Source organism: Sphingorhabdus sp. (assembly GCF_023910635.1).
Classification (GTDB): domain Bacteria; phylum Pseudomonadota; class Alphaproteobacteria; order Sphingomonadales; family Sphingomonadaceae; genus Sphingorhabdus_B.
In genome coordinates, this window is sequence record NZ_JAAVVZ010000013.1 from 1 (window position 1) to 57671 (window position 57671).

54 protein-coding genes and 2 pseudogenes (1 of these 56 running past the window's edge) are annotated in these 57671 nt (G+C 55.0%); 29 read left to right on the forward strand and 27 right to left on the reverse strand.

Annotated elements, in window-relative coordinates:
* A partial coding sequence (locus HEQ34_RS08990) for a type ISP restriction/modification enzyme (protein ID WP_296199846.1) occupies positions 1-322 on the forward strand: 322 nt, incomplete at its 5' end.
* Between the two features lie 324 nt (positions 323-646).
* Here HEQ34_RS08990 and HEQ34_RS08995 read toward each other — a convergent pair.
* Positions 647-2929 (reverse strand): EAL domain-containing protein, encoded by a 2283-nt coding sequence (locus HEQ34_RS08995; protein WP_296199848.1) that lies wholly within the window; start codon positions 2927-2929, stop codon positions 647-649.
* Positions 2930-3192: 263 nt separating this feature from the next.
* Between HEQ34_RS08995 and HEQ34_RS09000 the strand changes: the two genes are divergently transcribed.
* Both HEQ34_RS09000 and crtI read left to right on the forward strand, forming a co-directional pair.
* Entirely contained in the window at positions 3193-4467 is a 1275-nt protein-coding gene (locus HEQ34_RS09000; protein ID WP_296199850.1) for a M20/M25/M40 family metallo-hydrolase, read from the forward strand.
* 98 nt (positions 4468-4565) lie between these two features.
* The gene (gene crtI / locus HEQ34_RS09005) at positions 4566-6170 is read left to right on the forward strand and encodes a phytoene desaturase family protein (RefSeq protein WP_296199852.1); all 1605 of its coding nucleotides are present in this window, start codon (positions 4566-4568) and stop codon (positions 6168-6170) included.
* 322 nt (positions 6171-6492) lie between these two features.
* Here the strand turns inward: crtI and HEQ34_RS09010 are convergent, their stop codons facing one another.
* A complete protein-coding gene (locus tag HEQ34_RS09010) occupies positions 6493-7944 on the reverse strand; it encodes an HWE histidine kinase domain-containing protein (RefSeq protein ID WP_296199854.1) in 1452 nt (483 codons plus the stop codon).
* Positions 7945-8235: 291 nt separating this feature from the next.
* On the reverse strand, positions 8236-9138 hold the full coding sequence (locus HEQ34_RS09015) for a LysR family transcriptional regulator (RefSeq protein WP_296199856.1): 903 nt from the start codon (positions 9136-9138) through the stop codon (positions 8236-8238).
* A 90-nt stretch (positions 9139-9228) separates the two neighbouring features.
* Between HEQ34_RS09015 and HEQ34_RS09020 the strand changes: the two genes are divergently transcribed.
* Both HEQ34_RS09020 and HEQ34_RS09025 read left to right on the forward strand, forming a co-directional pair.
* Entirely contained in the window at positions 9229-10164 is a 936-nt protein-coding gene (locus HEQ34_RS09020; RefSeq protein ID WP_296199857.1) for a sterol desaturase family protein, read from the forward strand.
* Positions 10164-10739, forward strand: a complete 576-nt coding sequence (locus HEQ34_RS09025; RefSeq protein WP_296199859.1) for a hypothetical protein — start codon at positions 10164-10166, stop codon at positions 10737-10739. The genes HEQ34_RS09020 and HEQ34_RS09025 overlap by 1 nt, the downstream gene beginning before the upstream one ends.
* Before the next feature lie 207 nt (positions 10740-10946).
* On the opposite strand, the gene HEQ34_RS09030 is transcribed toward HEQ34_RS09025, so the two are convergent.
* The gene (locus HEQ34_RS09030; RefSeq protein ID WP_296199861.1) at positions 10947-11399 is read right to left on the reverse strand and encodes a hypothetical protein; all 453 of its coding nucleotides are present in this window, start codon (positions 11397-11399) and stop codon (positions 10947-10949) included.
* 280 nt (positions 11400-11679) lie between these two features.
* On the opposite strand from HEQ34_RS09030, the gene HEQ34_RS09035 reads away from it, so the two are divergent.
* On the forward strand, positions 11680-12504 hold the full coding sequence (locus HEQ34_RS09035) for a hypothetical protein (RefSeq protein ID WP_296199863.1): 825 nt from the start codon (positions 11680-11682) through the stop codon (positions 12502-12504).
* A gap of 108 nt (positions 12505-12612) precedes the next feature.
* Here HEQ34_RS09035 and HEQ34_RS09040 read toward each other — a convergent pair whose 3' ends face one another.
* The gene (locus tag HEQ34_RS09040; protein ID WP_296199865.1) at positions 12613-14118 is read right to left on the reverse strand and encodes a tryptophan halogenase family protein; all 1506 of its coding nucleotides are present in this window, start codon (positions 14116-14118) and stop codon (positions 12613-12615) included.
* A gap of 152 nt (positions 14119-14270) precedes the next feature.
* Here HEQ34_RS09040 and HEQ34_RS09045 point away from each other — a divergent pair, with 152 nt between their 5' ends.
* From HEQ34_RS09045 to HEQ34_RS09060, 4 genes are all read left to right on the forward strand, one after another.
* On the forward strand, positions 14271-17459 hold the full coding sequence (locus tag HEQ34_RS09045; protein ID WP_296199867.1) for a TonB-dependent receptor: 3189 nt from the start codon (positions 14271-14273) through the stop codon (positions 17457-17459).
* A gap of 88 nt (positions 17460-17547) precedes the next feature.
* The gene (locus tag HEQ34_RS09050; RefSeq protein WP_296199868.1) at positions 17548-18522 is read left to right on the forward strand and encodes a glycoside hydrolase family 16 protein; all 975 of its coding nucleotides are present in this window, start codon (positions 17548-17550) and stop codon (positions 18520-18522) included.
* 2 nt (positions 18523-18524) lie between these two features.
* Positions 18525-19586: a LacI family DNA-binding transcriptional regulator gene (locus tag HEQ34_RS09055; protein WP_296199870.1), complete on the forward strand. Its 1062-nt coding sequence runs from the start codon at positions 18525-18527 to the stop codon at positions 19584-19586.
* Positions 19587-19620: 34 nt separating this feature from the next.
* The gene (locus HEQ34_RS09060) at positions 19621-20787 is read left to right on the forward strand and encodes an MFS transporter (protein WP_296199872.1); all 1167 of its coding nucleotides are present in this window, start codon (positions 19621-19623) and stop codon (positions 20785-20787) included.
* Here the strand turns inward: HEQ34_RS09060 and HEQ34_RS09065 are convergent.
* Both HEQ34_RS09065 and HEQ34_RS09070 read right to left on the reverse strand, forming a co-directional pair.
* Positions 20784-22061 carry a sugar MFS transporter gene (locus HEQ34_RS09065; RefSeq protein WP_296199875.1) on the reverse strand — a complete coding sequence of 426 codons (1278 nt, stop codon included), beginning with the start codon at positions 22059-22061 and terminating at the stop codon, positions 20784-20786. The two genes, HEQ34_RS09060 and HEQ34_RS09065, sit on opposite strands and share 4 nt — an antisense overlap.
* 26 nt (positions 22062-22087) lie before the next feature.
* Positions 22088-24499, reverse strand: a complete 2412-nt coding sequence (locus tag HEQ34_RS09070) for a glycoside hydrolase family 3 protein (protein ID WP_296199877.1) — start codon at positions 24497-24499, stop codon at positions 22088-22090.
* 276 nt (positions 24500-24775) lie between these two features.
* On the opposite strand from HEQ34_RS09070, the gene HEQ34_RS09075 reads away from it, so the two are divergent.
* Both HEQ34_RS09075 and HEQ34_RS09080 read left to right on the forward strand, forming a co-directional pair.
* The gene (locus tag HEQ34_RS09075; RefSeq protein ID WP_296199879.1) at positions 24776-26152 is read left to right on the forward strand and encodes a cation:proton antiporter; all 1377 of its coding nucleotides are present in this window, start codon (positions 24776-24778) and stop codon (positions 26150-26152) included.
* Between the two features lie 157 nt (positions 26153-26309).
* Positions 26310-26703: pseudogene (locus HEQ34_RS09080) on the forward strand (DDE-type integrase/transposase/recombinase); the annotation flags it as partial.
* Between the two features lie 89 nt (positions 26704-26792).
* Here the strand turns inward: HEQ34_RS09080 and HEQ34_RS09085 are convergent.
* A complete protein-coding gene (locus HEQ34_RS09085; RefSeq protein WP_366934857.1) occupies positions 26793-27182 on the reverse strand; it encodes a MerC domain-containing protein in 390 nt (129 codons plus the stop codon).
* Between the two features lie 91 nt (positions 27183-27273).
* Between HEQ34_RS09085 and HEQ34_RS09090 the strand changes: the two are divergent.
* The 5 genes and pseudogenes from HEQ34_RS09090 to HEQ34_RS09110 all read left to right on the forward strand — a co-directional run.
* Positions 27274-27453: pseudogene (locus HEQ34_RS09090) on the forward strand (GTP-binding protein); the annotation flags it as partial.
* Between the two features lie 20 nt (positions 27454-27473).
* On the forward strand, positions 27474-28043 hold the full coding sequence (locus HEQ34_RS09095; RefSeq protein WP_296199882.1) for a DUF1826 domain-containing protein: 570 nt from the start codon (positions 27474-27476) through the stop codon (positions 28041-28043).
* 325 nt (positions 28044-28368) lie between these two features.
* Positions 28369-29133 (forward strand): superoxide dismutase, encoded by a 765-nt coding sequence (locus HEQ34_RS09100; RefSeq protein ID WP_296199884.1) that lies wholly within the window; start codon positions 28369-28371, stop codon positions 29131-29133.
* Positions 29134-29496: 363 nt separating this feature from the next.
* Positions 29497-30504: a ligase-associated DNA damage response exonuclease gene (locus tag HEQ34_RS09105; RefSeq protein WP_296199930.1), complete on the forward strand. Its 1008-nt coding sequence runs from the start codon at positions 29497-29499 to the stop codon at positions 30502-30504.
* Positions 30504-32072, forward strand: a complete 1569-nt coding sequence (locus HEQ34_RS09110; RefSeq protein WP_296199886.1) for a cisplatin damage response ATP-dependent DNA ligase — start codon at positions 30504-30506, stop codon at positions 32070-32072. The genes HEQ34_RS09105 and HEQ34_RS09110 overlap by 1 nt, the downstream gene beginning before the upstream one ends.
* Here HEQ34_RS09110 and HEQ34_RS09115 read toward each other — a convergent pair.
* From HEQ34_RS09115 to HEQ34_RS09135, 5 genes are read right to left on the reverse strand one after another with little or no spacing between them, the layout of a single operon-like run.
* Complete coding sequence (locus HEQ34_RS09115; protein ID WP_296199887.1) at positions 32069-32938, reverse strand: alpha/beta hydrolase; 870 nt, start codon at positions 32936-32938, stop codon at positions 32069-32071. The genes HEQ34_RS09110 and HEQ34_RS09115 overlap by 4 nt on opposite strands.
* Positions 32935-36348, reverse strand: a complete 3414-nt coding sequence (locus HEQ34_RS09120; protein WP_296199889.1) for an AAA family ATPase — start codon at positions 36346-36348, stop codon at positions 32935-32937. Before HEQ34_RS09120 ends, HEQ34_RS09115 begins: the two co-directional genes overlap by 4 nt.
* Before the next feature lie 52 nt (positions 36349-36400).
* The gene (locus HEQ34_RS09125; protein ID WP_296199891.1) at positions 36401-37138 is read right to left on the reverse strand and encodes a thioredoxin domain-containing protein; all 738 of its coding nucleotides are present in this window, start codon (positions 37136-37138) and stop codon (positions 36401-36403) included.
* A 40-nt stretch (positions 37139-37178) separates the two neighbouring features.
* Positions 37179-37865, reverse strand: coding sequence for a thioredoxin domain-containing protein (locus HEQ34_RS09130; protein ID WP_296199892.1), 687 nt, complete (start codon positions 37863-37865; stop codon positions 37179-37181).
* Between the two features lie 44 nt (positions 37866-37909).
* Positions 37910-38449 carry a DciA family protein gene (locus tag HEQ34_RS09135; protein ID WP_296199931.1) on the reverse strand — a complete coding sequence of 180 codons (540 nt, stop codon included), beginning with the start codon at positions 38447-38449 and terminating at the stop codon, positions 37910-37912.
* 22 nt (positions 38450-38471) lie between these two features.
* On the opposite strand from HEQ34_RS09135, the gene HEQ34_RS09140 reads away from it, so the two are divergent.
* Genes HEQ34_RS09140 through HEQ34_RS09155 form a run of 4 tightly spaced genes read left to right on the forward strand, consistent with a single transcriptional unit; the run spans position 38472 to position 42403 of the window.
* Positions 38472-39548: an A/G-specific adenine glycosylase gene (locus tag HEQ34_RS09140; RefSeq protein ID WP_296199893.1), complete on the forward strand. Its 1077-nt coding sequence runs from the start codon at positions 38472-38474 to the stop codon at positions 39546-39548.
* Entirely contained in the window at positions 39545-40846 is a 1302-nt protein-coding gene (locus HEQ34_RS09145) for a serine hydrolase (protein ID WP_296199894.1), read from the forward strand. The genes HEQ34_RS09140 and HEQ34_RS09145 overlap by 4 nt, the downstream gene beginning before the upstream one ends.
* Before the next feature lie 16 nt (positions 40847-40862).
* A complete protein-coding gene (gene nudC / locus HEQ34_RS09150) occupies positions 40863-41732 on the forward strand; it encodes an NAD(+) diphosphatase (RefSeq protein WP_296199895.1) in 870 nt (289 codons plus the stop codon).
* Positions 41732-42403 (forward strand): DsbA family oxidoreductase, encoded by a 672-nt coding sequence (locus HEQ34_RS09155; RefSeq protein ID WP_296199896.1) that lies wholly within the window; start codon positions 41732-41734, stop codon positions 42401-42403. Before nudC ends, HEQ34_RS09155 begins: the two co-directional genes overlap by 1 nt.
* Here the strand turns inward: HEQ34_RS09155 and HEQ34_RS09160 are convergent.
* Positions 42400-42804 (reverse strand): DUF1489 domain-containing protein, encoded by a 405-nt coding sequence (locus tag HEQ34_RS09160; protein ID WP_296199897.1) that lies wholly within the window; start codon positions 42802-42804, stop codon positions 42400-42402. The two genes, HEQ34_RS09155 and HEQ34_RS09160, sit on opposite strands and share 4 nt — an antisense overlap.
* A 24-nt stretch (positions 42805-42828) precedes the next feature.
* A complete protein-coding gene (mgtE, locus tag HEQ34_RS09165; protein WP_296199932.1) occupies positions 42829-44187 on the reverse strand; it encodes a magnesium transporter in 1359 nt (452 codons plus the stop codon).
* Between the two features lie 207 nt (positions 44188-44394).
* Here mgtE and HEQ34_RS09170 point away from each other — a divergent pair, with 207 nt between their 5' ends.
* Entirely contained in the window at positions 44395-44844 is a 450-nt protein-coding gene (locus tag HEQ34_RS09170) for a peptidylprolyl isomerase (RefSeq protein WP_296199898.1), read from the forward strand.
* A 61-nt stretch (positions 44845-44905) separates the two neighbouring features.
* Here HEQ34_RS09170 and HEQ34_RS09175 read toward each other — a convergent pair whose 3' ends face one another.
* From HEQ34_RS09175 to pdxH, 4 genes are read right to left on the reverse strand one after another with little or no spacing between them, the layout of a single operon-like run.
* Complete coding sequence (locus HEQ34_RS09175; RefSeq protein ID WP_296199899.1) at positions 44906-45184, reverse strand: hypothetical protein; 279 nt, start codon at positions 45182-45184, stop codon at positions 44906-44908.
* Positions 45185-45219: 35 nt separating this feature from the next.
* Entirely contained in the window at positions 45220-46017 is a 798-nt protein-coding gene (locus tag HEQ34_RS09180; RefSeq protein WP_296199933.1) for a PhzF family phenazine biosynthesis protein, read from the reverse strand.
* Positions 46010-46963: a cation diffusion facilitator family transporter gene (locus HEQ34_RS09185; protein ID WP_296199934.1), complete on the reverse strand. Its 954-nt coding sequence runs from the start codon at positions 46961-46963 to the stop codon at positions 46010-46012. The genes HEQ34_RS09180 and HEQ34_RS09185 overlap by 8 nt, the downstream gene beginning before the upstream one ends.
* Before the next feature lie 10 nt (positions 46964-46973).
* Positions 46974-47570 carry a pyridoxamine 5'-phosphate oxidase gene (gene pdxH, locus HEQ34_RS09190; protein WP_296199900.1) on the reverse strand — a complete coding sequence of 199 codons (597 nt, stop codon included), beginning with the start codon at positions 47568-47570 and terminating at the stop codon, positions 46974-46976.
* A 63-nt stretch (positions 47571-47633) separates the two neighbouring features.
* Here pdxH and HEQ34_RS09195 point away from each other — a divergent pair, with 63 nt between their 5' ends.
* From HEQ34_RS09195 to aroC, 6 genes are read left to right on the forward strand one after another with little or no spacing between them, the layout of a single operon-like run.
* Positions 47634-48089: an ABA4-like family protein gene (locus tag HEQ34_RS09195; RefSeq protein WP_296199901.1), complete on the forward strand. Its 456-nt coding sequence runs from the start codon at positions 47634-47636 to the stop codon at positions 48087-48089.
* A 57-nt stretch (positions 48090-48146) separates the two neighbouring features.
* Positions 48147-49073, forward strand: a complete 927-nt coding sequence (locus HEQ34_RS09200; protein WP_296199902.1) for a DnaJ C-terminal domain-containing protein — start codon at positions 48147-48149, stop codon at positions 49071-49073.
* On the forward strand, positions 49066-50028 hold the full coding sequence (locus HEQ34_RS09205; RefSeq protein WP_296199903.1) for a YihY/virulence factor BrkB family protein: 963 nt from the start codon (positions 49066-49068) through the stop codon (positions 50026-50028). The genes HEQ34_RS09200 and HEQ34_RS09205 overlap by 8 nt, the downstream gene beginning before the upstream one ends.
* Before the next feature lie 7 nt (positions 50029-50035).
* A complete protein-coding gene (fabI, locus tag HEQ34_RS09210; RefSeq protein WP_296199904.1) occupies positions 50036-50863 on the forward strand; it encodes an enoyl-ACP reductase FabI in 828 nt (275 codons plus the stop codon).
* On the forward strand, positions 50863-51198 hold the full coding sequence (locus tag HEQ34_RS09215) for a hypothetical protein (protein ID WP_296199905.1): 336 nt from the start codon (positions 50863-50865) through the stop codon (positions 51196-51198). The genes fabI and HEQ34_RS09215 overlap by 1 nt, the downstream gene beginning before the upstream one ends.
* Positions 51188-52264 carry a chorismate synthase gene (gene aroC, locus HEQ34_RS09220; protein ID WP_296199906.1) on the forward strand — a complete coding sequence of 359 codons (1077 nt, stop codon included), beginning with the start codon at positions 51188-51190 and terminating at the stop codon, positions 52262-52264. Before HEQ34_RS09215 ends, aroC begins: the two co-directional genes overlap by 11 nt.
* A 7-nt stretch (positions 52265-52271) precedes the next feature.
* Here aroC and HEQ34_RS09225 read toward each other — a convergent pair whose 3' ends face one another.
* The 7 genes from HEQ34_RS09225 to HEQ34_RS09255 form a co-directional block, all read right to left on the reverse strand.
* Positions 52272-52934: a glutathione S-transferase family protein gene (locus tag HEQ34_RS09225; RefSeq protein ID WP_296199935.1), complete on the reverse strand. Its 663-nt coding sequence runs from the start codon at positions 52932-52934 to the stop codon at positions 52272-52274.
* Between the two features lie 72 nt (positions 52935-53006).
* On the reverse strand, positions 53007-53627 hold the full coding sequence (gene yihA, locus HEQ34_RS09230; RefSeq protein WP_296199907.1) for a ribosome biogenesis GTP-binding protein YihA/YsxC: 621 nt from the start codon (positions 53625-53627) through the stop codon (positions 53007-53009).
* Positions 53624-55393 carry a membrane protein insertase YidC gene (gene yidC / locus HEQ34_RS09235; protein WP_296199908.1) on the reverse strand — a complete coding sequence of 590 codons (1770 nt, stop codon included), beginning with the start codon at positions 55391-55393 and terminating at the stop codon, positions 53624-53626. Before yidC ends, yihA begins: the two co-directional genes overlap by 4 nt.
* A 34-nt stretch (positions 55394-55427) precedes the next feature.
* The gene (yidD, locus tag HEQ34_RS09240) at positions 55428-55640 is read right to left on the reverse strand and encodes a membrane protein insertion efficiency factor YidD (RefSeq protein ID WP_296199909.1); all 213 of its coding nucleotides are present in this window, start codon (positions 55638-55640) and stop codon (positions 55428-55430) included.
* A 22-nt stretch (positions 55641-55662) separates the two neighbouring features.
* Positions 55663-55998, reverse strand: coding sequence for a ribonuclease P protein component (rnpA, locus tag HEQ34_RS09245; protein WP_296199910.1), 336 nt, complete (start codon positions 55996-55998; stop codon positions 55663-55665).
* Between the two features lie 23 nt (positions 55999-56021).
* Positions 56022-56156: a 50S ribosomal protein L34 gene (gene rpmH, locus HEQ34_RS09250; RefSeq protein WP_125230634.1), complete on the reverse strand. Its 135-nt coding sequence runs from the start codon at positions 56154-56156 to the stop codon at positions 56022-56024.
* Between the two features lie 115 nt (positions 56157-56271).
* Positions 56272-56613, reverse strand: a complete 342-nt coding sequence (locus HEQ34_RS09255; protein WP_296199911.1) for a hypothetical protein — start codon at positions 56611-56613, stop codon at positions 56272-56274.
* A 168-nt stretch (positions 56614-56781) separates the two neighbouring features.
* Between HEQ34_RS09255 and HEQ34_RS09260 the strand changes: the two genes are divergently transcribed.
* Entirely contained in the window at positions 56782-57183 is a 402-nt protein-coding gene (locus HEQ34_RS09260; protein ID WP_296199912.1) for a thioesterase family protein, read from the forward strand.
* 95 nt (positions 57184-57278) lie between these two features.
* Here HEQ34_RS09260 and HEQ34_RS09265 read toward each other — a convergent pair whose 3' ends face one another.
* Positions 57279-57671: the 3' portion of a phosphoadenylyl-sulfate reductase gene (locus tag HEQ34_RS09265; RefSeq protein WP_296199936.1), read on the reverse strand. Its footprint extends 378 nt past the window's final position; the window shows 393 of its 771 coding nt (coding positions 379-771); the start codon falls outside the window, past its right edge; it ends in the stop codon at positions 57279-57281.

Consider the following 57671-nt stretch of genomic DNA (forward strand, 5'->3'; position numbering starts at 1 on the left):
TCCCCTCCCGCAGGCGGGAGGGGTTAGGGGTGGGAGCGAGCCGGAGGCGAGCCTTGAAACCTCACCGTCACAGGCCCAGCCCCTCCCGCTTGCGGGAGGGGAGTATGGCCGTGTTCACATAAACGCGGATCAATATTTCGATAATGTCCCGCGCATCGCATGGGAATTTCACATCGGCGGGTATCAGCCCGCGCAGAAATGGTTGAAGGACCGCAAGGGCAGGGCATTGTCCTTTGACGATGTGGTCCATTATCAAAAGATCATCAAAATCCTGTCCGAAACCGACCGCATCATGCGCGACATTAGATTGCCTCTTCCCTGAACCATTGATGCCCGCGGCAGGGTGCATGGACGCCGACATAAAGTTAATATTACTTATGTTTTAGTAAACTATAATATTAGTTATAGTTGTTAATAATAAAAAAGGGGGAACATACGCCCCCCCTTTCTCATTAATTTAGAAATTATTATCCGTTGACGCCGCCTGCGCGACCGCCACCAAAAAGCCAGTCCCAAAAACCTGCTGTTTGGTCTTCGACTTGTTTAGCTTTTTCAAGCGCTTTCATGTCGTTTCTCCATTAAAACGTGGCCTGCTCGACCAACATGTTAATATAATGGAAAATTAACTATCTTCAACAATTGTTTATTAACCAACTTTATTATGAAATGTGGTTAAGTAGATGGAGCAGAAATTGAGAAGATTCAGTGGTATAGCAATAATCTTTCCTTTTCCTTTATCACAACCATGACGTCGTAACGCGGTAAGTACATCGCGATCATCAATGCCATTTGCTGTAGTAATGATGTGATTTGCTTTAGCGATTCGCAGTGCGCCAACAGCAAAGATCGCACTGCTTGTTGAACCAAGAAGTTCTGCGCAAAAACTCTTTGCCAAGAATATTTCATCGGGCTGAAATTGATTGATGAAATCAATGTCAGCATCGGTTGTGCCAAAGTTACTTATACCAATGCGAAAGCCGTGCGTTTGTAATTTGTGCAATGCCACGCGGACGGCATCATTCAATTTATAGTCGTGGAGGTCGATGACTTCGAAGGTCAGGTTGGATGGCTGGCATTTTGCATTCCATATGTGTTGCAGCATATCCGAAGCAAAGCCGTCATCTAAAAGCATAGCCGGTGATATTTTGACATTTACGGCAAAGTCGGACTGCTGTTTGACCAATTGCCCTGCGGCCATGATCGCCTGTGTGCATAAATAGGTGCTTACGGTTTTTAAGTTGCCGCTATGCCGGGCCATCGCAAATAATTTGGCGGTATTGATTTGACCATAAGCAGGATGCGTCCAACGCAGCGCGGCTGCGGCGGAGCGGACCTGACCGTCACCCAAATTCTGTTGTGCCTCCAGCACCAATTCCATATCGCCATTGTTCATCGCGGTTTCAAATTCGGACGCGAACTGCGGTTGTAACACACTGTCGAAATCGGCAGTGGTCGCTATGGTGAAGCTAGATTGCGATATGCTGGCGTCTACCGATGCCGCAAGCGCGCTTTCCATGCGGCTCTTGATATTTTTGTTCACGTTGCGGTCAACGCCGAAATAGATATCAATATCGATTTTGCGACCGTTGATGACCAGCGGTTCAGCAAATAATCGCCGCAAACCTTCCAGATGATCCGCAAGCTTGCTTGTCGCGATGCTTGGCATTTCCCAGAGGAATTGTTGATTATCATTATGGGTGATCTGTTGTTCGTCAATCACCGTGGACAGGCGGTGGCCCACTTCCTTCATAATGGCGATTTCGTCCTCTTGCCGGACATATCCCAATCGTGTTTCGGCGCGGATCAGCGTTGCGCCAATGAACAGGGCGTTTGAAACAACTTCCTCCACCAAATATCCGGTCATATTGAAAAAGCCGGTGCCCGCATTGCGTTGGGAACGAATAAGCGCTGCCTTTTGGCGCGACACTAATATGCCCACGCCTGCTATCAATGCCAAAGCGGGCATCGGATCATTGGCAATGTTAAGCGTTGCCAGCCAGGTGCTCGCGCTCAAAATCGCCAAAGCTGCTGCCCAGCTAATATATTTGCTATATTGGAGGCCGCGCCGTGTTAGCTGCATCGCGCAAATGACAAGGGCAAAGGCGAAAAAGTAAAACCAGCCCCAGTTGACCGGAATACCGCTTTTGAGCGTCTCTGCGGCCAACGCATGAAAGATAACGCCGGGTTGGTCGCCCCATCCGGGCATCGAGTGGATATCATTTTGGGTGGGGTCGGTTACACCCAATATGACGGTCTTACCTTTCAATATATCGGGGTCTGCGGTCTGTTCTAAGAGACCGACAGGCGATATCAACGGCACCGATTTGGGGTCAAACGCATAGTCGACCGGAAAAGTATTGAGGTTTTTCGGGTCCAAACCCGCGATACTGGCCGCAAGGGAAATAAGCGGGCCACGTTCGGTCTGTATGCTTATCGGCGCGTCCCAAACGAAACCGAAAAGATACGGAAGCGAGGCGGACACCACGTCGGTTGACCCCACAACATCCGGGTGGGAGAAAATGGAACGGGCTGCGTCATTCTCGGATCGTGCGGCAAGCGCGATGACTTTGGTCGGCGCTTTTAGCGTTTCGAGCGTATTGCGCAGGCGGCTGTCTGCATATGCGGTCGTGCGGCCTTGATAGCCGATGTCCACATAAATCGCCGCTGGTGCGTAACCGTCGATTTTCCGGAGCAACTCAGCCTGCTTGTCGCGCGGCCACGGCCAACGGCCAACGGCATCGATAGACGCAGAATCGATGCCGACCACGACAATATCGCCGGATACTGGTTTAACCGCAGCCTTGGTTTGAAGGGCGTAGAGCCCAAGTGCCAAGGGTTGAAAAAGATTGAGCGCGCCCAGCACGCCGCAGACAATTGCGACGAGCAGAATTTTTCGGCCGATGGTTGCCTTGTTGAGATTAAGCGCCATGCGTCGGGGCATAGCCCTAACATGGTGAAAATTTTGTTAACCTTGCGTCGCGTGCACGTACCTTTGTCATTTTGACGCCGCGAAGGTGCATTTAAGTGGTCCTGACCCTAAATGATTTGATGGGTTACCCATCATGCGACCGCGCGCCAATTCGCGTTGGGCCAGATCGCGGCACGTAATGTGCCGGCAATGGCCATGATGGACAAATTGCAATGCGACGGCCAAGGTGGACGGGTACGCAACAGACGATAAGGATGCCGCAGATGCAATTTACCGCCGGCTTGATAATGCTCGCCTCTTTAGGCGCAACGATGACGCCAGCGAAAAGCGACGATGCAGTGCAGCGCGTCGCGCAAAGTGCAAGCTATTATGGCTTGGTGCAGCAGCTTGATTCCGAACATGACCGCATCGTGGACGAAATCATCACACTGGTCGAAATTCCTGCCCCACCTTTCAAAGAGGCAGCGCGTGCCAAGGCATATCACGATATGTTGCGCGTAGCGGGGCTTCAGGACGTCGAAATAGATGCAGAGGGTAATGCGATGGGCCTGTATCGCGGATCGGGCCCTGCGGGCGGCCCTGTGCTCGTCCTTGCGGCGCATCTCGATACGGTCTTTGCCGAAGGCACGCCGTTAAAGGTGCGCCGCGACGGCACCAGATTATATGCGCCGGGCATCGGCGACGACACACGAAGCCTTGCCGTCATTCTGGCCTATGCACGGGCGATGAAGGACAAAAATGTGCGTCCGCGTACCGATATATTGTTCGTTGGCAATGTGGGTGAAGAGGGGCCGGGCGACTTGCGCGGTGTGCGCTATCTGCTCACCAAGGGCAAGTATAAGGATCGGGTGAAAGCATTTGTGTCCATGGACGGCACCAACCCCGAACGCGTGGTCAACGGCGGCGTAGGGTCACGGCGGTACCGGATTAGCTATAAGGGACCGGGTGGCCATAGCTATGGCGCATTCGGCCTGGTGAACCCCATGGTGGCCATGAGCCAGACCGTGACCGAATTGTATAAGATACCGGTGCCCGTTTCACCAAAGACGACCTATGCGGCGTCTGTTACGGGCGGCGGCACGTCGGTAAACTCCATTCCCAATGAAGTGTTTATGGAATTTGATTTCCGTTCCGAAAGTCCGGCGGAGTTGACCAAAGTCGAACAACGGTTTTTGTCCATCGTGCAGAACAGCATAGATGCTGAAAACAACGCGCGCGCCATTACAGAGGGAAAGATTGTCGCCGAAACGAAGCTTATCGGTGACCGGCCAGCAGGCATGACGGCGCAAAGCGCCGCGATTACGCAAATCGCGGCGGCCGCCATTCGCGCAAATGGTATGACGCCGCAACTGACCGCGTCGTCGACAGATGCCAATCTGCCCATGAGCTTAGGCGTGCCAGCCTTGACCATTGGATCGGGCGGAAGTGGCGGCCGCGCGCATGCGCTCGACGAATGGATTGACGTGGAAAAAGGACAAAGCGTCAAGGGCATGTCGACAGGATTGCTGATGTTATTGACCATGGCCGATATGCCATAGCCTCAGCGGGAACTTCGTTGCGGAACCTAGGATTATATCTGGGTTGTTACGAACTGTTTTAGGCACTAGCAGTCAGGCAACTAAGGGTGATCTAAAAAATGTTGCGACGTAAAGCAGTTGTCATTGGTGCAGGTATTGGCGGCATATCATGTGCCATGCGGTTACAAAGCCTTGGCTTTGATACGCAAATATTGGAGGCATTGGATGCCCCCGGTGGCCGTGCCTATGTCCGCAAGGCGGATGGCTTTACATTTGATATGGGGCCGACGGTGCTTACGGTGCCGCATTTCATCGAGGAATTGTTTAGCCTGCAGCAAGACCATGCCATGCTTGGCGAGCCCGACTTTCCGCCGCATGTTTTGGATGAAAATAACCGCGTGCGTGAGGGCATCTCGGGCGGACCCAATACCAGCAAATATGTCGAAATAGTCCCAATTCTTCCATTTTACCGTATCTATTTCGATGACGGCACGTTTTTTGATTATGATGGCGATCCCGTCAGCACGCGGGCGCAGATCAAGCGTTTGGCGCCCGAGGATCTTGCGGGATATGAAGCCTTTCACGATCAAGCCAGAGCCATATTTAAACGTGGATTTTTGACGCTGGGCTATACCTATTTCGGCAGCCTTGGATCGATGCTGCGCGTTGTGCCCGATTTGCTGAAGCTTGGCGCGGTGCGGTCGCTTTTCGGGATGGTAAGCAAATATTTCAAATCAGACAAAATGCGGCAGGTATTCAGCTTTGAACCTTTGCTGGTTGGCGGCAACCCGATGAAGGTGCCTGCGATTTATGCGATGATCCATTTCGTCGAAAAGACTTGGGGCATTCATTACGCCAAGGGCGGCACAGGCGCTCTGGTGGCGGCTTTAGTCAAAAAGTTTGAAGAAATGGGCGGCCGGTTGCGGCTCAAGGCACCTGTGCAACGGATACTGGTGGAAGACGGCGTTGCCAAGGGCGTCGAGCTTGCAAGCGGTGAAACGATATTTGCGGATGTTGTGGTGTCGAACGCCGATTACGCAACGACCTATCTAAAGCTGGTAGATAAGGCGCATCGGCGCATTAACCGCGATGCATTGGTGAAATTCCGCAAGCAATCCATGTCGTTGATGGTAATTTATTTCGGCTATGAATGCCGCGACAATGACCCTGATTTGCGCCATCATAACATCATATTGGGTCCCCGATACGAAGCTTTGCTTGATGAGATTTTCGAGAAGAAGGTGATGAGCCCGGACTTCTCGCAATATCTGCACATTCCGACACTGACCGATCCGGCTATGGCGCCTGCGGGCCATCATGCCGCTTATACGCTCATTCCAGTTCCCAATAACGCAAGCGGCATCGACTGGGACGTCGAAGGGCCAAAGCTGAGCGCGCGGGTGCTGACCTTCTTGGAAGAGCGCGGCTATATCCCCGATCTTGCCGCGCGGTTGAAGCATATGAGCTTCATCACGCCGGATTATTTTTCAGAAACCTTGGGTTCCTATCTTGGCAATGGGTTTGGCGTGGAACCTGTTTTGACGCAGACCGCCTTTTTCCGTCCACACAATAAGTCGGAAGATGTGCACAATCTCTATCTGGTAGGCCAAGGCACGCAGCCAGGTGGCGGTACGCCGTCGGTGATGATGTCGGCCAAAATGACCGCACGCGAGATAGCCCGCGACCTAGGGTCAGGACGACTTAAATCCACCTTCGCGGTTTGAGGCCATACTGTTCAGTGCAAGGCGGCAAGCGCAGGACTTAGTGGTTCTAAGTCCAAGCTTGTCAACGTGGCAATGGACAATATGGGCCAAATCCAAAGGACGCCAAAATGGCTTCGATCTCAAAGCAAAACGCCCTTGCAGGCAGACTTACTGCCTACGGCGGCCATTTTCCTTCGATATCTTTGCCATTTTGACGCCGCGAAGGTGGATTTAAGTGGTCCTGACCCTAGGCGTCGATGCATCCGTCGTAAACGGCGTGCCAGATCAGCGGGAAGCCGCATTATAAGGACGGCCTCCTAGTTCAGCGGCGTGCTGGAACCCTTCATGCGGCGCGTTCGCTGATTTGGTCAAAAGGACAATCGAGCCGCCAGGAAAAGCCCGTTGGTGCAAAATTGGCTGTGACTTCTCCGCCGAGGCCCATCTCAACAACTTTACCTGTGACCATCGAACCAAATCCGAGTTCTTTTGGAGGAAAAACGGGAGGGCCTTCAGACTCGATCCAGCTCATGACAAGGCGATCAGAGGTCTTACCCGCTATCTTTTGCCAACTTATGTCAATGCGACCTTCGATATTTGACAACGCCCCGTGTTTGGCGGCGTTTGTGGCGAGTTCGTGCACTGCCATTCCAATTGTCTGGACTGCCGCTGGCGACAATTGCACACTATCTCCCGAGATCGTAATGCGCGATCCGATAAGATCTTTGAAATGGTTGAGTTGGGCACGGATCAGGGCATCAAGCGATACCCGCTTCCACTGATTCGCGACAAGAACGTCCTGACCGGCGGCCAAGGATCGAACTCGGGCAGAGAATTTTTTCAGAAAATCGGCATGATCCACCCCGCGTGTCTGGCTTGCGACGGATAAAACGACCGCGAGAAGATTTTTGGCGCGATGGTTTATCTCACCCATCAGAAGTTGAATGTGGCGTTCACGATTTTTTTCCTCCGTGATGTCGAGATTAGTGCCGACTACCCACTCGGTCTTTCCATCGGGACCCGCACGCGCTGTTTCTACAGCGCGAATGTATCGAACGTCACCACCGTCGCGTGGAAGGATCCGAAATTCGCGTTTGCTTGCGCCGCACCTGATGACCGTGTCTTGTAAAACGGCATTTTGGTTGGCCGCGTCTTCAGGATGAACGCTCGCGATATAGTCTTCATATTTCACCAGACCATCTGTGGTTGGAGGTATCCCATATAGGTCGAACATTGCCTTGTCCCACGTGACTTGCCCAGTTGGAATATGCCATTGCCAAAGGCCAATACCGGCGGTTTCAGTTGCCAGATGTGTTTTAACTTCACTTTCGCGCAGTTCATCGATGGCGTTTTTTCGTTCGGTAACCCGCTGCTGCAGTTCCAAGACCAGCTCTGCTTTTGCATTCGCCAGATTAAGGGTTAATTCGCGCTCCTTAATCAATTGCTGGTTCGCCGCCTGCATACCGTGAACAAGCAACAAATCGGTCGCCACCACAAAAACGTAAAAACCAAGTGCAACTTGCTTTCCAGCGATGCTGAACGAATAAGTGGGGGTGAGGAAGTAATAATACGCAACCGCGCCACACAGCATCGCCGATATCAAGCCAAACCGAACGCCAAACAGGAATGAAGTGATAATGACAGCCGGAAAAAATGTGACGTAGGGAAATCCCGGCGGGAGCATGGGAGCGGTCTCAACGCGCAAAAACCATGCCGCAGCGAAAATAGCTAATGTGCAAGCCAACTGCAAAACTGGGTTCTGATCTGCCAAAGGGAGGCGCATGATCCAGGCGGTCATTCGGCTGGGCTTTCCGCGATCGAGAGTGGTTGTTGCCATGATCCGCCTTAGCTGTAGCTGTATAGCTATTGGTAACACAACTATTCTTGAAACGAACTATTTAAGTGGTCCCGACCCTAACAGTAATCTGAAAAACGACACCGCCATTTTGTCATGATACCGCCCCGGTTTTACCAATCCGATGCGGGTCGCCGCCGGCAGTATATTCGCCGCCAAACTGCATTTGCCGCCATTTGCTTATCGCACTGGGCCACGGTCAGCTGATGTAGGCGGATTTAAGTGGTCCTGACCCTAGCAAGCATCCTTTTGTATCGCAAAAGCGTTTTTCAGCGCATTCAACACAGGGTCAGGATTATCATTTTTGAGCGTGATTGCGCTGACGTCATACCGCGCGCCATCGCTTAAGGGCATGGGCATGACCGTCAGGTCGAGCGCACGTGCTTCCCTATTTGCGAAGGAGGCGGGCAATAAGGTAATCATGTCGCTTTCAGCCACCAGAGCAAGGCACGACACGAGGCTGAGAACGCGGTAATGTGGGAAGCCGGAGCGGCGATATTTTTCTTCTATGTCTGACGGAATTGCCGAGCGGTAGTTTCTATCATAGCCAGGAATGGCCCATTTATACTGAAGCATCTCATCCGAACCAAAGGCGCGTTGCAACACCGGATGGTCTTTGCGCATCACGGCAACATACGCCTCGTCGATTATCTTATTGATGTGAAACAACCGCTGTTCGGGAATGGCGCTAACGCTGGTGGAATGAAAAAGTAACATGTCCGCCTCCCGTTGGCGTAAACGGCCTGCGGCTATATCTAGGGGAAGGGTTTCCGCCGTCACGCGAATGTTGGGATGTGCCTTGTAAAATGACGTGAGGGCTGGCGCTAAGGATGCTTCCATCACTGCGGGTCCTGCAATAAGCCGCAAATGTCGTGTACCGGATAAGACCTCATCGCCGATTTGGTCCGCTAAAGCCAAAAGCTCCTCCGCCCGTTGCGCAAGGCGGTTGCCGGCATCGGTGGGGACAACACTGCGCGTGGTCCTGTTAAACAATTCTGTGCCCAGTTCTTGTTCAAGCATTTGAACCGATTTGGTCAGTGCCGAATGCGTCATGCCGAGCTCGTTGGCGGCCCGGCTGAAACTTTTGTTGCGATACACGGCGACGAACCGGGATAGCCTATTCAGATTTATATTCATGTTCCAATAATTACATAATATGCATTTATTATTCAATTTTTTAATTTTTTAGGCCGTCTATCTCTGTCATCAATCGTGGGAGAGAAATGTGTGACCATAGGGCAGTTCATCAACCAAAATTGGTTCGTCATAATACTTGCTGCTTTTGCACTGGGTATCTTGCTCGAACTGGGTGCTATTCGCTTTCTCAAGCGCAAGGGTGATGTGCCGTTGAAAGACTCAGCTCTCTCGATTTTTCTGGGGCTCGCAAGTGATCCTGTAAATGCAATATTTGCCTTTATCACCACCGCCGCTTTATTTGCGGCGGCACCCTTTGCCATTGGCGAAATACCAATCACTTGGGGATCGTTCCTGTTGTGCTTTGTTCTCGACGATCTGCGGTTCTACGTGCACCACCGCATATGCCACCGCGTCCGTTGGGGTTGGGCCATGCATGTGGTCCATCATTCTTCCACCAACTTTAATATGCCCATTGCGCTGCGCCAAAGTTGGATGAAGCACTTTACGGGCACGATGATGCTTAAGATTCCGCTCATTTTAATCGGTTTTGATCCTGTATTGGTTGTTTTTTGTGGGGTCTTGAATGCAGCCTACCAATTCTTCCTCCACACCGAGACGATCGACCGTTTGCCAAGGTGGTTTGAATATATTTTCAACACGCCAAGCCATCACCGCGTGCACCATGGTCGAAATCCAGAATATCTGGATGCGAATTTTGCCGGTACGCTGATTATCTGGGATCGCATGTTTGGCACATTTGTGGAGGAAGACCGCGCCGTGCCGGTTGACTATGGCCTGGTCAAGAATCTGGAGACATTTAACCCATTCACGATCTTAACGCATGAATATGTAGGTATTGCGCAGGATGCGACGCAGCGCGGGCTGAGTGTATGGCAGAGATTATGTTACATTTTTGCGCCGCCCGGCTGGAGCCATGATGGGTCGCGTTTGACATCAGCAGACATCAAACGTGAGGCGGGTTTGCTGCCCAATAATGAAGTCACAGCGCCACTGCCGAGAATATAATGCCTGCCCATTACGCGCTATCCGACGCGGCAATATTGCTCGTCACGATCTTTGCTGGAAACATCCTTTGGCGAAACGGAAAGGCTTTGCCGGCATTTGCCATGGCGTGCTTTGGAATAGCGGCCTGTATCGGGGTAGTGCGTTTTGGCGTTGGTTTGCAGGACGCGCTTGCTGCTTTGCATGCGGGTGCTTCGCAAACATTAGGCCTTGCCGGCGCCTTGGCTATGGTGTCGCATTATCTCTTCCCTTCTGAGGGTCGAAAAGAGATAGGAATAATCGCAGCCATGTTAACTGCTGCCTTCGCGATCTTTTGGTTCGCGCAACCCTTGCTAGGCCCCGTGTTCTTATTGGCCCTCACGCTTGCATGTGTTGCTTCCATTATGCGACCGGGCGCATCGCGGCCTTTATGGCTTGTGCCTATTGCCTGCGCAGTGATGCTTGCAAATACGCTGTTCATCCGGCGTGCGGCGTGGCTTGATGAGGCGGTAGCCTGGCATATCTATCATGTGGTCATTGCTTTGGCTCTCGCTGCACTCGCGAAGGGTTTGATGCCAGTCGAGCGCAGCGTGCGGTGATCCAAAAAACAATTTCCTGCCGCACGCCAGACCCAAACTGTACGGAGTTGCAGATTTAGCGTTTTTCCATTGAAAGTTCTTTAGGATCAGGACCACTTAAATCCACCTTCGCGGTTTGAGGTCATTTTGACACCGCGATGGTGAATTTAAGTGGTCCTGACCTTTGGTAGTTGCGACCTGCGTCGCCTTTGGGAACGCGATCTTAGGTCAATTATTCCACTGACCAGTGCCAGTGGCTTTGTTGCCCTTTATGTGACCAGTCATGTTGCCGGATCGTTTCGTATAGGCACCAGTCAGTCCAAGCATGCCGCCGATGCACGACTGCTCGGCAGACCCCATGATCGTGCAGCCCCAGTACGATGTGTACGTTCCGTCGGGAGCCGTTGTGTCGCACATCATATGGACGTTGAAGATTTGCGCGTTAGCGGGTTGGGTCATGCTGATGCATTTCGAGCTGGTTTTTACCACCTTACCTTCGAAAATACCCTCTGCGGTGGAAGAGATGACCTGCGCGCCAAACGGTCTACCATCAGGTGCTACGCCACCCACAGTGGTGCTTGGTGGAGAAGAAGTTGAAGTCCAAGTGAAGGATTGTGCGGAAGCAAGGCTACTATTGGCCAGTGCGGCAACGGCGATGACTACATAAAAACGAGTTCTCATGATTATTGTCCTCCAAACAACGCCATTTTGGAAACAACATTCCACGACGTTGTTTTTAAAACATAGAAATATTATATGTTTTGTCAATTTAAATGGTCTAAAGTTATTTATACTATATTGTTCAATAATTTAAAATATTAAACTTTTTAAATAGACAAATTATATATATCAAAAGATATGTAATTAAAATTTACGTTATTTTACCACATTTTTTTTGACTCAGAATGACAAATGATACTTTAACAAGGTCACTACACGAACTTTTCGGGGGAAAATTCTGATGCCTTACAGATACGGTCATTATTATGTCGGCTTCGTGCTGGCCGTTATCTTAGCGGGCTTTTGGAAAAGCTACTTTAGCATAGCAGGTGCAGTTCCATTTGCGTTTCATGCACATGCATTTTCAGCGACGATCTGGCTCCTGCTGCTGATCCTCCAAAGCGCGACAATACACGGACGTCACAACGCCTTTCATAAACTGGCGGGACTGGCGAGTCTTGGTCTTTTCCCGCTTCTTATTGCCGGTTTTGTAATGATACTTAACGTGACAGCGGCACGATACGCGGCTCAAGAAAGCCCGTTCGTCATGTTGCTTGGGCCATCATTCGGCATCGGCATGTTCATCGCGATTGCAGCATATCTAACGCTTTTTTACCAAGCGTTGCGACACCGAAGAAACATTCGGTTGCATGCAGGGTATATGCTTGCGACCCCGCTAATCCTGTTTGAATCTCCATTTAGCCGGTTGATGGAGCAGGCACTCCCTTGGATGAACTTTATTGGAAGTGAAGGGCCAATGGCTGTGATCGACGTCATCGCAATTAGTAACGGCTTGGCGATCCTCTTTGCAATGACCCTCTACTTTATGGATCGCAAGCATGGCGCGCCTTGGTTGGTGGCCTCAGCGTTCATGGCGACGCAAACCATCATGATGTGGTTTGCGCCATCCACTCCATTGTTGCATACACTGTTTAAATTCTACGCTATGCTTTCCCCAGAACTCACTGTCTTAACGGGTATGTTAGCGGCTGTTCTGGTTGGTTATTTCGGTTGGCTGCGGGGGATACGAGCGATCCGGCCACCAGTGCAAACCAGTCCGACTTAGGGTCAGGACCGCTTAAATATCACCGCGAAGGTGCTATTTATGCGTTCGCGCCCTAATTACAAATGGATGAAATTTACGGAGTCACATCGCGCACCGACACCAGCTCTTTTAAGCAGGCGCGGGGCAATATTGCTTCAGATATTCACCATGTGACGGCATGTGCTGGACAACAAACTGGATCGATTTTTCCATTTCATCGATTTCGCGCCGCGTAGTGGGTTCTTTCACTGCGTCAGCCATGGCGTTGTGCCCGCCCATCTTAATACCCTGTCCCATCATGACTGCTGCCCAACTGGTTTCGGTAAATAGCTCATCATCTTCGCGGAATATTTGGCCGTTTTGGCGGAACAGCTCAACTTTCTCTGTCAGGCTGTCGGGCACGGACATGTTGCGGCAATAGTTCCAGAAGGGGCTGTCGTCGCGTGTCGTGCTGTTATAATGCAGAATGAGGAAGTCGCGAATGCGCGCATATTCCTTGCCTGTTAAGCGGTTAAAGGCATCCTCTTGGGTTTGGGTAACGCCGTCGAGGGAAAGCAACGCAATCAGCTTGTTTATGCCCGTGTTCACCAAGTGCAGCGACGTCGACTCCAGCGGCTCCATGAACCCCGATGCAAGCCCGAGAGCTACAACATTTTTGTTCCAGAACTTCTTTCGCCGTCCGGTTACAAATCGCAGGAAATTTGGCTCCGCGCCCGGTTTGCCGGCAATATTGTTGATGAGGATAGAATGCGCCTCGTCATCAGACATATATTCATTGCAATAGACATGGCCATTGCCGTTGCGGTGCTGCAACGGCACCTGCCATTGCCATCCCGCCGAATGCGCAGTGGCGCGGGTATACGGCAAGGGGCCGCTGCCATCTTCACGCAGGCAAGGCAAAGCCACGGCGCGGTTACAGGGCAGATAATTGGACCAGTCATCATATCCAGTCTTGAGCGCTTGTTCGATGAGTAATCCGCGAAAACCCGAGCAATCGATGAAAAGATCGCCCTTCAACACGTCACCGTTCTCCATGGTCACCGACGATACAAAACCGTTTTCATTGTCTAATGTGACGTCAGAAATCTTGCCTTCACGGCGGACAACGCCGCGCGTTTCTGCATAATTGCGCAAATATCTGGCGTAGCGTCCCGCGTCGATGTGATAGGCGTAGTTCACCGGCGGAAGATCTTCGCGCTGATAATCTTCGGTTCGGGCAAAGCGCCCGAAATGTGCTGCCATTGTTTCTACATTGAAGACCTGGATTGGCCGTTTGTCACCCGATTGCTGATATTTGTGCCAAACATGGTGAAAGGAAATACCGTCAACCTGATAGCCGTAATTACCAAAAGGGTGTATATAGCTATCGCCGATTTTGCCCCAGTTTACGAACTGGATGCCAAGCTTGAAACTGCCTTGCACCATCGACAGCATGTCGCGCTCGTCGATACCCAATAATTGGTTGAATTCAATAAACGGAGGTATCGTTGCTTCGCCCACGCCAACGGTGCCGATTTCTTCGGATTCGATAAGCGTAACCGAGACTCTTTTGCTCTCGCACAAGCGCGACATGGCTGCTGCGGCCATCCAGCCCGCGGTTCCACCTCCAACAATGATGATATGCTCGATTGCCATTTAGCCTCTCCCTTAAATATTTCTATAACGATATTGTCTCAATGTGCAAATTGTGAACGTTCATTTTATCTCTTGTGAACGCTCTCAACTAGAGATATGACTATGGTCAAAGAGGGAAAATACCCTCCGAATCACTCATGAGGGAGGATCTTTTGGCACACAAATCTTTATTCGGAGCATCGCGATTACAGCGCCTTGCCGTCTTGACGACAGCTTCCAGCATTGCACTATGTGCAGCGCAGCCCGTGTTTGCACAAAGTGCAGATCAACCGGATGACGCTGCTGAAGGCGCTGAGGCTGAAGACGCTATCATTGTTACTGGGTTTAAAAAATCACTTGAAAGCGCCCAGAACATCAAGCGCGACGCCGATACATTTGTCGACGTTATCACTGCCGAAGATATTGGTGCACTTGCTGATCGTTCCGTTGCTGAAGCATTGCAGCGCGTTCCTGGCGTCAATATTTCGCGTTTCGAACAGCGCAACGACCCTGACCGATTTTCAGTCGAAGGTTCAGGTGTCATCATTCGTGGCTTACCGTTTGTCCGCTCTGAATTGAACGGTCGCGACATTTTTTCTGCCAATGGTGGCCGAGAACTGTCATTCAACGACGTGTCGCCTGAACTTCTTGGCCGCGTCGAGGTGTTTAAGAACAATACCGCCGATATGATCGATGGCGGCATTTCGGGAACAGTCAATCTCGTCACCCGCAAGCCCCTTGATAAACGCGGTTTCCACATCGCTGGCACCGTCGAAGGTAATTATGGCGATCTCGCCAAAGAATGGTCGCCGGGTTTCTCCGTCCTCGGTTCGAACACCTTTGAAACTGGTATCGGCACATTCGGCATCCAACTAGCTTATGCGCAGTCGGAATTGGTCACACGCACCGATGCATCGCAAATTACCGATCCTTGCTATCGCGCGCAGTCGCTTACTGCGGCCTGTATTCGTGTGCGGTCGGTTGGCTCGGGCGGTTTTAGTGGTGACACGCAACTGAACGAAGCTAATTTCCCACCTGCAGGCGCAGTGTTTGTGCCAAAAGGCGCCGGCGTTCGCACAACCGATCTGACGCGTGATCGCAATGCCTATTCTGCGGTCGGCCAGTGGGAGAGCAACGACGGTCGGGCTCAAGTTACGGTTGAATATCTGCGCGCAGAAACCGAAGCGACTTTGAATGAATTTGCAGTGCTCGCGTTGGTCAATGATGATGGACTATTTCCCGTTATCGCCCCTGGAACGACACCGACTTTCAACGGCAATCAATTTGCCAGCGGGACGCTGACCCAATTCCAACCATTTAATGGCGGGCGCGGGATTCCTACCGAATTACTGCGGTTCCAGCGTGAAGATGCGGCTAAAACCGAAGATATGTCGGTTCAGATTAAGCTGACGCCAACAGACCGTTTGCGCTTGAACTTTGAAGTGCAGCGTATCAAGTCAGACCGGACCGAAGATGGTTTTATCTCGGCGATGCAGACCTACACAGACGTTTCGATCGATAACACCGGCAGCACACCGCTGGTTCAGTTCCTTGAGCCTGGCACCGCCAATTCACCTGCGAGCTATTTCAACAATCCCGCACGTACATTTTACTGGTTCCTTCTGGATAATCAGGTGAAGAATGACGGCGAACTGACGAGCATGCGTTTTGACGGCGAATATGATGTTAGCGAAGATGGCTTCTTCAAAAAAGCCCGCTTTGGCGCACGTTGGGGTGACCGCAATCGTGTGACCCGCAGCGCCAATTTCTCAAACTGGGGCAATTTGGGCGCGCCATGGACAGGGCGCGGCGGCAATTGGAATTGCGGCGACTTCCAAGCCTTTGGTTGCGGCGGCGCCTATGTAAAAGACTTCCCGAACTCCTCGCAACTCCGCAATCCTTTTGGCGACAATTTCCAACGCGGTAACGCGCCAGTTCCTCTCGGCGATGGCTCGGCCTTCTTTTTTGGCGGAGACAATGTACTCCAAGATTATTTGAGCGGTGCCGTCCGCACACAAGCGGACGCTATTACGGCCTATACGCTAACGCCAAATGCTTGGTTTCCGATTTCAGCGCGGAGCAATGTTTTGCCCGGCGGGCCCTGGACGAAGGGCGAGATATCTGACGTTGATGAAAGCACTAGCAGTGCCTATGCGCGCGTCGATTTTGGCACGGACCTCGGAGGCGTTACGCTCGACGGCAATATAGGCCTGCGGTATGTGAGCACAAAGGTACGAAGCGGGGGGTCGTTTACGCTACCATCGCCAGATTTCTTCGACAATAATGGCAACAAGGACGGCGTGGTCCAATTGGCAGAGGTGCAGGGATCATGTGCCTTTATTTTGGCAAATAACATAACTCCAGTGCCCGGATATTGCGGTCTGTCACCAAGCCGCCAGGCCGCCTATGCAGCGCTATTCACGGGCGAGATTATTGCCGATCCGCTGAACGTCCGCTTTACAAACTGGCTGCCGAGCTTCAACGCAAAGCTTGATTTCGGTAATGGGATGTTGGTGCGCGGCGCGGTATCGAAGGGAATTTCCCGGCCGGACCTTTCATCATTTGCATCAGGTGGCGGTGCTTACGATAACACCACCAATCTTCGCGCCGGCGGAATTCTGGACACTGGTCCTTTGCTCGGCATCGGTACGGGTAACAAATTCCTGCGCCCCGCAGAAGCTTGGAACTACGACCTTTCGTTCGAATGGTATTTCAGCAAAGTCGGTTCGCTTTCCGTCTCAGGCTTCCTGAAAGACATTAAGGGAATCGTTAACGGAGGCGCTATCGTTCGTCCGTTTAAAACGCCCGGCGGTGTTAACACAGATATTTTGTTTAATACGCCGGTCAACAGCGATGGCGGTACGTTGAAGGGTTTCGAAGTCGCTTATCAGCAGGCATATGACTTCCTGCCGAGCGTCCTGAGCGGGCTGGGGTCACAGTTGACGTACACATATGTCGATGCAGGTGACTTCAACAACTCTAATTTGGGTGCGGAGCAAAGTCCGTTTAGTGGCGGCTTGCCATTGGCTGGTGTATCAAAGCATACGATCAACGCAGTGGCTTTTTATGAAAAGGGGCCACTGTCAGCGCGCGTTGCCTACAACTGGCGCTCTGACTTCCTGCAGACACCGCGCGACGTCATTTTCCCGTTCTCGCCAATTTATGGCGAAGCGACAGGGCAGCTTGACGGGTCGATCTTTGTGTCAGTCACACCGCAGTTAAAACTCGGCGTACAGGGCGTAAACTTGCTCGACGAAGTCACGCAGACGTCGCAAGTCATCGACTTTAGCGGAACCCGCGCAACGCGCTCGGCGTTCCGGAACGATCGACGCTTCACTTTCCTTGCTCGATTTGAATTCTAACACTTAGTATCAGTGTTGCGGAAAAGCGGACCTTGGTCATATGACTTGGGTCCGTTTTTCTTTCAGCCCGCGTCTCAGGAGAAATCATATGCCGTCCAAAATTGCCTTGCTGGTCGCTATCACTGGATTGACCGCCTGCGCGACAACAGCAGCCAAAGCAGAATCGTTAGACCATGGCTGGAGCCTTGTCTGGGCCGAAGAGTTTAACGGCACCAAATTGGACCGCAAAAAATGGAAGCCTGCAAAATCGTGCTGGGGTGGCGGTAATCAGGAGCGGCAATGCTATACGGATAGGCCGCAAAATATTAAGGTAGCCGATGGCAATCTGCATTTAATTGCGCGCAAAGAGACGTTTACTGGCCCCGACCTGCCTCCGGAATTTTCAAATAAGCCTTATCCTCAAAAGACCCAGGAATATACCTCCGGCAAAATCCGAACGCTGGGCATATCCAGTTGGAAATATGGCAAGATCGAATTTCGTGCAAAGCCACCAAAGGGACAGGGAACATGGCCTGCCGTATGGATGATGCCCGCCAACAGCGTCTACGGCGGCTGGCCACTTTCGGGTGAGATCGATATTTTGGAGGGCGTCAACCTTGGTGCGACATGCGAAACCTGCAAAGGCGGTGTTGGTGAAAACCGTATGATTAGTGCGATCCATTTTGGCGATTACGCACCAAAAAACAAATTCCACGATACGCGCGTGGCCCTGCCATCGAACGCTTTGCCTTCCGACGAATTCCATATTTGGACGCTCGAATGGGGTGAAGGCGTGATGCGTTTTTATCTTAATGGCCGGAAATATTGGGAACGCACAAGCGCAGATTGGGAAACAGCATCTCCGTTGGCGCAATCAAATCCCGTTGCGCCTTTTGACCAGCCCTTCTACATCATGGCTAACCTCGCCATTGGTGGTGGCCTGTCAGAAAAGAATAACGATAAAGGCGTTGCATCGAATGTAACACCAGCCGCGTTTTTGATCGACTGGATCCGCATCTATCAATGCAGTGAGGATCAAGAAAAAGGACTAGCCTGCATGCAGGGCGTCAAAGAAGGTAATTAAACATGGCGAGACGCCGCCAAGCTGTCACTATCAAGCATGTCGCAGCCGATGCAGGGGTTTCCCTGCAAACGGTCAGCCGCGTCATCAACAACGAACCCAACGTCCGTCCCGCTATGCAGGAGCGGGTGCAGGCGTCCATTGATAAGCTTGGCTATGTCCCGTCAATCGCGGCACAACGGATGAGCGGATCACGGTCGTACCTGATCCTCGCCATCAACGACCGCGAGCGCACAATTGCCGATTGGCGGAACCGCCAAGGGTCAGACTGGGTAGACCAAATGCTTCTCGGCGGCATGCTGAAATGTGCCGAACATGGATACCGGATGATCTTCGAACTGGTCGATACCCACAATGATCATGTCGAGCGCGAATTGGGAGCAGCCATTGCTGCGCTTCAGCCAGATGGGGTCATCCTGACACCACCCCACTCTGAAAATCCGCTCATCACCGGATTTCTTGCCAAACGCAAAATTCCTTTTGCGCGCATCGGCTCAATCACATCGGGACCGGGCATTGCGATGACTATGGATGATGAAGGTTCTGCCCGCCGTGCAACGGAACATCTCATCGCGCTTGGCCATAGCAGGATTGGTTTCATTGCTGGCCCTGAGGAATATGACCTGTCCAACTGGCGTATCGACGGGTGGCGCGAGGGGTTGGTCACCGCCGGTCTTTCCTGCGATGCCTTATGCGTCAGAGGCGATTTTGGATATGATAGTGGTGTGCTGGCCGCAAACGCGCTGCTCGACTTGGAAAACCCGCCCACGGCAATCATCGGCAGCAACGATCAAATGACCCTTGCCGCTTTGGACGCTGCCAAGACGCGTGGCTTAAATATTCCCGGCGATTTATCCCTCATCAGTTTCGACAATACGCCAGTTGTGCGCTTTACGGTACCTGAACTCACTGCCGTTGATCAGCCCATTGCAGCAACCTTTTCGAAGGCGGTGGAGTTGTTGATTACAAACGGTGACGCACCCGTGCCGCATCAACCTATTGTCATTGAGGGCAGCCTTATACAGCGAAGCAGCACCGCACCGCCGTCAAAATATGGTCGTGTATAAATCTGTCGACAGCAGCCGGCAATTGGCAACTTTCATGTATTTGTACGCGCTCGCCGTATCCGGGAGTGCTGTCGCCTATATGCCGTTCCTGACGATATTGCTGCCACTGCGTGCGACAGACATTTCTGGCACTGACGCCCTTGGCCTGTTGGCGATAGCTGCCTTTCTGGGCGCCATTGCCGCAAGCATGGGCAATATCGTTTTTGGATGGGCCAGTGATAAAACCGGCGAACGACGCCCGTGGATATGGGCAGGATTAGGCTTATCATCGGCTTTGTTACTCACCACCGCTTATGCCAAGAGCCCAGCGGCGTTGATAGCCATCATCATTCTCTGGCAATTTGGCCTGAACATGATGCTCGCGCCCTTAACCGCGTGGGCCGGTGACAGCATACCCGATTCCCAAAAGGGCTTCCTTGGTGGTCTATTGGCGTTAGCGCCCGCAATGGGTGCGCTCTCAGGCGTGTTTGTAACAATGAACGATACTGTTCCATCGGAGTACCGCGAAATGACTATCGCGATGTTGGTCATAGTCATGGTCAGTCCGGTGCTGATTTTTGGCAGACCAATATCGATGCCGGCGTTGATGTCCGTCCCGACGGATCAAAAAATCGATCTGGTGCAGAGTGCTGTAACACGGCACGCCGCCGTTAAAATGTGGATTGCGCGCTTATTGGTACAAATTGCGGAAGCGTCCTTATTTGCGTTTCTCCTTTTATGGTTCCGCAGCGTTGATCCTGATTTCGGCGAAAATGATGCCGCCAATATCTTTGCGCTCGCTCTGGGTATGGCTGTTTTTATAGCATTGGCGGTCGGCCGCTGGTCCGACCGTGAAAATCGCCCCATTTTCCCGCTCATTTGCGGGGCAGCGGCAGCGTCGGCCGGACTGATCATCATGTCGGTTTCGGCATCTTTACCGGTCGCCATTGCCGGCTATGTGGTCTTTGGTTTGGCGAGCAGCCTTTTTCTGGCGCTGCACTCAAGCCAGACTTTGAGGGTGCTTCCCCGTCCGCATACGCGCGGACGGGATTTGGGTATTTTCAACCTGACGAACACCGTGCCATCGCTCATCATGCCATGGCTGACACTGGCTATGGTGCCGGCGTATGGCTTTGGCGGCCTATTTCTGGTGCTAGCGGGGCTGGCGGCCATCGCGTGCCTGTTGTTGGCAACAATGCCACGCCAGCGTGCGAGCAGTTAGGCTTGCTTCCGCGCGTAGATACCGAATGCCGCGATTATCGCATAGCAAACCATTGGTAACGTGAACGCTATGGCCAGACTTCCGGTCACGTCAGCGATCATGCCCGTGAGCAGTGGAACCACAGCGCCGCCGACGATAGCGACGTTGATGATGCCCGAACCGTCAGCGGCTCGTGACCCAAGCTTTTCACACGCCAGCGTGAATATCGTCGGGAACATGATCGCATTGGTAAGGCCCACTGCCAGCAAGGAATAGCCCGCAACTTCGCCCGTGCTTTGTGTGGAAAAGATCAGCAGTGCAATTGCGGCAACCGATACAGACGCCAGCACCTTACCCGGACTAAGCACACGCAGCACCGCAGAGCCGATGAACCGGCCAACCATCGCGCCGCCCCAATATAGCCCAATAAGTTTACCAGCCTCCTGTTCGGGTAAAGCCATGACATGATCTTGCATCAAATAATTGACGATGAGTGAGCCAATCGCGACCTCTGCCCCGACATATAGGAAGATGCACAATGCGCCGAAACCGAAACGAGGCCGCTTTAGCAGGTCAAGTCCGGCCAGCCCTTCGCTCGCTTCATGCTTTTCGCCCTTCAGCGCGTTGCGAAACAGCCACACAACGCCGGCAACAATTGCAAGCGCAACGGCAATGGCGAGATAGCCATTTACGATCGCTTGGCTTTCCGCCGTGCGATAGGCATCAAGCTCAACGCCTGAAAGCTGGTCAGCCGTCACTGTGGCTAGGCTACCCAGAATGAGTATCGAGCCGACAATCGGAAACACGGTCGTGCCAAGCGAGTTGAACGCTTGCGCGAATGTCAGGCGGCTATGTACAGTAGCAGGTTTGCCGAGCAATGAAATGAGCGGATTCGATACGACTTGAACGATAACGACGCCGCTTGCGAGAACGAACAGCGCAAACAGAAATACGCCATAGGTCGCCGTCTGGCTGGCTGGAATGAAAAGAAGGCACCCAGCCATCATCGTCAGTAGTCCAGCGACAGCACCCCGCATATATCCGATTTTCTTAACGAGACGCGCGCCGGGAATACCGATAACGGCATAGGCCGCAAAGAAACAGAATTGGACAAGCATTGCCTGCGTGTAATTGAGCGTGAACAGCTCTTTTAACTTCGGGATGATAACATCGTTGAGGCTGGTGATGCCGCCGAAGATGAAGAACAGCCCCATCACGAACAATTGCAATTGCGGTGCGTCGATATGGCTATCGCCATTCTCTGCTGACGCAGATGCGCCGGGTGCCAGTGCCATCTTCTCTCTCCCTTTATTTTGCGCGTTTAGCTCGGGCAGGACGCGCTTTCTTTTGTCGTTTCGATATGAACGTTGCGGATTGTCGTAACAAGGCCTTTTGCCGCCTGTATACGTATGGGTGAGCCCACAGCGTCCAATTTCGCACCGGCTGCGGCAAAGCAACGCAGCGGAATGCGGGTTTGTATAGGCACCCCTGAGGGCAACGCGCGCATCGTGGTTTGCATATCAAGCACGGCGCCACCGAAGGACAGCATCACTGGCCCGGTCACTGGCTGATCAATTCGCCAGTCGATCAGCAGCGACCCGTCTTTCTTCAACTGCATACTCAAGTCGACGGCAGGCCCGTTGACGACAAAGGCACCATCGGCGTTCCAAGTGAATTGACGCGCGTCTTCTTGCGCTGACACATCGACGGCCCGCGCGCTAATCGAACCGTCCATCTGCAAATTCCAAGGTGCGGGCACCTTGCCACGGACGAAATATTGCGTGGCGATAGTCAGCGAAGACATATCTACACGCGGGTCTTCGTTCACCGAAGGAAGCTTGTTAGATTGCGTGTAATCAAGGCCATAGCCCAGCGGAAACAGTGGCGTATCAATCGGTGACCGTGCGTCCGCTGGCCAACTGAAAGGCAAGCGTCCAGTGAAGTCACGCATCGGCTTTCCGTTTGCGCCAGCGACCAACACATCGGCGACGCCCCGGCCTTGCGTGCCGGGCAACCATCCCGCCACAAAAGCATTGGCTTGATTGATAAGCTTACCGGTAAACATCGGCCGACCGGATAGGAACAGGATAACAACAGGAATACCCTGCGCCTTAAGCCGCGCGATTATTTGTTCTTCGGCCGGCTGAGGCCGGAATGCCAAATTTGGGACGTCACCCTCAAATTCTGCATACGGTTTTTCACCAAGGACAATGATCGCCACATCAGGCTTCTTTTCAAAAATGCCCGTCGCCGAAACATTGGCGGTGCCGCCCCCGGCTTTAACAGCCTCCGAAATCGCACGGCCAATCGTTTGGCCATTGCTGAAATCGGCGGCAGTGGTGTCAGTGCCTTGCCAGCTAATCGTCCAGCCGCCAGCCTGCATCGCCATATTGTCTGCGCCGGAACCAGAGATTAGGACATTGCTGCCATTACGAATAGGCAGAATGCCATCATCATTCTTCAGCAGCACGAGTGATTTTGATACTGCCTCGCGTGCAAGATCCAGATGCTCTTGCTTGCCAACCAAAGACGCTTGTCCCCGCACAGTCTGTGCGTCACCCATAAGACCAAGCTTGTATTTCACGCGCAATATGCGTCGCACCGCATCATCGAGCCGTGTCTGTGGAATTCTGCCATCCCGCGCAGCGGCAAGCGTTGACGCAAATAGCCCCTTCCAACTGTCAGGTGCCATGAACAGGTCAAGCCCGGCATTAATGGCCGCAGCGCAGTCGGTCACAGAGCAGCCCGCGACTTGCCCATGTCCATTCCAGTCGCCGACAACCAGCCCGGCAAAGCCCATCCGGTTTTTTAAGACATCGGTCAGCAGAGAGGCATTTCCATGATGCTTCACCCCGTTCCAGCTTGAGAAGCTCGCCATCACGGTCAGTGCGCCTGCGTTGATAGATGCCGGGTAGCCCTGCGCATGTTTTGCAACCAGTTCGGTTTCGGTAATCTGTGCATCGCCCTGGTCACGGCCGTCCATTGTGCCACCGTCGGCGAGAAAATGTTTTGCAGTTGCGGCAACATGCTGTGCTTCCAACGGCGCACCAGCAATCAGATTGCCTTGCAAGCCAGTGGTCATCGAACGGGCATAAGCAGCAATTAGCGCAGGATCGGAGGAATAGCCTTCATATGTTCTACCCCAGCGCAAATCTTGCGGTACGGCAAGGGTTGGGGCAAAGGTCCATTCAATACCGCTGCCTGAAATCTCCGCTGCCGTGGCCTTGCCAATCCGTTGGATCAGGTCGACATCGCGGGCCGCGCCAAGTCCGATATTATGGGGAAAGATGGTCGCTTGCGGCAGGTTTGAATGTCCATGCACCGCATCGACGCCAAATAATATCGGCACCCCAGCGCCTGATTTACGTGACACATGCCGAAACGCGCTAACCAGTTGCGTCCATTTTGCAGCGTCGGCGCGCTCGTCGCCATAAGGTCCTGAATTACCACCCGCCAAAATCGAGCCAAGCGGATATTGCGACAAGTCTTCGGGTTTAATCGCGCTGATGTCAGCCTGTATCAACTGCCCGACCTTTTGTTCCAAGGTCATTTTTGACAAAAGCAGTGTGATCGCGTCTTCGGTTTTTTGGTCGGTGATTGCGGCTGGACTGGCGGCATTCGGCCAGTTAATTGGGTCTGCGATAGCTTGAGAAGCTGGTGCTGCAGATAGGGCGCTTTGCGGTAGCGTTGCCACAGAAACACATCCAGCCGACACGAAGGCTAGCAGTGCCATTGTTCCATTCGACCGCATCAAACTCACTCCAAGTATTTTAATGTGAACGTTATCATAGACGGATGGCAGCAACATCGCCTAAAATCAAGCACCATCATGGTGACAGGCACATTCTTTTGGTTTTTCAGGATTTAGAGATGCATCTTAAATTTTACACACACGGTTCTATTGCTTTCGTATGTCGTATTGACCGATTACAATCGTCCCGTTGAAGGTTCATGAACGGCAAAAATTGTTCTTCTCTTTGATGGTTCAGACCCCCAAGAAGGAAATGGTATGTTTTCTGAGATGATAGGCAGTGCATTAGAAACACTTTCCAAGGTACTTAGTCCTAATGGCCCCGCTTTGCCTGCAACTGTGAGTAGCTACACACCAACAGATTTCAGCGTCCATTTTTTTTTGCAGCTGGCACTTATCATCATTACCTGCCGTATTGTCGGTAAGTTGGGCCAAAAGTTTCTTGGTCAACCGCAGGTCGTCGGTGAAATGATTGCGGGTGTGATCCTGGGACCATCACTATTTGGGTATCTCTTGCCTGAGACGCAGGCATTGGTTTTCCCTGATGCGACCAAAAATGTGCTATATTCGGGAGCACAGCTTGGCGTCGGTCTGTACATGTTTTTGATCGGCACAACGTTGCAACTTGATCATTTCAAATCGAAGATGAAAAGTGCCGTGAGCGTGTCGTTGGCTGGTATCGCAGTCCCCTTTTTGATCGCTATATTGATGACCCCGTGGCTGCTGACTGTCCCAGGTTTATTCGCACCGGGAATTTCGCAATCAAGCGCGACCTTGTTCATGGGAGCATGCATCGCGCTGACCGCATTTCCGATGTTAGCGCGCATTATCAATGAACGCGGGTTGGCGAAAACTTCGCTCGGCACATTGTCGCTTGCGGCAGGTGCCTTTGACGACGCTGTATCCTGGTGTGTGTTGGCAGTGGTGCTGGCAACCTTTGGCGCAGGTCCTGGAGTTGCCGTTCTCGCGATCGGTGGTGGGCTGCTCTACGCCACGTTCATCATCCTGTTTGGTCGCAAACTTCTGGCGCCGCTCGGGCGGATGGTCGAGCGCGAAGGCGAAATGAGCATGACTGTCCTTGGCATCACCCTCGCTTTATTCTGTCTGTCCGCGTTTATAATGGACGCCGTCGGCATCCACGCAATTTTCGGCGGCTTCATTCTGGGCGTTGTTATGCCGCGCGGACTATTCGTTGAAGAACTTAAGAAGAAGGTCGAGCCGCTTGCTGTCGTTCTATTGCTGCCGATGTTTTTTACCTATTCTGGGCTCAACACGCGCATGGATATGGTCAACACGGTTCCGTTGCTGCTGATCGCACTGGTCATTCTGGCAGGGTCGATCTTCGCCAAATTTGGTGCGTGCTTCGTCGCGGCGCGGGTTGCAGGCGAAGATAATCGCACCGCTTTGGGTATCGGTGCTCTGATGAATTCGCGGGGTTTAATGGAACTCATCATCATCAACATCGGCCTGCAAAAAGGCATAATCGGACCGACATTGTTCTCAATGCTGGTGCTTATGGCGATTGTCACCACGATGATGGCAAGCCCGTTGTTCGAGTTCGTTTACGGTCGAAAGGCCCGTGAATCAGGGGAATTGAGGGCACTTGGGGCAGATGATGCCGTGCGCGCCGATTGACCTAGGGGCGCTTGATGGCAGCTTCTGGGCCGGGAGCGGAAGGTCTGCTTTAATCATTGTGGCTGACCACTGCTGAAGTTCGTTTCAGTAACTGAACAGCAAGGCGGCGTTATGAACCGCCCGGTAATTGCCGGAGACGCTTACCTGCGCGGTGCGAATGGTTTTGGACCACGAGAGCGATTATTCCGCACGCTGGGCAACGGTGGTATCGGTTGCCGAGAAGATTGGCCGTGTGCCACAGACATTGCACGATTGGGTGAAGAAAGCTGAGATCGACAGCAGCCAGCGGGCTGGCATTCCGAGCGACACGGCCGACAAGATCAAGGCACTGAAACGCAAAGTGCGAGAGTTGCGCCAGGCCATGCGGGCAGGCTGAGGACCGAACGCTCGACCATGTTAACCGACAATTTCATGCGCCGGTGCCCAACATGCTCTGGGTGTCGGATTTTACCTATGTCTCGACATGGGCGGGTTTTGTATATGTGGCGTTCGTGATCGATGTGTATGCTCGCCATATCGTGGGCTGGCGCGTCAGCCGGACAGCGCATGCTAGGTTGGCTGTGCCGCCCTTCGGGTCGTTTTCGACGCACTGAGCTTATACCATTAGCTCCCTGTGCCAAGCTACCCTTCTTGGCTGGTTCTACACAGATGATCGTATGTCCGAATGACGACGATTAAGGAGATGGGCGAAGGTAAGGCCAAAGGCCCCCGCAGCAGTCAGCCAAGTTTCCAAAACCATGCCATGGAATAACAACGCACCAGCAGTCAAAGATACTAGGGCAGGCATAGCAATCATGATCGGCATCCAGTTTTTGTGCCGACGTAGCCCTATATAGAGAGCGATCAGGCTGATTGGCACAGCGATGATAAGCATCCAGAAGTGAAAACTTTCCGGCACAGTTATCCAAACCGCCAGGGCCGGCATCATGAAGAGCAGTGCTGGTAGAAACAGACAGTGCACTAGGCACAGCCCCGAAGCTAACATCGCCGCAGCATCGTAGCGTGTCTGCGGGGGTTGCGGTTGAGCCATCTTATCTCTCAAATAGTGGGTGGACAGAGCGGTTTAGACGATGCTAGTTATTATGTAATAGTATATCATAACGTATCAGGTCAACCCAGCTATGAACAATTCGAACTTCAACCGCCTCCCGGTCACCGTCCTGTCTGGCTTCCTCGGCGCGGGAAAAACTACCCTGCTCAATCACATTCTCGCTAATCGCGAGGGCAAGCGCGTCGCCGTCATCGTCAACGATATGTCCGAGGTTAATATCGACGCCGATCTCGTACGTGGCGGTGAAGCGCAGACGGCGCTGGAACTCGTATGATCATGAGCGCCTATGCCGATGCCGTCGAGGACTGGTCTCGCATTCATGCGCGAGAGTGCCCACTAGTTGTCGAACAGCGCACACCGCCGGTGCCGGACACAGTTATCGCGCCGTGGCTTGAAAGAGCACCGTTTGCGATCCGGGCCGAAGGTGATTTCGCAACTGTAATGGCGCAGCTCGCGGAGCTGCCCGATGCGTTGTGCACGGACGTTGCGGTCCTGGTACAACGCTTCATGTTGCTTATGCAGACCGATGCCGTCCGTGTCCGAATGGAAGGGATTACAACCAACGCCTGCAAGAAGGTGCACGCCGACTATACAGATGTTCGACTGATCACCACGTACAGCGGACCGGGCACGGATTATGCCCCAAACGGCGTGGCCAATGATGGGTTGGAGTATTATTTGGATAGAGTTCCAACCGGGGCGATCGCGCTATTCAAGGGCCGAACATACGCGTCCGATCACCCACCCTGCTTCCACCGGTCCCCGCCAGTTGGCGATACAGGTGAGAAGCGGCTTGTTCTGGTTATTGATACGCTACTACAAGGAACCCTTACGGACTGATCTGGAATAGCCGATGCAAAAGCGGGGGTGTTGTTCAAGCCTTCGGTCGTAGATTTACCAAAATGAGGATAGTCGATGCGTATAGTTTTAAGTGTAGGATTGGCCCTTGCAGCAGCGCCACTTCATGCAGGTGCGGCTCAACCTATTATGTTGCAACCTAGGGTCAGGACCTATTAAATCCACCTTCGCGGTTTGAGGCCATTTTGTTCAGTGCAAGGCGGCAAAGCGCAGGCTTAGTGGTTCTAAGTCTAGCTTTGCCAACGCGGCAATGGACAAAATGGGTCAAATCCGAAGGACGCCAAAATGGCTTTGATCTCGAAACAAAATGCCCTTGCAGGCAGAATTACTGCCTGCGGCGGCCATTTTCCTTCGATATCTTTGCCATTTTGACGCCGCGAAGGTGGATTTAATAGGTCCTGACCCTAAGGACTTGCCAAGCGCGACATTCAGTCTGCCTGCACTTCCTTATGATGCTAGCGCGCTGGAGCCTGCGATCGACGCCGAGACCATGCGGATACATCATGGCCGCCACCATCAGGCCTATGTCACCAACCTCAACAGTGCTGTCGTCGCCGATCCGGCCATGGCGGCGATGACCCTTGAGCAGATGATGGCAACCGTTTCGACGTTGCCCAAAGCCGTCCGTGACAACGGTGGAGGCCATTGGAACCATAGTTTTTTCTGGCAGAGTATGGCCCCGCCTTCTCAGTCTGGCGCACCGTCTGTCGACCTTATGGAGGCGATAGAGGAGAGTTTTGGGTCGGTAGACGACTTCAAAGCGCAGTTCGCGCGGGCAGGCGCTGCGCGGTTTGGATCGGGCTGGGTATGGCTGATCGTCGATGGCTCGGGCAGGTTGGCGATCACTTCCACACCAAATCAGGATAATCCGTTAATGGATATCGCCGAAACGCGTGGCACGCCGATTCTTGGAAATGACGTTTGGGAACACGCCTATTACCTCAAATACCAAAATCGGCGCGGTGACTACCTTGCCAATTGGTGGCAGCTGGTGAACTGGGCGCAAGTCTCTCGTCGCTATGCTGAAGCTCAGAGACGCAGTAAGCGGCATGATCGAGCTGAAAGACTGTGACGAAAGGGCAATATTCTAAAAGCTTTGGTACTCCCGGTCGAGTTCATACCAAAGCTCGGGCACTAACGCATGATATAGCGCCATCTGATTACTTTCAACCAAGAGCCGTCCATCCCTATGCCTCTATCCGCACTGATCGCCAATTACGGTGACAGTGCACTAAATTATAGCAATCTGCGCATCACGGTTCTAAGCCGGAATTAAGTGCACTGTCACCGTAATTGACTGTCACCGTAATTCGAATTAAGTGCACTGTCACCGTAATTCACTGTCACCGTAATTCGAACGTAATTGCGTCACCGTAATTGCACTGCGCCCCATATCCGGCATAAGTGGTCCTGACCCTAGAAAAGGACCGTCACTATCTCGCGAAGCGTTGCCCAACATTGGATAGAGCCACATGCGCATGGCATTTATGTCAAGCCAGCCGACATGTGGATTGACCCGTCGCGCCCCGCCGAACGCGCTTTGGTGACGCACGGCCATGCCGACCATGCGCGCAGTGGTCATAAAGCCGTCTGGGCAACGCCAGAGACGCTGGCGATCATGGCGCTGCGTTATGGCACCGACACAGGCACGCCTATGCCCTATGGCGACGGGTTTGAAGCAAATGGTGTGAAGATCAGTTTTCACCCCGCCGGGCATGTTCTGGGGTCAGCGCAGATCCTGCTGGAACATGCAGGCGAGCGCGTATTGGTGACAGGCGACTATAAACGGGGGTTTGACCCGACCTGCGCGCCGTTTGAAGCCGTTGCTTGCGATATCCTGATTACCGAGGCGACCTTTGGCTTACCCGTCTTCACCCACCCGCCGATTGAGGATGAGATTGCCAAATTGCTCGCCGCGCGCGACGCCCATGTCGATGGTTGTATATTGATAGGGGCCTATGCGCTGGGCAAGGCGCAGCGGGTCATCGCGGAACTGCGGCGCGCTGGCTATGACGCGCCCATTTATATTCACGGCGCGATGCAGAAAATGTGTGATCTATATGCGGCGCATGATGTCCCCTTGGGCGATCTCATATTGGCGACGGGACTTGCCAAGGCAGAGATGAAAGGCGCGATTGTCATTGCCCCGCCATCGGCGATGCATGACCGCTGGGCGCAGCGTCTGCCCGACCCGATAACCGCCATGGCATCGGGATGGATGCGGGTGCGGCAACGGGCGCGGCAACGCAATGTTGAACTGCCTTTGGTCATTTCCGACCATGCCGATTGGACCGAGTTGACCGAAACTTTGTTGGAGCTTCGGCCCACAGAAACATGGATTACCCATGGCCGCACCGACGCGCTTGGCCGCTGGTGTGAACTCCACCAATTGAAAGCGCGCGCGCTCGATCTGGTTGGCCGCGAAGACGAGGATGAGAGCTGATGCAGGCTTTCGCCGCGTTGATTGATGGGCTTATCTACACCCGTTCGCGTGATCAAAAGGTCCGGCTGATCGCCGATTATTTCCGCACGACGCCTGACCCGGATCGCGGTTGGGCGCTGGCGGCGCTCGCGGGGACGCTGAGCATAGCAACAGTGAAATCGGCGGCCATCCGCGCGATGGCCGAGGAACGCTTTGACCCCATGTTGTTCCGCATGAGCCGCGATTATGTTGGCGACACTGCGGAAACCGTTGCGTTGATGTGGCCAGATGTTAGCGCAGATGCCGTGGCACCAACGGTGTCTGAAGTCATTGACCTGCTCAACAGCACAAGCCGTTTGCGTGCGCCTGACTTGCTGGCCGAACTGATGGACAGGTTGGATGCCAATGGCCGTTATGCGCTGCTGAAGCTGGCAACAGGCGGGATGCGCGTTGGCATATCGGCGCGGCTGGCGAAAACCGCCTTTGGCCAGGCCTTTGCCCTTTCAGTGGACGATGTTGAAGAGGTCTGGCACGCGCTTCGTCCGCCATATGCCGAATTGTTTGCCTGGGGCGAGGGCAAGTCCGAGCGCCCCGACCCCGCCGACAGCGCGTTTTTCCGGCCCTTCATGCTTGCCCACCCATTGGAAGACGGCACTGTCCATCTCGACGCATTTGCCGCTGAGTGGAAATGGGACGGCATCCGCATCCAGATTGCGTCAACCGGCGGCGAAACGCGGTTGTTCAGCCGGGGTGGCGATGAAGTAACGGCAGCGTTCCCGGAAATCGCCTCCGCTTTCAACAGCATCGGTGTTGTCGATGGCGAATTGTTGGTGCGCGGCGATGTGCAGGGCGGGGAGGCGGCAAGCTTCAACGCGCTGCAACAACGCTTGGGCCGTAAGAATGTGACCGCGGCGATGCAGGCGGAATATCCCGTATTCGTGCGCCTGTACGACATATTGTTCGACGGGACGCAGGATGTGCGCAGCCAGCCTTGGAGCGCGCGGCGGGAGCGGCTGGAATATTTCGCCGCCACACTCGACACGGTCCGGTTCGACCTGTCCGCGATTATCGAAGCGCGCGATTTCGACCATCTGGCGGAAATGCGCGCGGCGGCGCGTGCGGCGGCGATTGAGGGCGTCATGCTGAAGCGGCGCGATTCGCCCTATCTGGCGGGCCGCAAGGTCGGCCACTGGTACAAATGGAAACGCGAACCGCTCGTTGCCGATTGCGTGATGATGTATGCGCAGCGCGGTAGCGGGAAACGCTCGTCTTATTATTCGGATTATACTTTTGGCTGCTGGACCCCCGACGGCGCCTTGTTGCCCGTGGGCAAGGCCTATTCCGGGTTCAGCGATGCAGAATTGAAATGGCTGGACCGCTTTGTCCGCAACAACACGGTCGCGCGCTTTGGCCCCGTGCGCGAAGTCGAAAAGTCTTTGGTGCTTGAGGTCGCGTTTGACGCGGTGCACGAATCCAAGCGGCATAAATCTGGGATTGCGATGCGTTTCCCGCGCATCTCGCGCCTACGCCGCGACAAGCCAGCCGATGAGGCGGATACGATTGCGGCCTTACGCGCCATGATTGGTTAGAGGAATGCCCGCACATCGGCCATGAAACGGTCAAACTGGTCATGATGCAACCAATGGCCGGCATTTTCATATTCCACGACCTTTGCCGTCGGGAAATGCGCGAGGCGACCGTCCTTTTCGGGGTTGGAGGCCCAGCTATTCGCGCCATACATCAGCAACATCGGGCAGGTGATCGACTGCCAAATGGCCAACAAATCCTCACGCGGCATATCGAAGATCGCCCAGATATTGAGGTAATTGTCGAACTTCCAGCTCCAGCTTCCATCCTCGTTGCGGCTGATACCATGCACCGTCAGATGCCGCGCTTGTTCGTCGGTTAAATAGCTGTTTTCGGTTTTCATCCGATCATAAGCGGCTTCGATATTAAGGTAACGCTTTGGCGTGCGACCGGCGGCGTTGCGTTTGTCCTCAATCCACTGGCGGAAACGGTTTTGAATGCCGATGGCATCGCGCTCGGCCTGCATCTTTGGGGACAGGCCCAGTCCTTCGATGTTTACCATCTTGCGGACATTTTCGGGGAAGAGGCCGGCATAGCGGGTCGCGATATTGCCACCCATCGAATGCGCAATGACGCTGACGGGGGCAAGATTCAGCTGATGGATCAGTTGCGCCATGTCATAGACAAAGGTCGACATTTCATAGCTGCCATCGGGCGACCAGGCGCTGTCGCCATGGCCCCTTAAGTCGGGCGCAATGATATGCCAGTCGTGGCGCAATTCCTCGGCTACCCAATCCCAGCTTCGCGCATGATCGCGGCCGCCATGGACCAAGAGCAAGGGCGGCGCGTCGGGGTTGCCCCAGTCGACATAATTTAGCCGAAGGCGTTGCGAGATAAAGCTGTTGGTGATGGGGCCATGTAAAGTCATTCTGCGGCCAGTAATTGCTCTGCGCCCCCAAGGTCAACCGATACTAGTCGGCTGATGCCTTGTTCAACCATAGTCACGCCGAACAAACGGTGCATCCGGCTCATCGTCACGGCATTGTGGGTGACGATTAAATAGCGTGTCTCCGTTTCCTGCGTCATGGCGTCGAGCAAATCGCAAAAACGTTCGATATTGGCGTCGTCCAAAGGCGCGTCAACTTCGTCGAGGACGCAAATCGGCGCGGGGTTCGTCAAGAATAGCCCAAAGATGAGCGCGACCGCCGTGAGCGCCTGCTCACCGCCCGACAATAAGGTGAGCGACTGCAGTTTCTTGCCCGGTGGTTGCGCGAAAATTTCGAGGCCAGCCTCCAACGGATCGTCGCTGTCGATCAACGCCAAATGCGCTTGCCCGCCATTGAACAAGGTCGAAAACAGGCGACGGAAGTGGCCGTCTACCGCCTCAAAAGCCGTCAGCAATCGCGCGCGGCCTTCGCGGTTCAAGCTGCCGATGGAACCGCGCAAGCGGTTGATGGCGAGGGTCAGATCTTCGCTTTCGGCAAGGCCACTGCCTTGCTGCATTTCGAGTTCGGCCAGTTCGTCGGCGGCGATCAGGTTGACCGGGCCAATGCGTTCGCGTTCATTTTGTAGGCGGTCGAGGCGGTTTGATTCCACGCCCGCTTCGTCCATCGCATCTTCATCAAAGTCCCATTTTTCCGGCAAGACTGGTGGCGGGCATTCGAACCTTTCCCCTGAAATCCGGCCCATTTCGACGCGGCGCTGTTCCTGATTTTCGGCGCGGGCCTCTGCGCCGGCGCGGGTTTCGCGGGCAATGGATAGCTGCTCGGCTGCTGCTGAATATTCGCTTTCGAGTGCGCGCAACGTCGTTTCATGCGCCGTTTCGGCGGATTGCAGCCCAGCGAGCTTCTCGGCAAACTGCGCCTTATCTGCCTGCATAGTAGCAATCTCGCGGGCCAGTATTTCCGGCCTTCCTGCCATGTCTGCTTGCTCAGTAGCAATGTCGGCGCTGCGTTTGTTCATTTCGGCGATCCGGCGTTCGGCTTCGCCTGCACGTTCCTGCCAACCGCGAATTTCGGCCATCGCCACGGCGCGGCGCTCGCGGCTTTGCGCTAATCTTTGTTCGAGCGCAGACAGGTCCGCCTGATTGCGCGCCAACAGGTCGCGCGTTGCATCATGTGCCGCCGCGAGGTTTTGGACGCGGTCGGCATGATGCGACCCGTCGGGCAGGGCATGTCGGGCCGTCTCGGCCGCTGTGCGCTCCGCTTGCGCCTCGGCCACATCTTGCGCGGCGGCGGCCATCCTGTCGCCAAGCGCCGCCTTTGCAGATTTTAGGCGCGCCAAGGCGTCTTCGGCTTGATCGACTGCGCGTAGGGCTTGCCGCAACTGGCCTTCAGTTACCACACGCGCCGCCGCTGCCGCGCGGACCGCGTCCTGCGCCGCTGCAATCTTATCGGTCATCTGCAACAGGCTTTGCGCTTGTGCATCGAGCGCGGCTTGCGCAGGCGCGATGAGCATATCCAATTCGGCCAAACGGTTGGCGCGGACCAATTGTTCGGCAATCGTCGCGCCATCGCCATCGGTGGCAAAGCCATCCCAGCGGCGCAACCTGCCTGCCAATGTCACCAGACGTTCGCCAGGGGCGAGTGCTTGGCCATCGTCGGTCTCGACGACGCGCACCATAGACAATCGCGCGGCAAGCTCTGACGGCGCGTCGACAAAATGGATCAGGGCCGTGTCGGCGACCTTGCCCAGCGCCGCCGCCCCGCCAATCCAGCGGCGTCCGGTTTCGCCGCCAATGCTGGCGTCCGCATCCTCACCCAGTGCAGCGGCCAAAGCATGTTCATAGCCTGGCTTGACCGAAATGCGGTCAATCGCCTTGTTGCCTTGGCTTTTGGTCAAGGAACGCTGCAGCGCGCTTTGTTCGGTCAACAACGCCGCAAGTTCCGCCTTGGCACTGGCGATTGCGACTTGGGCAACATCGCGGGCGGAGGTCAGTTCAGCGCGCTGCGCCTCGGCGGTTTCATGCGCATGGCTGTCCGCTTGCAATTGTGTCTGCAAGGCCTGGACGTCCGCATCCGCTTGGCTTTTGGATGCGGCATATTGCGCCTCATCCCCCAACGCATCGCGTTCGGTCATAATCCGCGCGCAGACCTGTTCAGCGCGCCCTACACGCGTTGTTGCCGCCGCCAGCGCAGCATCGGCCACGCGCAATTCGGCGTCTGCGCGTGCTTGCTCGGCGGATGCATTGGCCAATGCTATTTCGCTCTCACGCGCTTGCCGTTCGGCATTTTCCGCCGTGCGCAGCAGGGCAGGGCGCTCCTCCTCTTGCGCTTTAATCTCGTCGGCCAGCTTGACGCTTTCTGCCTGCAACCGGGCGAGTGCGTCTGCCGCATCATGGGTCAGCTTGCCCTCGCGCGCGCCATCTTCGGCCATACGCGCCGCTTGCGCCGCCAGGTCGGATTGGCGCTGGATTATGCGTTCATGTTCGCCAGTCAGTTGCACGAGCTTGTTCGACAGTTCGCTGGCCGCATCGCGCGCCGCCATGGCCACTGCCCGCGCATCGGCAAGTTGTCGCACCGCCTCCTGTTGCTTTTCGGAAAGGATGCGCTGGGCGACGGCTGCGTCCTCAACGGCTTTAGCGGCTGTGTTGGCGTCGGCGCGGGCCGTGTCTGCCGCTGCCTTGGCCTCACGCCAGCGGACAAAGATCAAACGCGCCTCTGCCTGCAAAATGTCTTTGGTCAGCGTGCGATAACGTTCGGCTTGCTTGGCTTGGCGACGTAATTGGCCTGCGCGGGCGTCCATATCGGCAAGGATGGTCGCCAGCCGCGCCAAATTACTTTCGGCCGCGCGCAGCTTTTGCTCGGCATCTTTGCGCCGGACATGCAAGCCGGAGATTCCAGCCGCTTCCTCCAGCATCTGCCGGCGCTCCTGCGGTTTGGCCGAGATGATTGCGCCAATGCGGCCTTGGCTTACCAAAGCAGGGGAATGCGCGCCCGTTGCCGCGTCGGCGAAGATAAGCGCAACATCCTTGGCGCGGACGTCGCGGCCATTGGACCGATAAGCAGAGCCAGCCCCGCGTTCGATCCGGCGGGTGACTTCCAATTCTTCGTCGCTGTCACTGTCGGCAGTGTCGTCGCTGCGTTCGGCCAATATCGTGACTTCAGCAAAATCGCGCGGCGGGCGTGACGCGGTTCCGGCGAAGATCACATCTTCCATGCCTGCGCCGCGCATCGATTTGGCGCTGCTTTCCCCCATCACCCAACGGATGGCCTCCAACAGGTTGGATTTGCCGCAGCCATTGGGCCCGACAATGCCGGTGAGCCCGCTCTCGATCCGCAGTTCAGCGGGCTCGACAAAGCTTTTGAAGCCGACAAGTTTCAGCTTCTTTATCCGCAAGGGGCGGGCCCCGTTGCGGTTAAAGCTATGCCTTGGTCCCCCCGAGCCATATTCAGCGTGCGCCGGCCTCGACCAGCTTGTTTTTCACCTGCACCCACGAACTGGCATCCAACTTCGCGCCGTTCAGCAGGAAGAATGGCGTGCCAGCGACCTCGTCTTCCTTCGTGCCGCGCTCGGTTGTTTTGATCAGCGCGTCAATCCCGGCCTTGTCAGTCAAACACGCTTTGGCTTGGTCTTCGCTAATGCCGCGTGATTTCACAAATTCGATCAAGCCCATTTTCGTGCCAAGCAAAGTTGAGATTTGTTCGGGCGACATTTTCTGCATCGCTTGCTGGTCCGCCTCGGTCACGCTGCTGATTTTACTGAGCCATGACGCCTGTTCGGCATAGAGCTGGTCGGTCAGCGGGAAGAATGCCTCCGGGCCGCTGCATTGGGCCAAGAGGAAGCCTGGGATGTCTTGAATACCATGGACCAAGAATGGCCGGAATTCCATCGACACAGTGCCGTCATTAACCAGCTTGTGCAATTCCTCGGTCGACTGCACCGAAAATTGCGCACATCCGGGGCACGTAATCGCGCCATATTCGACCAGCTTCAATTTCGCGTTGGGGTTACCCATTTGATAGCCGCCAAATTCGGTTTTGGTGACAACATCGACCCACGCCTTATCCGCAGGGGCGGCAACCTTGGCCAGCGGTTCGCCTTTTGGTGCGCCAGCCGTATCTGCTCCGCCGCAAGCGGCGAGCGCCATGGCGGCGGCAGTTGTCAAAATGAATGTCTTGATACGCATATGCTATCCTTCTGTCTGGCCTTCTGTCTGGGATCTCGGTTTACTTCATGACTGCCTTCAATTCAGCAACGTTACGAATGCGGTCCTGCAAAACGCCATTGACCAAAAATGCTGGTGTGCCGCGGACACCAAGCCCGGATCCTGCGTCCGTCATGCCAGTAATGATTTTAAGTGCTGTCTTGTCGGCCAAGCAGGTTTTTGCCTGCTTTGGCGTGATTCCGCGTTTTTGCATGATGGGGCCAAGGCCGATTTCGTCAAAGGTGCCGACCATGAACCCGGTATAATCTTCGGATTTCAATTTTTCGCGTGTGGCGGCGCTAATGTTCTTGGTATTGCCAGACCAGATGGCTTGAGTCGCGAGCAGATGCCTATGATTACCGAAGAATTTTCCCTTACCGCCGCAACGCGCCAACATGGCAGCCGTCAGATCGAAGGGATTGAGCACCATGTTGCGAATTTCGAGACTGGCCTTTCCGGATGCCACAAATTGCGTTTTGAACGCAGGCACTTCCTTTATTTCAAAATCCGCACATTTGCCGCATGTGTAGCTCATATACTCGACCACTTTGTTTGGCGCAGCGGGGTTGCCGAGGATATGTGCGCCTTTGTCCGTGACCGTCACGGTCGAAAGCCATTTGCTTGGTGCAGGCGCGGCAACGAGCGCGGTCGAGAGCGCCATTACGCCCACCAAAACTGCGCCCAGATATTTTTTTTTCATATACGACATAAAGATGGTCCTTATACTTCTGGTTTTACGTTGAAATTTTAGGATTACGCGCCGCCTTTGGCAAGGCTTTTTGCGAGGCTTTCGAGGACGGCAAAAAGCTCTGGATCGCCAATTTCACGCAAGGATTCGCCCAATTCCATCGGCACAGGTTTCAGCATGGGCGCGGCGGTGGGTTGGCGGACATTTGGCTTGGCGACGGGCCCCTGGCGGACTTTGACCCGCGCCACGGCCCCATAACCAAAAAAGCGGTTCACGCGTTCGATGATTTCGGGAAGCACATGCTGGATCATAGTGGCATGCGCGCCCTCCACCGTGAGTTCAAGTGTGCCGTCGGATTTCTTGCCAATGGGAAAGCGGATAGCCTCCGGCGCGGACACAGCGGCATAGCGCGCGCCGACGATTTCGTCCCAACGGCTTACGACGGAGCTTTGCACGAAGCCGAATTTCCGAAACGCGGCACGGCCGATATCGGGCATCAGCGACGAAACAGACTTCGCCTCGCCACCGCGCGGGCGCTGAAATGTTTTGGGCGTCAGCGCCTTTTTGGTGCCTTTTGGCGGTGGTGGTGACTTGCCTTTATCCATCCCGTCATTCATGCCATTTTTCATGCCAGCCGTCCAACACGCCATCCATAAATCTGGGGATATCGCGCAGGCCTTGCACACGCATTACAACGCGCATGCACGGACCCTGCCTTGGCGCTCGCCGCCGGGTCGGGGCTTTGCCAACCCTTATCATGTGTGGCTGTCGGAAATCATGTTGCAGCAGACAACGGTCGCAGCGGTGGGTGCCTATTTCCAAAAATTCACGCAAACATGGCCGGATTTTGCGGCTTTGGCGGCGGCGGATGATGCCGATGTTATGGCGGCATGGGCTGGCCTTGGCTATTATGCCCGCGCGCGCAATGTGTTGAAATGCGCGCGGGTGGTTGTGGCGGAATATGAAGGTCGTTTGCCGCAGACCGAGGCGGCGTTGCTGAAACTGCCCGGCATTGGTCCCTATACCGCCGCCGCGATCGCCGCGATTGCGTTCGGGCAACGGGCGGTGGTGGTGGATGCCAATGTCGAGCGCGTGGTATCGCGGCTATTTGCGATCTCTGCGCCCCTACCGCAGTCAAAGCCCCTGATTCGTGCGGCGATGGACAGCATCACGCCCGACACCCAATCTGGAGACTTTGCGCAGGCTATGATGGATTTGGGGGCGGGCATATGTTCGGTGCGCGCGCCGTCTTGTCCAGCTTGCCCCCTTGCCTTTGCCTGCGATGCCATGCGTTCGGGCAATCCGGAAGCTTACCCTGCCAAAACGCCCAAGGCCGCCAAGCCGCAACGGACGGGGAATGCATATTGGATCGAGCGGGACGGACAACTCTGGTTGGTGCGCCGTGCGGACAAGGGCCTTTTGGCAGGGATGCGCGCCTTACCCGATGATCAATGGACCGCACGATTGGATGGCCATGCGACGCCCCCTGTGCGTGCCAATTGGCACAAATTGCCCGTGCAGGTGTCGCATGTTTTTACCCATTTTTCGCTTCTTCTCGACATTGCCGTTACGGCATGGCCCGCGGGCGCTGACGACCCCGGCGACGGCATATGGTGGCCATTAAAATCGCTCGACAAGGCCGGTCTGCCAACCCTATTCAGAAAAGCAATAGAGGCGGTTTTGAACGCAGGGGAGAGAGTATGAATATGCAGGATAGTGGTCAGGCCATGATTGGCCGACGCGGGTTTTTGTCGTGGGGCGGCCAATTGGCAGCGGCGGGTGCGATAAGCGCATTTGCGCCTGCGCGGGGCTGGGCACAGGCGGCAGATTTATATCCGACCATCCGGACGCAGTTTGAAAACTATGTCTCTTCGGGCAAGCTGCCCGGTGTGCTTGCCACCATTGGTCGTGCAGCCGGGATGCCTGATGTCGTCGCCATTGGCACGCAAGGGCTGGGTGAAACGACGCCGGTGAATATCGACACGCTGTGGCGTATTTATTCGATGACAAAGCCTGTCACTGGCATTGCCGCGATGATCCTTGTCGGCGAAGGCAAGATGAAGCTGGATCAGCCGATTGCCGATTTCCTGCCAGAATTTGCCAATATGACCGTGCTGACCGACCCGGACAAAAGCCTGGATGCGGTGCCAGCCAAGACGCAGATTACCGTGCGCCATTTGCTGACCCATACCGCTGGCTTGGGCTACTCGATTGTCAGCAAGGGACCATTGCTTCAGGCCTATCTGGACAATGGTATCACGCCGGGCATCATCAGCCGCTTTCCCATTCCGGGCCAGTCAAAAAGCGCGCCGACCCCTGATCTCAAGACATTTGCCGAACGTCTGGCAAAGCAGCCTTTGATTGCCGAGCCGGGCACGAAATGGAGCTATTCGATCTCGCTCGATTTGCTTGGCCGCGTGATAGAAGTCGCGAGTGGCATGGATTTTGAGGCGTTTTTGAAAACGCGCATTTTTGAACCGCTGAAAATGACCAGCAGCTATTTCCAAGTGCCCAAGTCGGAAACCAAGCGCTTCGTGTCCAATTACGCGCCTGTTAATGGCGTGTTGTTCCCCATCGACCCCGCATCGACGAGCATTTACCTCGACAAGCCAGCCTTTGCCTTTGGTGGCGCTGGCATGGTGACGTCCGCGCGCGATTATGACCGTTTCCTCAACATGCTCGCTAATTATGGTGAATTGGATGGCGTCCGCGTGATGTCAACGGCGACTGCCAAGCTAGCCATGTCCGATCTACTGCCATCGGCTGTTTCAACCGACGGCACCTATGCCGACGGCGCTGGCTTTGGCGCGGGTGGCCGGGTTGGCAAGGGCGTGAATGCAGGCGTGTTCGGCTGGGGCGGCGCGGCTGGAACGGTGGCTTTTGTCGATCCAAGACGCAAATTGCGCGCCGTCTGCATGGCACAATATATGCCAAGCAGCGCCTATCCGTTCCATCAAGACTTCGCCAAATGGGTCCTGAAGGACCTGAGTTTGCCAGCCTGATCCGGTGCCTGATCCGATGATGGCTCCGGGTTTTACGGGCTCCCCGCTCGACCGCGCGGACCGCGTGCGCAATGATGCAGAGGCTTATGGCCTGTTGCTGGGGGACTGGCGCGCGCGGGTGTTGGGGCTTGACGGGCTTGACCCGCGGGTCAGCGACGCAGGCGGATTGCACTGGCATTCCTTGGCCGAACTAGACGGTTCGGAAGAGCTGATCCTGCTTGGCCTTTCCGATGGGAAGCCGCATTTTGTGGCGTTGGTTGATGCTACGGGCGATGCGTTTCGTTCGCCTGCTATCTGGCGCGCCTTGTCGATGTTACCCGCCGAGGACGCCGCGATTTATGGCACGGCGCGCAGCCTGATCGAATGGCATAATGGCCATCGTTTCTGCGGACGCTGCGGCGCGGCGACGGCGCTGTTCCGCGCAGGCTGGGGCCGCAAATGCGGTAATTGCCAAAAGGAACATTTTCCGCGCACTGACCCTGTGGTCATCATGCTCGCCGAATTTGAAGGCAAGGCACTGGTCGGACGGCAATCGCGCTTCCCGCCGGGCAATTATTCGGCGCTAGCGGGCTTTTTGGAACCCGGCGAATGCATTGAAGAGGCCGTCCGCCGCGAAATCCATGAAGAGGCCGGCGTCACCTGCGGCGCGGTGCGTTATGTCACCAGCCAGCCCTGGCCCTTTGGCGGATCGCAATTGATGATTGCGTGCACCGCCGATGCGTTGGGCGATGCACTCACGCTCGATACGACCGAGATTGAAGATGCGATGTGGGTGACGAAGGATGAGGCCATCGCTGCTCTAAAGGGTGATACCGACCGCCGCTTCAACGCGCCGCCACCCTTTGCCATCGCCCATAGCCTGTTGCGCCATTGGGTATCGCGATAATGGCTGAGGCCGTGCCGTTGCGCATCGACATCGTCTCCGACGTGGTATGCCCATGGTGCATCATTGGCCTGAAGCAAGTGGAGCAGGCGCTCGCGTTGGTTGGCCAAGACATTGCCGCCGAAACTTACTGGCATCCGTTCGAACTCAACCCGAACATGCCGCCCGAAGGCGAGGATACCGCAGAGCATATCGCGCGCAAATATGGCAGCACGCCCGAACAAAGCCGCTCCAACCGGAATAGGCTGTCGGACATTGGCAATAATGTTGGCTTTGCGTTTAATTATGGCGATGGCATGCGCATTTATAACACGTTCAACGCGCATAAATTGCTGACCATATTTGGCAGCGAACGCGGCTGGCGCGCGCAGACCGCGTTGAAAATGGCTTTGTTCACTGCCTATTTTCAGGACCGCCGCGATGTCAGCGACACCGACGTCTTGTGCGACATTGCCGAGGCGCAAGGCATGGACCGCGCCGTCGCCTTGGCATGGATCAACGATGCCGCGCTCACCACCAGCGTGCGGGCAGAAATGGCGCATTGGACCGACCAAAATATCACCGGCGTTCCTGCAATCATCTTCGACCAAAAATATATGGTCCCCGGCGCCCAAAGCGCCGAGACCTTCGCCGATGTGATTAAGAAATTGTTGACGAAGCGCGAAGCCGCCTAAACCAACCCCATTTTCATCAGTTCATTCAGCATCTTCGGTGACATTTCGTCGCGGCCGTCGGTTTCTACCGAATCCAGATCAGGCGGGGCGTTGGCTTCTTCGAGATAGCGCCAGCCCTGATGCGCGCGCTTGGGTGTGGAGCGGACGGTGATGAGTTGGGGTACAATGCGGATCCAATGCCGGCCAGCGCCATTTTCCATAAAGCCGATAATCGGGCTTCTGCCGATAATCGTATGCGTGTGAATCCAATAGAGCGAACCGCCCGCCATTTCTGCGACGCGCTTGGGCAAGTAACGCGTGGTTAAGCGGACTTCGCCGTCTTGGGCATAAGCGGCAAGGCGTTCCCGCAGATGCTGCGGACTTTGCGCGCCAAAGGCGATTTTGGTCATGTTCAATGGCATAAGGATTATGTGCGAACTGCGCGGCTAACCGGCAAGGCCGCTGAAAACCGCGAGGCCAAGAAAGATGAGAAAGCCCATCGAATCGGTAATCATCGTCACAAAGATCGAGCTTGAAACTGCGGGGTCCTGATCCAGCCGGTCCAGCACCACCGGAATGGCGACGCCGGACAATCCCGCCAATGAAATGTTGCACAATATCGCGACCGCAATGACACTAGCGAGCAGCCAGTTGCCAAAAATCACGCCCGCGCCGAGACCCGCAATCACCGCGATCGTTGCGCCAATGAGCAAGGCGACCCGGATCTCGCGCCAAATCGAGCGCATGGTGTTCGATTGGGTCAACTGATTGGTGGCCAGCGCGCGCACCGTCACGGCCAAAGTCTGCGTCCCTGCATTGCCGCCTATCGACGCGACGATGGGCATCAGCACCGCGAGCGCAACCATCGTTTCAATCGCCGCGCCAAATTGCGCAATGATGAAACTTGCGACCATAGCCGTGCCCAAATTGGCAATCAGCCAGCGCACGCGTGCCTTGTAGCTGTCCGAAATAGGCTCGTTAATGTCGCCTTCGCCTGCACCCGACAGCCGCAGAATATCTTCGTCGGCTTCTTCCTGAACAATATGGACAATGTCATCGGCGGTGATGACGCCCACCAACCGGCCAGAACCATCGACAACAGCGGCGGAAATGAGCGCATATTTCTGAAAGCGTAACGCGACCTCTTCCTGATCCATATCGACCGGGATGAGCGTTTGTTCATGCATCATGATTTCGCTGACCGGCACCTTGCGCTGGCTGCGCATGATCCAGCTCAATTTGCATGTGCCAACGGGCCTATGCTGCGGATCGACGACGAAGATTTCCCAGAATTCTGTGGTCAGGTCTTGGTGATCGCGCAGATAATCGATGAGCTGCCCAACGGTCATATGTTCCGGCACCGCGACCAGTTCGCGCTGCATGATACGGCCAGCGGACTCGTCGGGATACGACAAAGCATCTTCGATGACGGCGCGGTCTTCGGGGTCCAGCTCGGCCAAAACGGCTTGCTGGTCCTCCGCCTCCATATCCTCGATAATCGCAACCGCGTCATCGGTATCCAACTGTCCGGCAAGTCCGGCGACTTGCGACGCAGGCAGGGCGTCGATGATGTCTTCGCGGACATAATCGTTGACCTCGGCCAACACCTCGGCGCTCATGAGGTCGCCTAGGCTGATGGCGAGTACGCCGCGCCGTTCGGATGGCGTCAGTTCGAGAAGGTCGGCAATGTCGGCTTCATGCAGCGGTTCGACCAGCCGGTAGACTTCGTCGAGATTGCCGTTCTCGACGGCGTCGAGAACGCGGTCGACATAATCGCGCGTCAGGCGATTGTCTTCGTCCAGCATTTCCACGATTTCGGGGTCAATGACGGTCGGGTTGGCGATGTCGCTGGTCAATTGCGTGCCTCCCGTTTTTCCATCTGAGACGTTATAGTAAGAATTCGCCCCTCCTACGCAGGCGGCGTCAAAATGCAATGATTTTGGCTTTGCACCTATGCGATGCATCCCCTAGGGCGGCCATCATCCATTTTAAAAGCCTGAAGGAATATCAATATGGCCGATGAAACACTTACCCTTTCGCTCGACAGCGGCGACGTTGTTATCAAGCTGCGTCCTGATCTTGCCCCCAACCACGTCGCCCGCATCACGGAACTTGCAGGTGAAGGCTTTTACGATGGCGTGAAGTTTCACCGCGTTATCCCCGGCTTCATGGCGCAGGGCGGTTGCCCCAATGGCACCGGCATGGGCGGTTCGTCGAAGCCAAATCTGAAGCAGGAATTTAACGCCGAACCACATGTGCGCGGCGTTTGTTCCATGGCGCGGACCAATGATCCGAACACCGCCAACAGCCAGTTTTTCATCTGCTTTGACGATGCCAGCTTCTTGGACCGTCAGTACACCGTTTGGGGCCAAGTGATCAGCGGTATGGAGCATGTTGACGCTTTGCCCAAGGGTGAACCACCTGCGAACCCAGGCGTAATCCGTAAGGCTAAGGTCGCTTAATAAGAAAAAACGCGCGGGAGGCCAGTTGGCTTCCCGCGCGTCTTACGCATGTATGATTCGGTTATTGCGAAGGCTCTGGCGGACGCATTGCTGCCATAGCGGTTTTCAATTCTTCCAAAGAAATCTTGTCGTCCTTGTCCGCATCGATAACTGCGAAATATTGAACCAATGGCCCTTGCGCTTCATCCTTTGCGATGAAGCCGTCCTTATTGGCATCCATGAATGCGACAATCTGTTCTGGCTCTGGGGTGCCGCCGCTTGGCGGGGGCGGGGGGGCATCTTGCGCCATGACGGCGGGTGAAAGCAGGAGTGCCGACAAGACGGCGAATGACTTCAGCATGTATGATCCTTTAACCTATGGAATGTCGTTGATGGTCAGCGCAAGCTGAACATACCCTTTACTACCGTAAAACAATGGCCTGACAACCAAACTCTGTCGCCCTCCAATTGGCAGCCCAAATATCCGCCGCGCGCCGATGCCTGATAGGCGGTGAAGCTGTCGCGGCCAAGCACGCCTGCCCAATAAGGCGCGATCACCGCATGGGCGCTGCCGGTGACGCTGTCTTCATCAATGCCCGCACCGGGCACGAATACGCGGCTGATTATGTCGGTGTCGTCGCCGCGTGCGGTGGCGGTGAAGCTGTCATCGCCTAACGTCGCGAGCGCCTTCAAATCGGGCTTAAGCGCCAATATCTCGGCAGCGGTGGCATAGACAAACATATTGTAATGGTCTGGGTTTCTGCGCATCGACAAAGGCTTGCCACCCATCGCCGCCATCATGTCCGCATTGTAGACCTGCTCGGTCGGAATGGCGGGTAGGGCGACAGCATAAGCATCGCCTTCGCGGCGCACTTCCAGTATTCCTGCTTTGCGTGTGCGGAATGTCACGCGGTCCAGCGCGGGATTTTGGCTCAAGATGATATGCCCGCTTGCCAATGTCGCATGGCCGCAGAGGCGAACTTCAATGGCTGGCGTAAACCAACGCAGTTCATAATCCGCCGCGCCCGTTGCGTCGGGCACATAAAAGGCGGTTTCCGCAAAATTATTTTCCTCCGCAATTGCCTGAAGCACTGCGTCATCCAAATATTCGGTCAGCGGCATAACGGCGGCCTGATTACCCGTGAAGGGACGGTCAGCAAAGGCGTCTACATGGAAATAAGGCAGTTCAGTCATCATGTTCCTCTCCACGTTCTATGGTTTCCGACGGGATATAGCCCATCTCATCCTTATGGCCTTCGGGGTCAGGGTGAATCAAGACTTCGACGCCCGGAAATGCGTCCATCAACGCTTGTTCCACCTCATCCATGATATCATGTGCCGCCGCAACCGTCATATTCGGGTCAACCCATACATGGAATTGGCAGAAATCATGCGCGCCGCTGGAACGGGTGCGCATATCGTGAATGCCGCGCAATTCAGGGTGGCGCAGCGCGACTTCAATGAAACGCTGGCGTTTCTCCTCCGGCCATTCGCGGTCCAGCAACTGGTCGAGCGCTAGCTGCGCGGCGCGATATGCACCCCATGATAACCAAGCGGCAATCGCAATGCCGAATACCGGATCGGCCCCCCGCACATTCAAAATGGTGTCGAGCAGTATTGCAACGATCACCGCGATGTTGAGCAACAAGTCGCTTTGATAATGCACATGGTCGGCTTGAATCGCGACCGATCCGGTTTTGCGGACCACATGCCGTTGATAGGCCAGCAAACCCAAGGTTGCGACGATGGCAATGACCGACACGCCAATGCCATATTCGGGATGCGCGGTCTGTTCCTGCGCGCCCAAGCGCATAATGGCGCGCCATGCGATAAATATGGCCGATACGGTGATCAATATGACCTGAAACAGCGCAGACAGCGCCTCTGCCTTGCCATGGCCGAACCGGTGGTCATCATCGGCGGGCATGGCGGCATAACGGACGCTGAACAATGTCAGCAAGGATGCCAAAACATCAAAGCCGGTGTCCGCCAAAGAGGCCAATAAGGCGACTGAGCCGGTTTGCGCTGCGGCAAATATCTTTAGCGCCAGCAGAAACAGCGCTACCGATACGCTGGCTATGGCCGCGCGCTTGGTTAAAACAATATGCGCATATTGATGGTGATTATGCCCAAGGCTCATCGTGTAAACATCATGGGTAGAGCATGCCGCTTGTCCAGCCGTCGCCTTCACGTTCATACAGCCAACGCTCGTGCAGGCGGAATTCACGGTCTTGCCAAAATTCGATACGCTTTGGGTTCACCATCCAGCCGGACCAATGTGGCGGGCGCGGGACGTTTTGGCCGTCAAAGCGCGCCTCCACCTCGGCAAAGCGCGCTTCAAACGTGGCGCGGTCGGCAAGCGGGCGCGACTGGTCTGACGCCCATGCGCCAAGCTGCGAATTGCGTGAACGCGTCGCAAAATAGGCATCAGCGGTCGCGTCGTCGACGGGGTTGGCCGCACCCTCAATACGAATTTGCCGCCGCAAGGATTTCCAGTGAAATAGCAAGGCAACATGCGCATTGTCCAACAATTGCATGGCCTTGCGGCTTTCAAAATTGGTGTAGAATATAAATCCGCCATGCGTGCCCAGATCGCGGCCATGGCCTTTCAACAGCACCATCCGCACCGAAGGCTGCCCATCGGCGCCCGTGGTCGCCAATGCCATGGCGTTGGAGTCATTGATTTCGGTGGTGCGCGCTTCGGCAAACCAGGTGTCGAACAGGCTAAAGGGATCAGGTCTTTCCATAATCCACCGATAGGCTAGACTGATGCGGGTTAAAAGGGGCTAGACGATAAAATGAACTGGGACATGATATTTGGGTTCGCCAATGCATGGGCTTTGCTGTGTTGGGTGATTTTGGCGCTTGCGCCGAAACGCGAGATTATTGTCCCGATTGTGTTTTTTGCAGGGGCGGTCTTGCTCGCATGCCTTTATGCGGGCCTCATCATTCCGTTGATGGCAGGCTGGATTTCGGACGGTGGACCCGTGGGACGCCCGCCAGCAGATTTTACGACTTTGGCAGGCGTGATGGCGTTGTTTGACTCGCCTGGCGGTGCAACGATTGGCTGGATACATTATTTGGCCTTTGACCTGTTCGTCGGCATCTGGATCGCGCGTAACGCCGACGCGCATAAAATATCCCGCTGGCTTCAGGCCCCGATATTGTTCTTTACATTAATGGCAGGGCCGATTGGCTTGCTGCTCTATCTTCTGCTACGCCAGATAAAGGGCGAAAAACCCGAAAATGCCGTGCTTCCAAGTTGAATCCCGTTGCTGTAATGCCAATGTAAGACGGGTAGCATATTTATAACAGGGACAAGAATGGCAGATCCTTATTCCATATTAGGTGTGTCCAAGGGGGCGGACGGCAAGGCGATTAAGGTCGCCTATCGCAAGCTGGCGAAGGAATTGCACCCCGACAAGAACAAGGACAATCCAAAGGCGTCGGATCGGTTCAGCGAAGTGACGCAAGCCTATGACCTATTGTCCGACCCCAAAAAACGCGGTCAATATGATCGCGGTGAGATTGATGAAAACGGGCAGCCGCGCTTTACGGGTAATCCTTTTGGCGGCGGTGGCGGCCATGGCCAAGGTGGCCCAGCGGGCGGCAATTTCGATTTCGGCAGTGGCGGCATTGACTTGGGCGATATATTTGATGGTCTGTTTGGCGGCGGGGTCGGTGCACGCCCCGGCGGCGGACCTGGCCCACGTCCGCAGCAAGCACCGCCGCCCAAGGGCGCGAACATTGCCTATGCGCATTTGGTGTCGTTCACAGACGCCGCCACGCTTGCGCCGCAACGCATCATGCTGGGCGATGGCAAGACGGTGGAATTCAAACTGCCCGCTGGCATAGTTGCGGGGCAGCAAATCCGTATTCCCGGCAAGGGGCAGCCCGGCCCGGGCGGCCATGGCGACGCGATGGTGACGCTCCAGATTGGCAAGCATCCACATTTGGTGCGGGATGGCGACAATATCCGCATTGATTTGCCAATTTCACTGAAAGAGGCGGTGGCAGGCGGCAAAGTCAAAGTGCCGACGGTTGATGGCGCAGTGATGTTGACCGTCCCACCACGCACCAATTCTGGCGCTGTCCTGCGGATCAAGGGACGCGGCTTTACCGCCAAGACCGGCGCGCGGGGTGATCAGCTTGTGACGTTGATGATCCATCTGCCGACGGACCCGGCGGAACTTGCGCGGATAAGTGACGTTCTCTCGGACAGCCCTGTCCGGGAGAATATGCGTGTCTGAAATTTCGCCTCTGTCGCCGGAGGCGCGTGCACATCTTCCGGCGACAACACATCCCGATGAAAGCGAAGCCAAATGGTTTGCGCGGCTCGGCCTTCCGGGTCAGGTCATTGAAGTGATAAAGCGCGTCGGCTTAGGCGTTTATAGCGACGGTTTCATTCACGCGGGCAATTTTGCCTATCTGTCCTTGCTGTCCTTATTTGCCTTTTGCGTTGTGGCGGCAGCGATTGCTGGTGCATTTGGCCAAACCGAGTCTGGCCTCGCGTTAATCGAAGCATTTTTTAAAACCGTCCCGCCCAGCGTCGCCAGCGCCCTTCAATTACCCATTCAGTCGGCCATGACCGCCCGCTCGGGCCCCTTATTGTGGCTCAGCGCGGGGGTCAGCCTGTGGACGGCAGCAAGTCTTATCGAAACCTTTCGCGACGTGTTGCATCGCGCTTATGGCGCAACACCCAGCCGTGCTTTCTGGCATTACCGTTTGGGCTCGCTGGGTGCGATCATCGCTTCGGTCGTTCTGGCGATGGGCGCGTTTTCTGCGCAGGTGATAGTCACTGCGGCTGAGAACCTCGTATATCGCTACATCCCCACCGCGCAGGCCGTATCGAGCTATTTCGCTTGGGGGCGCATCATTCCCTTTATCGTCTTATTTGCAGCGATTTATGTCATTTTTGCGGGGCTGACGCCGTCCAAATATCGCTCCCCCGACTTCCCGAAATGGCCCGGGGCGGCCTTTGTAAGCATTTGGTGGCTTGGGTTAACCGCGTTACTGCCCATGTTCCTGTCGCGCGTTAGCAATTATGATCTTGCTTATGGCAGTCTGGCAGGGGTGATGGTTGCACTCATTTTCTTTTACCTGATCGGCCTTGGCTTGGTAACAGGGGCGCAGTTAAACGCGGCGCTGGCCAACGCACATGAAAATGGACTAAGACAAGCCAAAGTAAATATCGCTGACGAATGAGGATATTATGACCGGATTGATGGCAGGCAAACGTGGGCTGATTATGGGACTTGCCAATGACAAGTCGCTTGCATGGGGTATTGCAAAGCGCTTGCATGCGCAAGGTGCCGAACTGGCCTTCAGCTATCAGGGTGAAGTCATGGAAAAGCGCGTCCGGCCATTGGCGGCGCAACTGGATTGTGATTTCCTGATCGACTGCGACGTTGCGGACATGGCCAATCTCGACCGCGCATTTGAAACGCTGGCGGGCAGATGGCCAACCATTGATTTCGTGGTGCACGCGATTGGCTTCACCAATAAAGAGGCGTTGCGCGGCAAATATTTTGAGGTCGGATTGGAAGACTTCCTGATGACCATGAACATCAGCGTTTATAGCTTCACCGCTGTCGCAAAGCGCGCTGCTGCGATGATGAAGCCGCTCGATCCCGAAACCGGCGAAGGCGGCGGATCGTTGCTGACATTGAGTTATTATGGCGCGGAAAAGGTTATGCCGCATTATAACGTCATGGGCGTGGCAAAGGCTGCGCTGGAAACGTCAGTCAAATATCTGGCCAATGACGTGGGGCCGCAGGGCATCCGCGTCAACGCCATTTCGGCTGGCCCCATCAAAACGCTGGCGGCGTCGGGCATTGGCGATTTCCGATACATATTGAAATGGAATGAATTGAATACGCCGCTGCGCCGTAATGTCACGATTGATGATGTCGGTTCTTCGGCGCTGTATTTCCTGTCCGACCTTGCGGCAGGGGTGACGGGCGAAATCCACCATGTTGACGCAGGCTACCACACCGTCGGCATGAAACAGGAGGATGCTCCTGATATCGCTGTCTCCTAATGTTTGAGGGGCATAGCGACGCGCTGGTTCTTCTTCTGGCAGGCTGTGCCATGCTGGTTGGCGTCCACGGCTATTTGCATGCGCGTCGGTATTGGGAGGGCTTGCCGCCTTTGTTGGACGCCTTTGTCTCGATGGCAGGCTTTTTGGGCATCATCGGCGCGTTTGTATGGGCAGGCCGTATTGGCACGATATACGGTTATCCCAACGCGGCCCGCGTGATGGGTATCGCAATCGCACTCATCATTTTCCGTGCAATCCGGACTTGGTTGGGCAAGGAGCAGGTGCGCTATCGTTCGGGAAATGTGCAGAAAACGGAAACAGCAAATGAGCTTTAATACTTTCGGCCGCGTGTTCCGTTTTTCGACTTGGGGCGAATCGCATGGTCCGGCGCTTGGCGCGTTGGTCGATGGCTGTCCTCCCGGCCTTGCTTTGTCTGAGGCGGATATTCAGCCATTTTTGGACCAAAGGCGTCCCGGCACGTCGCGCTTCACGACGCAGCGGCAGGAACCCGATGCGGTGCGGATATTGTCCGGCATATTTGAAGGCCGGACGACAGGAACGCCAATTTCATTGATGATCGAAAATGTGGACCAACGGTCGAAGGATTATTCCGACGTCGCCAAGGCCTATCGTCCTGGCCATGCCGATTACAGCTATGACGCCAAATACGGCTTTCGCGATTATCGCGGCGGAGGCCGGTCCAGCGCGCGTGAAACTGCGGCGCGGGTTGCGGCGGGTGCGGTGGCACGGGCAGTGATACCGGACGTTGAAATCATGGCTTATGTCGCCGAAATCGGTGGCGATGCGATTGACCGCGACAATTTCGAAGTGGCACAGATCGGGAAAAATCCATTCTGGTGTCCCGACGAGGCAGCGGCTGGCCGTTGGGAGAAAATGATCGACGAGGCGCGCAAGGCGGGTTCGTCATTGGGAGCCGTTATTGAATGTGTAGCGACCGGAGTCCCGCCCGGCTGGGGCGCGCCCTTATATGCAAAGCTCGACAGCGAGCTCGCTTCGGCAATGATGAGCATCAATGCCGTTAAAGGCGTGGAAATCGGCGCTGGATTTGCCGCCGCTCGTCTGCGCGGCGAGGAAAACGCCGATAGGATGCGCCCATCGGTGGAAGGGTCGAACCATCCCGAATTTCTCGCCAATAATGCGGGCGGGATTGCTGGAGGCATTTCGACCGGGCAGCCAGTGGTGGTCCGCGTAGCTTTCAAGCCGACTTCGTCGATACTCACGCCGGTTGAAACGATCACTACCGAAGGTGAGGCGACCGATATTATCACCAAGGGCCGCCATGACCCTTGCGTGGGCATCCGAGGCACGCCCGTTGTGGCGGCGATGATGGCGTTGGTACTGGCCGATCAGAAGCTGCTGCACCGCGCACAATGCGGTTAGAGGCGTTTTAAGTAACAGCGCGCTCTATGCGCTCTATCGTCCACGGCTCTTGCGCTGCGGCGGCATAATATTGTTCCATCCACGGATGCGCCATGATGGCCTCAGCATAAGCTTGGGCAAAGCCGGGAAGCGTAAAGCCGTACGTCACAAACCGCGTGACCACGGGCGCGAGCATGATGTCGGCGGCGCTGAAGGTCCCGAACAAATATGGCCCTTCCTTGCCAAAACGTGACCGCGCCTCTGCCCAGTTTTGCAATATGCGGACAGCATCGGCGCGGGTTTCTTCGGACAATGTTACGTCGGTGAAGGTCTTGCGCGTGTTCATCGGGCATTCGCGGCGTAAGGATGTGTAGCCCGCATGCATTTCTGCCGCCATGGAACGCGCCATGCCGCGCGCGACCGCGTCCTTGGGCCAATAACGGTCACGCCCGACCTTGTCGGCGAGATAATCGATGATCGCAAGGCTGTCCCAAATCACGGCCTCCCCGTCCCACAAGACAGGCACCTTACCAGCGGAAGGCGCGAGGTCTTCCGCACGTTTGCGCGCGTCCCAGTCTGCGTCAAACAAAGGAACAATGACCTCTTCAAAATGCAGGCCGGATTGTTTCGCCGCGAGCCAGCCGCGCAACGACCAGCTTGAATAGGCTTTGTTGCCAATAATCAGTTTCAGGGTCATGCGACTTTACATGGCCGTTGTTTGCTTTTCTGTCGAGAGGGCAGAAAAGCAAAATTTACGCACTTTTTATGAGGCCACGGCTTCCAACACGGCGGCGCGCAGTTCCTCAATCCCGCCGCGCTTTTCGGCGGAGGTCACCGATAGGTCAGGATAAGCCGCAACATGCTTGCGCAGTTTTGCCATAGTGTCGGTTTCAACTGCGGCCAAGTCGGTTGCCTTGATCTTGTCGGTCTTGGTCAGCACGATGCGATAGCTGATTGCGGCACTATCGAGCATCGACATGATGTCATGATCGACCTCTTTAATCCCATGGCGGCTGTCGATCAGGACGAAGACACGTTTCAGCACCACGCGACCACGCAGATAATCGTTAATCAGGTACCGCCATTGCTGCACGGTCTTGATCGGTGCTTTGGCATAACCATAGCCCGGCATGTCGACGATGCGAAATGTCGCGGGGTCGCCCACATCAAAGAAGTTTAATTCCTGTGTGCGGCCCGGCGTATTTGACGCGCGCGCCAGATTGTTGCGGTTGACGAGCGCGTTAATCAGGCTCGACTTGCCGACATTCGACCGTCCCGCAAACGCGATTTCCGGCACCGTTGGTTCGGGCAGGAATTCAAGCTTTGGCGCCGATTTCAGGAAGCTGATCGGCCCTGAAAAGATTTTGGTCGTCGGTTTGGTCACGCCTTGGCATTCGCTTTCGCCTGCGCCTTTTCTTCGGCATCACGGGCCATCTGTTCGCGCAAGACCGGGTGGCGAGAATATAGCCATTTTTGCTGGGCAATCGAAACGAGGTTTGACATCACCCAATATAATTGAAGACCAGCGGCAAATGGGGCCATGATGAACATCAGGAACCATGGCATCACGGCAAATACCTGCTTTTGCACTTCGTCCATCGGCTGCGGATTGAGCCGTTGCATCAGCCACATTGTCACACCCAACAAGATCGGCAAGATGCCAATCGCGATGAAAGATGGCGGGTCGAACGGCAGCAACCCAAAGAGGTTGATTGGCGTCAACGGGTCGGGTGCGGACAAATCCTTCAACCATAACACAAATGGCTGGTGACGCATTTCAATCGACAGCAGCAAAATTTTGTAGAGCGCGAAGAAGATCGGAATTTGCAGCACAATCGGAAGGCAGCCCGCGAGCGGGTTCACCTTTTCTTCTTTGTACAAAGCCATCATTTCCTGCTGCAGACGCGGCTTGTCGTCTTTCCAGCGTTCTTGCAGCGCCTTGAGCTTAGGCTGCACCGCACGCATCTGCGCCATGGACGCAAATTGCTTTTGCGCGACCGGATACATGAATCCGCGGACAATGAGGGTCAGCCCAATAATCGCAACGCCAAAGTTACCGAACACGCCAAACAGCCAATGGAGAATCCAGAAGAACGGAATTGCGATGAACCAGAACCAGCCCCAGTCAATGGCATAGTCCAGATAGGGAATGCCCAAATCCTGTGAATAAGCGTTGAGGACCGCCATTTCCTTAGCACCCGCAAACAGACGTGAGCTGCTGTCATATGCGGCCCCGGCGGCGACACTGGTATAACGCGTCGGAATAACCTGCGCCTGATAGACATCGCCGCTTGCGCGGAACTTGGCCGAGACAGGCGTTTTTTGATCCGGGATCAGCGCGCCGAGCCAATATTTGTCGGTGAAACCAAGCCAGCCGCCCGTGCTGCTGAACGATGCTTCACCCTTATTTTCTTCGACATCGACATAGCCCCAGTCATAATTGGGCTTGTCATCGAAAACGCCCATGGGGCCGATGTGGATGTGCGTGAATATCGATCCACCTGAGGTCGCGTCGGCGGGCTTACCCGTGCGGCTGAGCAACGCGAAGTTGGCGATTTCGGCAGGGGTCGTGGCATTATTGGTGAAGCGCTGCTTTGCCGTAATCATGAAATTTTCGTCAATCGACAGAGCGATTTCAAACGTCTGACTTTGCGCGTTGGTCCAGCTTAAGGTCACAGGCGTTGACGGCGTTAGCTTATTGCCGCTTGGCGTCCACACGGTTTTGTCGTCTGGCGCTATGATGCCTGTTCCGGCCCAGCCAAAGCGGGCGAAATAGGCGTTTTTGGTTCCAGATGGCGCAAAAAGGCGAACGGGGGGCGAATCCTTGGCAAGCTCGGTACGGTGGGTCAGCAACACGAGGTCGTCGATTTTCGCGCCCTCAAGATTGATCGAGCCTTTCAGCTTTGGCGTTTCGACCATGATGCGGGCCGAAGATTGCAGCGCATTGCCCAATGGAACGGCCTGCGCCTTGGCGGGTGCGGCTTCGACAGACACGTCAGACGTTGCCGCACCTGCGGGATTGGCCGTCGATGCGGCTGTGCTGGTCACAGGCGCTGGTGTGGGGAAGAAATAGCTGGCGACATAGGGCCAACCGAACAGGATGAGACCAGTCAGCAATACTGCAAATATCAGGTTGCGTTTATCGTCCACGTCTAAAATTCCCCGTTAATCCGTAAGTTGAGCGTCATGGCACAGGATCATATCCGTGCCCACCCCAAGGTTGGCAGCGCAATAGCCGTTTGATGGCCAGCCAGCCACCCTTAATTGCGCCATATTTTTGTAGCGCCGTAATCGCATATGCCGAACAGCTTGGGCTATATCGGCACGTCGGCGGCAAAACACGCGATGGCCCCATCTGCCAGGCCCGTGCGACAAGGATGAAGAGCTTTGCGATCATGGGGAGGATAATGTTTCCATCATCAGCCGCATAACTTCCCCAGCGCCTTGACCATGTCGCTGCGCAATGCGCCAAAGTCCCGCTCGATCCCGCTGTCGCGGCCAATCAGGATGTGATCTGCGCCCGCCTTGCCATTTTGTCCGAGCATTTCCTGCGCGAGCGCGCGAAAGCGGCGGCGCATGCGGTTGCGGACGACGGCGTTGCCGACTTTCTTGGTAATGGTAATGCCCAACCGAATCTCGGTGCTTTCATCCTGCCTGTCTTTCACAAGCAAAACAAAACCGGGAGTTGCATATCGCTTCCCCCGGTTAGCGGCCAAGAAATCCGGCCTTTTTTTGATGACGCTATAACCGCGCATGTCGCGGTTCGCCTGCTCGCTTATTAAGCCGACAGCTTCTTGCGGCCGCGTGCGCGACGTGCGTTCAGTATGTTGCGGCCAGCAGCAGTTGACATACGGAGACGAAAACCGTGGCGACGGGCACGCACGAGATTGCTCGGCTGAAAAGTGCGCTTCATGACTGTAATCCTTAAATTTTTTGCGTCTTGTTATGAAAATGGTCGCCGAATCTGCGCAACGACCTTCTCTGTTGCTGTGGCCGATACGGTCAGGATGGTTAAAAGTCAACACGGGTCAGGGCATTTTCATGTCTATGTCGTCGCGACGGAACAGGTGCAGGAAATCGCCTTTGACGTCGGGAAAGGGCGGACGGCCTTTGACCTTGTTGCGCCGCAATGCCCAATTTGCCCAGCGGGCATATTCGGGATGTTGCTTTGAAAGCCGCGAATATCGCTTCTTTGCCCAACGCGAATGTTTAAGGATGACGCCGAGCCCGATGATAAACAGCAATAGTCCGCCTGGACCTGGAAGCCAGCTCACAAGAGGCACCGCAACGATCAGCGCCCAACCCAAAATGACCATCGACCAGCGATAGGCTGGCGTATCGCTCCAGTTTTTTCGTTTCGAGCGGTGCATATGCGTCATGTGGGATAAAGGAACCGGTGTTGCAAGTTCATGTCAGCTCCAAGCCGTTTCCGCAGAAATAAAAAATCTTTAGCATTGTCCGTAATTGCCAGCATGTATTCATGTTTTTGCCGTAATAAGGCTGTATGACCGTTTCTTATTGTTTATGATGAAAGCCTGATGACAAAAGCCCTCTCCCACCTTCACCGCATAGGCGTGCTGCCTGCTGACATCGATTTCATGGGGCATGTGAACAATGCGCGCTATCTGAACTGGGTTCAAGATGCGGTTCTGGCGCATTGGAACAAGCTTGCCCCGCCGGAGACGGCAGCGAAATATCTTTGGGTCGCGCTCAAACATGAAATCACATATCGCAAGCCGGCATTTCTGAATGATGAGGTGATTGCATCGGTTGTGCTGGAAAAGGTGCAAGGGGCGCGGTCATTTTACGATACGGTGATCAAGCGTGGCGAAGAAGTTCTTGCCGAGGTAAAGTCGAGCTGGTGCTGTGTTGATGCAAAAACGCTGCGGCCTGCGCGCATTGCGACCGATGTTCAGGCGTATTTTTTCAGTCGGGATTGATTTTGGATTGGCGGTGCGGCGTTTCATCCTGAAACAAGTTCAGGATGACGGGACTCTGTAAGTTCAGGATGACCTACTTCAAATACTGAAAGTCCTCAGAAAATAGGATCGTCCGCACCGTCGCCTATCGGCGTCACGGCGTTGTGTAACCCACATTCAACCTTGTCCCAGCCCTTCCAACGGCCCGAGCGTGGGTCTTCGCCTGGTGCAACTTTGGTGGTGCAGGGGGAGCAGCCGATTGATGGATAGCCAAGCTTTACCAAGGGATGTGCGGGCAAGGCATGCTCGACCATATAAGCGTCGATTTTGGCTTGGTCCCAATCGGTGAGCGGATTGACTTTCAAACGGCCATTTTCGATTTCGAACCGGGGCAGCGCACGGCGGGTTGATGATTGAAACGCTTTGCGCCCGGTAAACTGTGCATCAAAGCCGGTCAAAACAGCATTCAATGGCAGCACTTTGCGGATTTCGCAGCAACCATCGGGGTC

Excerpts from the sequence above, each read along its gene's own strand:
- HEQ34_RS08995 (WP_296199848.1), bottom strand. The coding sequence starts at position 2,929 with ATGGCGCTTAATCTCAACAAGGCAACCATCGGCCGAAAAATTCTGCTC.
- HEQ34_RS09000 (WP_296199850.1), top strand. The coding sequence starts at position 3,193 with ATGCAATTTACCGCCGGCTTGATAATGCTCGCCTCTTTAGGCGCAACG.
- crtI (WP_296199852.1), top strand. The coding sequence starts at position 4,566 with ATGTTGCGACGTAAAGCAGTTGTCATTGGTGCAGGTATTGGCGGCATA.
- HEQ34_RS09010 (WP_296199854.1), bottom strand. The coding sequence starts at position 7,944 with ATGACCGCCTGGATCATGCGCCTCCCTTTGGCAGATCAGAACCCAGTT.
- HEQ34_RS09015 (WP_296199856.1), bottom strand. The coding sequence starts at position 9,138 with ATGAATATAAATCTGAATAGGCTATCCCGGTTCGTCGCCGTGTATCGC.
- HEQ34_RS09025 (WP_296199859.1), top strand. The coding sequence starts at position 10,164 with ATGCCTGCCCATTACGCGCTATCCGACGCGGCAATATTGCTCGTCACG.
- HEQ34_RS09030 (WP_296199861.1), bottom strand. The coding sequence starts at position 11,399 with ATGAGAACTCGTTTTTATGTAGTCATCGCCGTTGCCGCACTGGCCAAT.
- HEQ34_RS09035 (WP_296199863.1), top strand. The coding sequence starts at position 11,680 with ATGCCTTACAGATACGGTCATTATTATGTCGGCTTCGTGCTGGCCGTT.
- HEQ34_RS09040 (WP_296199865.1), bottom strand. The coding sequence starts at position 14,118 with ATGGCAATCGAGCATATCATCATTGTTGGAGGTGGAACCGCGGGCTGG.
- HEQ34_RS09050 (WP_296199868.1), top strand. The coding sequence starts at position 17,548 with ATGCCGTCCAAAATTGCCTTGCTGGTCGCTATCACTGGATTGACCGCC.
- HEQ34_RS09055 (WP_296199870.1), top strand. The coding sequence starts at position 18,525 with ATGGCGAGACGCCGCCAAGCTGTCACTATCAAGCATGTCGCAGCCGAT.
- HEQ34_RS09060 (WP_296199872.1), top strand. The coding sequence starts at position 19,621 with ATGTATTTGTACGCGCTCGCCGTATCCGGGAGTGCTGTCGCCTATATG.
- HEQ34_RS09065 (WP_296199875.1), bottom strand. The coding sequence starts at position 22,061 with ATGGCACTGGCACCCGGCGCATCTGCGTCAGCAGAGAATGGCGATAGC.
- HEQ34_RS09070 (WP_296199877.1), bottom strand. The coding sequence starts at position 24,499 with ATGGCACTGCTAGCCTTCGTGTCGGCTGGATGTGTTTCTGTGGCAACG.
- HEQ34_RS09075 (WP_296199879.1), top strand. The coding sequence starts at position 24,776 with ATGTTTTCTGAGATGATAGGCAGTGCATTAGAAACACTTTCCAAGGTA.
- HEQ34_RS09085 (WP_366934857.1), bottom strand. The coding sequence starts at position 27,182 with ATGGCTCAACCGCAACCCCCGCAGACACGCTACGATGCTGCGGCGATG.
- HEQ34_RS09095 (WP_296199882.1), top strand. The coding sequence starts at position 27,474 with ATGATCATGAGCGCCTATGCCGATGCCGTCGAGGACTGGTCTCGCATT.
- HEQ34_RS09100 (WP_296199884.1), top strand. The coding sequence starts at position 28,369 with ATGCCCTTGCAGGCAGAATTACTGCCTGCGGCGGCCATTTTCCTTCGA.
- HEQ34_RS09110 (WP_296199886.1), top strand. The coding sequence starts at position 30,504 with ATGCAGGCTTTCGCCGCGTTGATTGATGGGCTTATCTACACCCGTTCG.
- HEQ34_RS09115 (WP_296199887.1), bottom strand. The coding sequence starts at position 32,938 with ATGACTTTACATGGCCCCATCACCAACAGCTTTATCTCGCAACGCCTT.
- HEQ34_RS09125 (WP_296199891.1), bottom strand. The coding sequence starts at position 37,138 with ATGCGTATCAAGACATTCATTTTGACAACTGCCGCCGCCATGGCGCTC.
- HEQ34_RS09130 (WP_296199892.1), bottom strand. The coding sequence starts at position 37,865 with ATGTCGTATATGAAAAAAAAATATCTGGGCGCAGTTTTGGTGGGCGTA.
- HEQ34_RS09135 (WP_296199931.1), bottom strand. The coding sequence starts at position 38,449 with ATGGATAAAGGCAAGTCACCACCACCGCCAAAAGGCACCAAAAAGGCG.
- HEQ34_RS09140 (WP_296199893.1), top strand. The coding sequence starts at position 38,472 with ATGCCAGCCGTCCAACACGCCATCCATAAATCTGGGGATATCGCGCAG.
- HEQ34_RS09145 (WP_296199894.1), top strand. The coding sequence starts at position 39,545 with ATGAATATGCAGGATAGTGGTCAGGCCATGATTGGCCGACGCGGGTTT.
- nudC (WP_296199895.1), top strand. The coding sequence starts at position 40,863 with ATGATGGCTCCGGGTTTTACGGGCTCCCCGCTCGACCGCGCGGACCGC.
- HEQ34_RS09155 (WP_296199896.1), top strand. The coding sequence starts at position 41,732 with ATGGCTGAGGCCGTGCCGTTGCGCATCGACATCGTCTCCGACGTGGTA.
- HEQ34_RS09160 (WP_296199897.1), bottom strand. The coding sequence starts at position 42,804 with ATGCCATTGAACATGACCAAAATCGCCTTTGGCGCGCAAAGTCCGCAG.
- mgtE (WP_296199932.1), bottom strand. The coding sequence starts at position 44,187 with ATGCTGGACGAAGACAATCGCCTGACGCGCGATTATGTCGACCGCGTT.
- HEQ34_RS09170 (WP_296199898.1), top strand. The coding sequence starts at position 44,395 with ATGGCCGATGAAACACTTACCCTTTCGCTCGACAGCGGCGACGTTGTT.
- HEQ34_RS09175 (WP_296199899.1), bottom strand. The coding sequence starts at position 45,184 with ATGCTGAAGTCATTCGCCGTCTTGTCGGCACTCCTGCTTTCACCCGCC.
- HEQ34_RS09180 (WP_296199933.1), bottom strand. The coding sequence starts at position 46,017 with ATGACTGAACTGCCTTATTTCCATGTAGACGCCTTTGCTGACCGTCCC.
- HEQ34_RS09185 (WP_296199934.1), bottom strand. The coding sequence starts at position 46,963 with ATGAGCCTTGGGCATAATCACCATCAATATGCGCATATTGTTTTAACC.
- pdxH (WP_296199900.1), bottom strand. The coding sequence starts at position 47,570 with ATGGAAAGACCTGATCCCTTTAGCCTGTTCGACACCTGGTTTGCCGAA.
- HEQ34_RS09195 (WP_296199901.1), top strand. The coding sequence starts at position 47,634 with ATGATATTTGGGTTCGCCAATGCATGGGCTTTGCTGTGTTGGGTGATT.
- HEQ34_RS09200 (WP_296199902.1), top strand. The coding sequence starts at position 48,147 with ATGGCAGATCCTTATTCCATATTAGGTGTGTCCAAGGGGGCGGACGGC.
- fabI (WP_296199904.1), top strand. The coding sequence starts at position 50,036 with ATGACCGGATTGATGGCAGGCAAACGTGGGCTGATTATGGGACTTGCC.
- HEQ34_RS09215 (WP_296199905.1), top strand. The coding sequence starts at position 50,863 with ATGTTTGAGGGGCATAGCGACGCGCTGGTTCTTCTTCTGGCAGGCTGT.
- aroC (WP_296199906.1), top strand. The coding sequence starts at position 51,188 with ATGAGCTTTAATACTTTCGGCCGCGTGTTCCGTTTTTCGACTTGGGGC.
- yidD (WP_296199909.1), bottom strand. The coding sequence starts at position 55,640 with ATGATCGCAAAGCTCTTCATCCTTGTCGCACGGGCCTGGCAGATGGGG.
- rnpA (WP_296199910.1), bottom strand. The coding sequence starts at position 55,998 with ATGCGCGGTTATAGCGTCATCAAAAAAAGGCCGGATTTCTTGGCCGCT.
- rpmH (WP_125230634.1), bottom strand. The coding sequence starts at position 56,156 with ATGAAGCGCACTTTTCAGCCGAGCAATCTCGTGCGTGCCCGTCGCCAC.
- HEQ34_RS09255 (WP_296199911.1), bottom strand. The coding sequence starts at position 56,613 with ATGCACCGCTCGAAACGAAAAAACTGGAGCGATACGCCAGCCTATCGC.
- HEQ34_RS09260 (WP_296199912.1), top strand. The coding sequence starts at position 56,782 with ATGACAAAAGCCCTCTCCCACCTTCACCGCATAGGCGTGCTGCCTGCT.